The sequence below is a fragment of the Mycobacterium sp. C31M genome, from assembly GCF_053345865.1.
On sequence record NZ_JBKFAX010000019.1, the window covers coordinates 1 to 57671 of the forward strand.

Below are 57671 nucleotides of genomic sequence, written 5' to 3' on the forward strand. Positions count from 1 at the left end.
CGGTCTGCCCGGCATTGGAGCGGGCCGCGCTGCTGACCCAGGACCGCGGCTGGGTGGTGCTGCTGTCGCGTTATCAGCGACCGAAAGCCATTCGCCAGAACGGTGTTTCGCGTCTGACAAGGACGCTCGATGATGCCGGAGTGCGCAACGCGGCCACGATCGCCGCCGCTGCGGTGACCGCCGCCAAAACGCAGACCGTGCGCCTTCCCGGCGAGGACGTCGCGGCCGGACTCGTCGCCGATCTGGCCGGGGAGGTGGTTACCCTCGATGACCGCATCACATCCACCGACGCCGACATCGAGGACCGATTTCGCCGCCATCCGCTCGCCGAAGTGATCACCAGCCTGCCCGGCATGGGGTTCCGCCTCGGTGCGGAATTCCTGGCCGCCGTGGGCGATCCCGAGTTGATCGGATCGGCCGACCAACTCGCCGCATGGGCCGGACTGGCCCCGGTGCCCAAAGACTCCGGGAAACGCACCGGACGACTGCACACCCCTAAGCGCTACAGCCGACGACTGCGCCGAGTGATGTACATGTCCGCACTCACCGCCGTCCGTTGCGACCCGCACTCCAAGACCTACTACCAGCGCAAACGCGACGAAGGAAAACGATCGATACCGGCAACCCTGTGCCTGGCCCGGCGCCGCACCAACGTCCTCTACGCCCTCATCCGTGACAACCGCACCTGGCAACCGGATTCACCCCCGATCACTACGACCGCGGCTTGACTTCTTCATTGAGAGTCCTTTCTTGGTCGGCGTCAGCCCAGGAACGGGACCTGCGCCGAGATGAACTTTCCCTGGTAGGTGCGTGCGAGATAGTCGGCGACCTCGTTGCTTTCCAGCGCGTGTGCGAGCGCCGAGACGCGTTCGTCGCCGGCGAGTCGGGACGGGGCCACCAGCACCCGGGCGTACGGGTTGCCCGGTCCCGGTTCGATGGCCAGTCCGTCCCGGGCAGGTACCAGCCCGATCGACGTCGCGGTGGTCGGGTCGAACACCACGGCATCGAAATTCTGGTAGATATCGGCCGCGTACTCACTGAGGTCGAGCGCCCGGATGGTCAGGTGGCGTTGGGATTCCAGCACATTGGCCTCGGTCACCGACAGATCGGCGACGGTCAGACCGCCGAATGCCCGGTCGAGTCTGGCCAGCTCCACCGACTGCAGCAGGTACAGGCTCCGGGCGAAACCTGCCTTGCTCTGCGGTACGGCCACCACCGCGCCGTGCGGCAGGCTCTGCCCGGTGATCTTGTCCTCACCCAGCGGCGAGTTGACCCAGTCCTCGGTCGGCGCCAGATCCTTCCACCGCGACGAGTACAGCGCGTACGGTGCGACGTCGACCTTCGACACGATGCTCAGTGTGTCGTGGCCGTTGGCCTCCTTGTTGCCGAGGAACGCCGGCTGGGTCTGATAGAACGCCAGATCCGCCTGCTCGTCGCCGATCTGGGCGTTGGCATCCTCGGCCGCATCGGCCAGTTCGAACCGGACACCGGGCGCCAGGCCGGAATCTGCGACGAACTGCAGCACGTCGCGATAGCCCTCGCCGCCGACCTGGATCCGCAGCACATCCGCGGAGGCCTGCCCGTCCTGATAGGTCACCGGCGCATCCCCGGAACACCCCACCGCCGTGATCGCGCACACCGCTGCCGCGGCGATGGCCAGGATTGTCCGTCGAATGGTCATCAGAGCACCTCGTAGAAGAAGGACGCCAACTTGGGGCCCCCGCCGTCATCGAAACGGACGGTGACCTTCCACTGGCCTGCCGCGGGGACGATCAGTCCGTCGCTGCGCCACCGGCCGTCGCCCACCGGGGTCATCTCCACCGGCAGTCGCGCCACATTGGCAGCGACAGAGGACAATTCGATGTCCAGCTCGGCGGCGTCGGATCCGTGATACCCGACGGTCACCGCCTGGCTGCCCCGGCGCACAGTGTCGATGTGCACGTCGAGCACATCGCCCATGCCGAAGTCGACGGTCGTCGAGACATCGGTGGTGTAGCTGTCCTTGGCCGGGGTCAAGGAGGACAGTGCGGAAGTCAGGCCGATGACCAGGATGGCGAGCCCGGCCTCGACGAGCACCGCCGGGCGGTGACCGATTCCTTTGTGGGCCTTGCGGAACGCCAGATAACCGACGGTGATCGCGGCGGCCACCGCGATGACCTTCAGCGTCAGGGTGAGGCCGTAGGACGTGGTGAGCAGCGCCGCCCACGGCCGGACCTGCAGCAGCGCCAGACCGATACCGGCAACGACCAGTAGGCCGACATGGCCCAGCGCGACGCGGTGCCAGCGCGCCAACGCGACCGGCTCCGGTGCCAGCAGCGCCAGCACCGTCATCCCGCCGAGCCACACCGCGACGGCGTACACATGCCCGGCGGTGAGCAGCAGCGGCAGCGGCCACAGGTCGGTCGAGCCGCCGTGGCCGCCCAGTGCCACAGCGGCCACCGCGGCCCCGGCATAGACCAGTGCTAGAACGGTTGTGCCACGGTGTCTTCCGGGCGGCGCAAGGACGGTCGGCACGGCCAGCGCCGTGGCGATCGTCAGTGCGGTGCCGAACGGGGTGCCGACGATGGTGGTGACCGCCGACCAGGACGCGGCGGCCAGTCCACCCGCCTGCTCGACGACCAGGATCAGCAACCGGCCGAGCAGTCCCGCCGCGAGCAGACCCGTGCCGACCCGGTAGAGGATGCGGAACCGCCGCGAGCCCAGGATGCCGGGCCACACCCAGCGTCCGGCCAGCAGGACACCCGCCGACAAAACGGTTCCCAGGTAGACGGTGATCTTCACCGGCAGGACCACCGCGCGCCCGACCGCGGACTGCCCGGACTGCTGCGCCCACTGGCCCTGTTCGGTGACCGCACCCACGGTGAACCGGATCGACAGCGACACGACGTGGGTGTCGGCGGATACCACTCGGGTGGTCACCAGATAGGCGCCGGCGGGCAGCGGTTCGGCGGGTACCACCACGATGCGGGTACGGCCGTCGTCGAGATGCGGCGCGGACAGCGGGTAGCGGGTGCCGTCGGCGTCGATGAGCTGGGTGGAGCCGTCGACCAGTGACACCGGCTCACTCAGCTCGAAGGTCAGCGCCGCGGGCGACGCGTCGAGCGGCGTGCCGTCGGCCGGTGTGGTGGAGATCAGCGTGGCGTGCGCGAACGCCGGTGCCGCGGCCCACACCGCAGCCGGCAGCGGCGCCGCCATGATCGCCGCCGCCAGGATGCGGAGGGTGAACCGTCGCAACACCACTCACGATGACCCGGTGCCGGTGTTCCGCCGCAGCGACAACGCGAACAGGCCCGCGGTACCCACGGCGATCACCAGGGCGGCCAGCGAGGTGATCCGCCACCACCACGAGTCGGCGGGTACGCCCGCCGCTGCCTGGGTGACGGTGTCCGGTGCCCCCGGCGCCTCCGGTGCCCCGTGCCCGTCATGGCTGTGCCCGGCCTGTGCCGCGGCCAGCGTCACGACCGGTGCCGGATACTCCGGTTCGGTGTGCTGATCGACAGCGATCTCGTTCCAGGACACAGACGATCCGTCGCTGTACTTCTGATCGGCGGGCAGCGCCACGGTATCGCTGTCGGCGGGCCACGGCCCCGCTGAGAAGGTGAACTCGCCGAACTCGGTGGGCTTGATCCCGGCCGCCGGGTCGACGGCCCGCCAGGTGATCCGGCTGACCCGCGCACTGTCCCCGTCGGGTTCGGTCTCCACGCTCGCGGTCCAACCCGGGATCGGCAGGGTGCGAGCGCTGAGCAGATCGACCTCATCGGGCACCTCTATGCTCAACTCGACCGTCGACGCGTCCGCGGATTCGGTCGGCACGATCAGCGCCACGATGCCGTAGCCGCCCCTGGCCGGGGACTGGCCCTCGTCGACCCGGACATGGGCGGCGGCCGGCGCCGCGGCGAGCACGCCGGCCACCGCCAAGGTGGTTCCGATTGCCGCGAGGCGGGTTCTATTGATGGACATCATGATTCAGTTCCAGTTCTCCGCGATGAGCCGGTAGGAGTCGCGACGGTCATCGGGGGCGTACACGATGGTGCTCACCAGCAGTTCGTCGGCCGACACACTGTCGGTCAGTGCGCGCAGGCGGTCGACGACCCAGGGGGTGTCACCGGCGAAGCTCAGCGCCCTGGTATCGGCGAACTTCTGGTTGTCCGGCACGACGACGCCGGCGCCGGTCGGTGGCTCCGAGGGCAGATAGGTGCCGCGCGAGCGCAGACTGGTCAGCGTGCGCAGGAAGGTCTCCTCGAGTGCTTGGGCGCGTTCGGTGGTCTCGGCGGCGATCGCATGGGCGGACACCCCGACATAGGGTGTGCTGAGTCGCTTCGAGGGTTCGAACGAATCCCGGTAGCGCGCGACGGTGCCGACGATGTCGTTCTTGATGCTGTGTGCGTTGACGTAGAGCGGCAACCCGTATTTCGCGGCGATGGTGGCGCTGTAGCCGGATTCGCCGCCGAACACCGCCAGACCCAGATCCTCCTGATAGCCGGGGGACACCCGGTACTCCTCGCCGCCCGCGACGGCCACCGGTCGCTCCAGATGGTTGAGGATCTCGCGGATGCGGGACTCGTCATCGGGCACGATCAGCGGCGCATTCGACAGATAACCCAGCAGTTCGAACAGGAAATCCGACCCGTCGGCGTCGACGTGCACATCGCGGTCTTGGGAGCCCGGTTGCGCGGTGACCGTGGCCAGGATCTCGCTGATCTGGCGATACGGCGCCGATTTGCCGTAGCCCTGTTTGGACCGGCCCAAGCCCAGCACCACCCGTCCTGGTGCGACGGCGGCCAGCGAGCCGAACTCCTCGGCGATCTCCAGGCTGGTGTGGAACGGCAATACCGTGGCCGCAGATCCCAGGGTGATGGTCCGGGTGGCCTCGACCGCCAGTGCGATCAGGATCGCCGGTGCCGACGACGCGCGGCCCTGGTCGAGGTGGTGCTCGGCGAACCAGTAACCGCGGAAGCCGAGATCTTCGACATAGCGCGCCAATTCGATGCTGCTGCGGATCGCCGCACCTGCGCTGCTGCCCCGCGGGATGGGCACCTGATCGAGAACCGATAGCTCTGTCATGACTTACTCGTCAGACCGAGTTGCCATGCGGTGATCCGCTTTTCGATACCGGCCAGCACGAGGTTCAGCGTGACCCCGATGATGCCGAGCACGACGATCCCGGAGTACATGGCCGGGATCTGATAGCCCTCCTGACTGGAGCGGATGTAGATCCCGATGCCCTCGGTGGCGCCGAGGTACTCCGCGGCCACCAGCGCGGTGAACGAATAGGACGCCGCCAGGCGGATTCCGGGGAAGATGTTCGGGACCGACGCGGGCAGGATCACCTGGGTGAAGATGTAGAACCGGTCCCCGCCGAGGGTGCGTGCCGCATTGATGAGGATCTTCTCGACGCCCTTGACGGCGTTGACCGTGCTGATGAAGACCGGCCAGAACGCCGCCCACGTCACGATGGCCACCTTGGATTCCTCGCCGATGCCGAAGAACAGCAGGAACACCGGGAACAGCGCCAGGATCGACAGGCTCCGGAAGAACAGCAGGACGGGCTCGAAAGCCTTCTCCAATGGCCGGATCGAGCCGACCAGGATGCCGGACACCACGCCGAGGCTGGTGCCGACCGCGAATCCGGACAGCCCGCGCCGCAGGCTCGGCCACACCTGCTCGCGCAGCGCGCCATCCGAGGACAGACCCTCGACGAGGCTGGCCAGCACCGTCTGCGGCGGAGTCAGGAATTTCGGGTCGAGCACCCCGGTGGCGGTGGCGGCCCACCAGGCGAACAGGAAGCCCGCGACCCCGAGGGTGCCGTAGAGGTACCTGTCGTATTCGGCCAGCCGGGCCCGCCACAGCTTGGGCGGGGCGCTGGCGCCGGAGACCACCGTGGTGTCGGTGGCCGCCGCGGCAGACAGCTCAGTTGTTACCAACTTCGACCTCCTCTTTCAGGATCTGGGCGACCTGCCCACGGATCCGGCCGAACTCGGCGCTGGCACGGGAGTCGTCATCACGGGGCCGCGGCAGATTCACATCGATGAGAGCTTTGACGGCACCGGGGCGTTTGGTCATGACCGCGATGCGGTCGGACAGGAAGATCGCCTCGTCGATCGAGTGGGTGACGAACAGGATGGTCTTCTTGCGCGCACCCGATTCCCAGATCCGCAGCAGCTCGTTCTGCAGGAATTCCCGGGTCTGGGCGTCCAGTGCGGCGAACGGTTCATCGAGGACCAGTACCTCGGGGTCATAGGCCAGCGAACGGGCGATGGCCACCCGCTGCCGCATACCGCCGGAAAGCCGGTGCGGCAGAAGGTGAGCGAAACTCTCCAACCCGACGGTCTTGAGGATGCGGTCGGAGATCTTGCGGCGTTCGGCCGCCGAGACCGACCGCACCTTGAGGCCGACCTCGACGTTCTTCTGCACCGACAGCCAGGGGAACAGGGCGTAGCTCTGGAACACCACCCCGACGTTCTTGTTCACCCCGCGCACCGCCGCGCCGTCGAGGGTGAGCGTGCCGCCGTCATAACTCTCCAGGCCGGCCAGGATGTTGAGAAAGGTGGACTTGCCGCATCCGCTGGGACCGAGCAGCGAGAGGAACTCGCCCTCGCGGATGTCGAGATCGAAGTCGCGCAGCACCTCGATCACGGATGCCTTCTCGCCCCTGATCGCCTTGCCGACGTGGGGGAACTCCTTGTGCAGGCCTCTGGCCTGGATCTTGACGGCCTGGCCGGTGTCAGCGGCCGGCCGGTCGATCAGTGGCTGTGCCATATCGTCTCTCAGATCTCGGTGTCGGTCAGGACTTCGGTGTTCTCGGACTGCGACTCGATGAGTTCGGGCCCTTTCGCGTACGGGTTGAACTCGTTGGTGGCGACGTCCTCTGGCGTGAGCTCCGCCTCGGCGGGGGTCAGCGTGCCCACCCGGTCGGCCAGGCCCCACCAGAACCCGGTCTGCTCCTTGTCGAGGATCAGATTGTTGGTGTAGTAGTGCTTGGTCACCTGGTCGGTGGGGAAGCCGGTGAGTCGCGCCACCGTTTCGCGGTACTCCTGGGGGTGGGCGTTGGCCCAGTTGGCCACCTTGGCCAGCACGCCGACAAATTCCTTGGTCTGCTCGGGGTACTTGCGGATGAACTGGCCACTGGCGCTGATCGGGGCCAGGCCGCCGTCCTCACCGGAGTTGTCGAAATCGGAGAACGCCACCTTGAGCGCCGGATCGGTGCGCAGCACCCCGTTCAGCGGCGGGTGGATGACCGCGAGGTCCACCTCACCCTGCTCCAGGGATTGTGGCATCTGACTTTCGGCCTGGGTGAGGAACTTGACTTTCGTGATGTCGACATCGTTCTTGACCAGGTAGTCCTTGAGGATGAACTCGGCGCAGCCCTTCAGCGAGTTCAACGAAACGGTCTTACCCTCGATGGATTCGAGGTTGTCCGGACTGATATCGGAGTCGGCGCGCACGAAATACTCCATGTGTGGCTCGTCCTGGGTGGTGTAGGTCCGCGACGCGATGACCTTCAGATCGACCCCGGCGGCGATCGCCGACAGCGATCGGTTGAACATGAACGAGGCGAAGCTGACATCCCCGGTGCCCAGCAGCGCGGGCAGCTGGCCGGAATCCACGTCGCCCAGGTACTCCGGACGCAACCCGGTGCCCTCCCAAAGGCCGAACTCGTCGGCGAGCTTCACCAACGAGGGGCTGTTCTTGGCCTCCACCCATTTGAAGAAGACCGGGTTGTTCGGATCCGACGGGACGACTTCCTCGGCCCGGGTCGAGGATTCGCCCGGTGAGCAGGAGACCAGCGTGGCTCCCGCGATGACCGCGGCGATGACGGCGGTGGCGCCGCGATGAAAACGGCTGTGCGCTTGAAAGGTTGATGGCATGTCGTCCGCTCAGATCTCGGTGTCGGTGAGTACTTCGGTGTTATCGGCCTGGGACGCGATCAGCGCCGCCGACGGTGCGTACGGGTTGAACTCGTTGGTGGCGATGTCCTCGGGTTCGAGAGCCGCTTCCTGCGGGGTGAGCACACCGACGCGGTCGAGCAGACCCCACCAGAAGCCGGTCTGCTGTTCGTCGAGAATCAGGTTGTTGGTGAAGTAGTACTTGGTGACCTGTTCGATCGGTAGTCCGGTGAGCCGTGCGACAATCGCCCGGTACTCCTCGGGATGGGCGTTGGCCCAGTTCGCCACCTTGCCGAGCACCCGGACGAATTCCCTTGTCTGCTCTGGATATTTGCGGATGAACTCGCCGCTGGCGCTGATCGGTGCCAGGCCACCGTCGCTGGCCGATGTGTCGAAATCGGAGAACGCGACCTTGAGCGCGGAGTCGGTGCGCAGCACTCCGTTGAGCGGGGGATGGATGACGGCCAGATCGACGCCGCCCTGCTCCAGAGATTGGGGCAGCAGATTCTCGGCCTGGGTGAGGAACTTGACCTTGGAGATGTCGACGTCGTGTGCGACCAGATAGTCCTTGAGGATGAACTCCGCACAGCCCTTCAGCGATGACAGCCCGACGGTCTTGCCTTCGAGCTGTCTGAGATTGGACCCGTCGAGGTCGGAGTCCGACCGCACGAAGTACTCCATGTGCGGCTCGTCCTCGGTGGTGTAGGTCCACGACGAGATCACCTTCAGGTCGACACCGGCGGCGACGGCCGACAGCGCGCGGTTGAACATGAAACCGGCGAAGGTCACGTCCCCGTTGCCGAGCAGCGCGGGCATCTGACCGGAATCCACTTCTCCCAGGTACTCCGGGCGTACCCCGGTGCCCGCCCACAGGCCGAGTTCGTCGGCGATCTTGACCAGCGAGGGCTGGCTCTTCTTCTCCGCCCACTTGAAGGCCACCGGGTTGTTCGGATCCAGCGGCACCACCGCTTGTGCCTCAGCCGGACCGGTATCGGAGGAACAGCCGGTGAACGCGGTGGCGGCCAGCGCCGCGGCGAGCAGGGCGGCGGCGCCACGGCGGATCCGGGTGCGCGCCGCGGGGGCCGATGTTTGTACCATGACAACCTACTTCAAAGGCAGTGGAATCCAACGCCATTCATCGTTGCCGTATCTGCGCCCGCGGACAAGGAATAAACTCCGCCACGATCTTTAAGTACGTGGTCAGCGGGCCGGCGACAGTGCCGACAGCACCTCGTCGGCGTCGGCCGTCCGGGGCGGGCGGCCGAGCCGGGCGTGTTCGGCGGTGATCCGCTGGATCAGCTCGTTGGCCGGCGCCGTCAGCCCGTGCTGTCGGGCCAGCAGCACGATTTCCCCGTTGAACCAATCGGTTTCGACATCGGTGTGGCCGCGGCTGACGCTTTGCCAGGTGGACCCGAAGTAGTCACCGCGCAGGCGCCCTCGCAGGAAGTCGCCGCGGCGCTCGGCATCGCGCTGGGCACTCACGACGGCAATCCCGGCGGCGTTCAGAACGTGTTCGCCCTCCGACCGTGCCTGTGCGACAAGCTCATCGGCCGCGGTCCCGGGCCGGAACGCGGCCGTCACCCCGTTGCCGAGGTTGGCAATCAGCTTCCGGTACTTCCACGCCATGATGTCGGGCCGTACCCGGGACAGGAATCCGGCGTCTTGCAGCGCCAGCGAGAACTGTTCGGCGGTGTCATCGGCGCCGGTGGGGTATCGGCCCAGATCGAGGATCCCGGCGACGGGATGGCTCTGCTGCACAATGACCCCGGGCTCCAGATGTGCGGCCGACACGACAACGGCCACCGCATAGACATCGGCGAACCGGCGCAGCGCGGCCGGCTCATTTGCGACCCCGTTCTGTGCGACGAAGACGGGGCTCCCGGGCGGCGCATGGGCTGCCAGGTCGTCGAGTGCGGCAGCGCTCTGGTGACTCTTGACGGCCAGCACCACCAGCGGACCGGAATCCCAGTCGATATCGGCGGCCCCGGCGGCCGCGTGTACCGCAACGGTATCGGTGCCTGCGCCGTTGACCAGGCGCAGCCCGTCGTACCGGATGGCATCCAGATGTGCGCCGCGTGCCACTGCGGTCACCGCGTGGCCCGCGAGCTGCAACCTGGCCGCGATCAGGCCGCCGATCGCGCCCGCCCCGTAGACGACGACCGGGCGGTGCGCGGACACCGTCACCGCGCAGATCCGGCGTCGAGCAGATCGGCCAGCACCAGGTCGCGGGTGATGGCCGCGACGAGCCGGGGCACCCCGATACGCAGACTGGGCACATCACCGACCGGCCGGCCGAAACTGACATTCGCGCCGATGCTGAACACATGGATATCGGCGAGCCAGGGTGCACTGCCGGGATTCTTCTGGGTCAGCTCGTACCCGGCGCCGAGATACGGTGCCACCGACAGCAGATCGTTGCGCCGATGGGCCGGCGGCGTGTACATGTCCTGCCAGAGTGCGGTCAGCGGTGCGATGGTTTGCAGCTCGCCGCGGGTGCGCGGGTCCTGCTGGTAGCCGGTACCGGCGATCACGAAGTCGAACACCTCGATACCGTCGGCGGCGTCGACCCGAACCCGGCCACCCTCTTCGGTCGCCGCCGTCCACGGCGCCGACACATGCAGGCGGTAATTGTCGAACGCCGCGGCCCGGCGCACCGAATCCTCGGGCACGTTCGCGCCCGCATCGGAGACCTTCCAGCGCAACTCCCAGCGCCGGTCATCGGGTAACAGGTGAAAGGCGTCCTGCACCAATGGATTCGGGCGGTTCGCCAGATTGGCGACGACGACCTCGGGCCTGCGAGTGTAGACGTGCACTGCACCCGCCCCGGCCTCCAGCGCGGTGGCCGCGGCATCGAAGGCCGAGGCCGCAGCGCCCAGCACTGCGACCGAGCGGCCCTGCAGCGCAGCAAAATCGATGGTGTCGGCGGTGTGTGCCCACAGGGTGCGCGGCAGGCCGGTCAGCACCTCGGGGATGTGCGGGCCGCCGGTGCCCGCTACCCCGCCGGCCAGCACCACCTTGCGTGTCGTCTCGGTCCAGCGGCGCCCGTCCTGCTCCAGGGTCAGCACCACGGCGCGCTCTCCCGGTGCGATATCGGTGACCCGGATGCCCCGGCGGGTCGGCACACCGGTGACGCGGGCGAACCAGCTCAGGTAGTCGGCCCATTCGGTGGTGGGGATGCGGTCGATGTCATCGAAAGCCGCGGTGCCGTTGCGGCTTTCGAACCACGCCCGGAATGACAACGCGGGGTTTCCCAGCTCGGGCCCGGAGATCGTCTTGCCGGTGCGCAGCGTGCGCATCCGGGCCTTGCTGCGCCAGGCGGAATCGGATTCGGATTCGCCTGCGTCGATCACCGAGACGCGGGCGACGCCGGCCCGCAGCAGCGCGTGGGCGGTGGTGATGCCACTCTGCCCGCCACCGATGACCGCGACATCGTGGTCGACATCGGTGCGCTCGGCGATCCAGTTGTTACCGTCCAGGCCGAGAAGTCGCAGGGATTCACGGGCGGCCTCATCGGCGAGCGCCTGGTCGTCCAGGATGCTGTCGCGGGTGATCTCGGTGGTCATCCGGCCACCGCCCCGGCCAGCAGGTTGGCGTTGGCGGGCCGTTCGAGGCCGTAGTGACCGCGCAGGGTGGTGGCGGTGTACTCCCGGCGGAAAAGGCCGCGGTCCCGCAGGATCGGCACCACGTGATCGACGAACAGCTCCAGTCCCGACGGCAGCACGGGCGCCATCACGTTGAAACCGTCGGCGGCACCTCGGCGGAACCAGTCCTCGATCGTGTCGGCGACCTGTTCCGGTGTGCCGGTGAAGGTGCGGTGCCCACGGCCCCCGCCGAGCCTGCCGATCAACTGACGGACGGTGAGCTTCTCGCTGCGTGCCAGTTCGACGATCAGGGTGTAGCGGCTCTTGGCGCCCTCGATGGCGTCCTCGGGCAGCAGCTCGTCGGGCAGCTGTCGGTCGAGGTCGAGCTCCTCGACCGGAATCCGCAGCGTTGTGGCGAGCTGTCTGTGGGCATACTCCGGCACGATGGCCTCCTCCAGTTCACGGTCCCTGGCTACCGCCTCGGCCTCGGTGCTGCCGATGACCGGGACGATGCCGGGCAGGATTTTGATGGTGTCGGGATCTCGGCCGGCTGCAACGGCCCGGGCCTTCAGATCGGTGTAGAACTCCAGGCCATGTTCCAGGGTCTGCTGCGCGGTGAACACCGCCTCTGCGTGCCGGGCCGCGAAACCCCGGCCGTCCTCCGAGGATCCGGCCTGGACCAGCAGCGGATACCCCTGCGGGGAACGCGGGATGTTCAGCGCCCCTTCCACCGAGAAGTACCGCCCGCGGTGGGCGGCCGGATGGATCTTGCTGTCATCGCCCCAGACCCCGTTCGTCTTGTCGGCGACGATGGCATCGTCTTCCCAGCTGTCCCAGAGCTTCTGCGCGACCTCGACGAACTCCTGGGCGCGCGCGTAGCGATCGGCGTGCGCCGGCAGCTCATCGAGGCCGAAGTTGCGGGCTGCCTCGACCGTGGCGGTGGTGACGATGTTCCAGCCGGCCCGGCCAGCGCTGACATGATCCAGGGAGGCGAACCGACGGGCGAGGTTGTAGGGCGTGTTGTAGGAGGTGGACGCGGTGGCGATCAGACCGAGATGCCGGGTCGTCGAGGCGAGCACGGTCAGCAGGGTCAACGGCTCCAGCACGCCCAGCGGCCGGCGGCCGACATTCCCGTTGAGTTGCGGGCTGTCGGCCAGGAACACCGAATCGAACGTTCCGCGCTCGGCGGTCTCGGCCAACCGGACATAGTGCGCGACATCGGTGGCGGCAAAGGGATCACTCTCGGTGAGCCGCCACGAAGCCTCGTGGTGGCCGGTGCTCATCAAGAATGCGTTCAGGTGCAGCTGTCCACCCAATGTGGGTACCCCTTCGGGCTCGTAGCGTTTCACGTGGCGGCCCGACGTCGGCCGGCCTGTCAGGTTCACACGCTAACGACGCGGCAGGCAAAGATCAGCACACTCTGCCTACGGGAAACCTGTAGCACGACTGCGTCGATCGGTATCGAGTACTGCCATCCCATCCCATCGCAACGGACAGCGGTGAGCAGATCACCGGTATCCGCATCGCGCGCGGCTATGTCGCTTGGCGGAACTGCCTGCCGGGCATGGTCGGAACGGCGCCGATGAGCTTGCGCGCATACTCGCTGCTGGGATTTCGGACGATGTCTGCAGCGTGCCCGTACTCGACGATCACGCCTTCATTGAGCACGGCGAGCCGGTCGCTCGTCCCGGCGATGGAGCCGATGTCGTGAGATACGAACACGATGGAGAGGCCGTGCTCGGACCGCAGTTTCTTGAACAGTTCCAGCACGAGGATTCTGTTGCTCGCGTCCAATGCGCTGACCGGCTCGTCGCAGAACAGCAGCTTGGGGCGGGTGATCAGCGCCCGAGCCAGGACGATGCGCTGCCGCTGCCCGCCGGACACCTCGTCCGGACGGCGGTCCAGCAGCGCCGGGTCCAGCCCCACATCGGCAAAAACCTGCTCGGCGCGTTGCCGCGGCGTGTTGACCGAATCAATCGGGGCACCGAGGGTGAGCGGTTCGACCACCGAGCGCTCGATGGGCCAGTCCGGGTCCAGGCTGGACAGTGGATCCTGGAAGACGAATTGGATTGCACCGCCGTGCCGGAACCGGCGCAGCTCGCTGCCCGACAGATCGCCGATGTCCTTGCCGTCGAAGCGGATGGTCCCGGCATGAAGGTCAGTGAGTCCGAGCACCGTGCGACACAGCGTGGTCTTTCCCGAGCCGGTCTCACCGATCAACCCGAGGATCTCACCGCCCGCGACCTCGAGGTCGACGCCGGCGAGTACCTTCTGCTCGCCGTAGCCGACCTCGACGCCGGTGAGGCTAAGCAACGGTTGAGACATACCGGGCTTCCTCTGCGGTGGTGAACTTTTCGATGCCGTACCGCTCGTGCTCCTCGGCGAGCAGCCGGGTGTACTCGTGTTGCGGAGCGGTCAGCACGCTGCGCGCGTCACCGGACTCCACGATGTGCCCGTCGCGCATCACGATGATCTTGTCGCAGATCGATCCGACGACTGCCAGGTCGTGCGAGACGAACACGATGGACAGGCCGGTCTTGTCGCGGCGACTGCGCAACACGTCCAGTACCTGTGCTTGTACGGAGACGTCGAGAGCCGTGGTCACCTCGTCGGCGACGAGTAGCGAGGGTTCGCCGGCAAGGGCGATCGCGATGACCGTCCGCTGCAACATCCCGCCGGAGAGCTCGCGGGGCACCTTGCCGCCGACAGCGCCAGGCTCCAGGCCGAGTTCGGCGAGGAGGGCCTCGGCCCGCTGCCTGGCGTCCCGTCGTGTGATGCCGTGCTGCAACCGCAGCGTCTCCTGCAGCTGTCGACCCACCGGCATCGTCGGGTTGAGATAGGAGCCGGGGTCCTGGAAGACGGCCGAGATGACCCGTCCGCGCAGCGGCCGCCATTGGTGATAGCCGTACTCGAGCACGTCCTGACCGTTCAATTCGACCACGCCGCCGGTGACCCGGAGTTGCTGGGGGAGGATGCCGAGCACCGTCTTGCAGGTCACCGACTTGCCACTGCCGGATTCTCCGACGACGCCGAGGATTTCACCGGCGCCGAGTTCGAAACCGATGCCCTCGATCACCGGTCTGGGCTGCTTGACCGTGGCGACGGTGAGGCCGTCCACACGAACCAGGGGTGTGTTCATCGCCGGGCTCCTTCTCCGGTGCGCGAGCTGGGCTTGGCCTGCAGCAGGTAGAGCCCGCTGGCGATCTGCTTGTGGTCGGCGGGGCGCCGTGCCAGATCCGCGATGCCGTTGAGCGCGACCACCGTCGCCGTGATGAGGAACGCCGGGTAGAGCGGCGCCCATGGTTTCTGACCGAGGTAGCCGAGATCGGCGGAGATCAGCCCGCCCCAACTCGGCTCCGGCGGCGTGATGCCGATGCCGAGGAAGGTGAGGCTGGAGACGATGATGAGCCCCGTGGCGACCGAGGTTGCGGCCGCGATGAGAATCGCCGGGATCACCTTCGGCAGAATGTGCCTGGTGACCACATACCAGGTGGATCCGCCGTACAGTCTGGCGCTCTCGACATAATGTGCCTGCCCGACTTGCAGGGTGGCGGCACGGGTGACGCGGTAGAACAGCGGGGCTGTCATGACGCCGACGACGATCATCGCCTGGTGCAGTCCGTTGCCGATGAGCTGTGTCACTGCGACTGCGAAGGTCAGGAACGGCACCGCGATCAGGGTGTCGATGACCCGAAGGCTGAGCCATTCGAACCAGCGCTGGGCGTAGACCGACAGGACGGCGGCGGGGACACCGACAGTGAATGCGACGCCGGCGGCTTCCAGTGCGGCGAGCACGGAAATCCGCGAGCCGTGCAGCAGCCGGCTCAGCACGTCCCGTCCCAGGTAGTCCGTGCCGAGCCAATGCGACGACGAGGTCGCGGCCAGCGTGGCGTCGCTCCCTGCGAGTGGGTCGTGTGGCGCCAATGCCGGGCCGAACACCGCGAGAAGCACGACGAAGACCGCGAAACCGACGCTGACCCAGCCGTATACCCCGAGTCTGTGGAGTCCCGAGGCCAGCCGAGACTGACGGCGTGGCGGTGCGGAGGCGTGGGCCGTCATATCGAGGTCCTGCGATCGGGCGAGAACGTGTTGAGGGCGGTGTTGACCAGTGTGTTGAAGATGAGTACCAGGATCACAGCGACGATAAGCGCGCCCTGCACGACGGGCAGGTCCCCGCCGGTGGCGGCCTTGGCGGTGAAGACGCCGTAACCGGCCATGGAGAAGACCGACTCGGTGATGATCGCGCCGCCGAGGACGGTGGGAAACTTCAAGCCGAGGATGGACAGCGCGGGCCCTATTCCGTTGCGCAACGCGTGGACAAAGATGACGCGCTTCTTAGAGAATCCCCGCAGTATCGCGCCGGTGACGTAGTTACCTTCCAGACTGCCGACCAGCCCGGCACGAACCTGTCTGGCCAGATCGCCGATGGTCTCCAGGCTCAGCGCGATCGCGGGCAGGGTGATGGTCCAGAGCCATCGGGCGGGATCCTGCTCCAAGGGGACGTACCCGCCGGACGGGAACCAGCCGAACTTCACCGCGAAGATCGAGATCAGCAGGACGCCGACCACGAAGGCGGGGATCGCGGTCCACGCCGACGACAGCACGGTGATGATCCGGTCGGTGATCCGGCCCTGCCGCAGTGCGGCCAGAACACCGAAGCCGAATCCGAAGGTGACGCCGATGACCATCGCGAACAGTGCGACCGACAGTGAGACCGGCGCGGTGTCGAGCAATTGTTGCAACACCGGTTGTCCGTTGCGCCAGGAGTTTCCGAAGTCGCCGGTCAGCAGGCCGCCGAGCCAGTCGAAGTATTGCACCCACAGGGGCCGGTCCAGGCCCCACTCCCGTTCGATGGCGCGGACCATCTCCTCGGTGGCGTCGTCGCCGGCGACGATGGCTGCCGGGGTCACCTTGCTGATGATGCCCAGGCTGAACGTGAGCACCGTCGCCAGCAGAAACACGAAGACAGTGACCACGCTGAGGTGAAGTACGGTGTGCAGCCACCGGCGTCGTCCCCGCGCCGCCGCCGGCGCCGCGACGGGGTTGACCGGGTCGAGGGTGCGTTCGTCGAGTGTCGCCGTCATGTCGACGCCGGAGTCGTTGCGGGGCAAGACATTATGAGACCATCACGTTTTCCCAGCGGATCTGTCCCTGGCGCTCGTCCAGGCCGGATACGCCCTCGCTGGTGATGAAGGTCCACGGGATGTCGAACAGGTAGTTCGAGGGGTTCTCCTCGGTGGCGACCCACACCGTCTCCTTGAGGACGTCCAGGTAACCCGGGTCGTCGAGTGGGGTGAGGCGCAGATTGCTCAGCGCATCCTGGAACCGGTCGGAGGCATACGGCGCGGAGAGGTTCATCAGACCGGTCCGCCCGTAGTACGCGATGAGCGCCTGTACCGGGGATTCGCGCCCGGTGGAGGAGGTCTGCGCGATCGAGGCGGGTTTGTACTCGCCGGTGTTGAGCCGCTTGGACTCCTCCGGTGTGGTGACCTTGATGCTGACGTCCACACCGATCTCGTTGAGCTGCAACTGGACCAGTTCGGCGATCGCCGGGTTGCGCCCGTCGTTCCAGAACTCCAGCTTGAGCTCGCCGTCATCGTAGCCGGCCTCCTTGAGCAGTGCCTTGGCCCGCTCCGGATCGTGCGGCCAGACGTCGTCTTTGGCGTTGTTGTTCTGCGGGTACCGGAAGGGGAACGCCTGATTGCTGGCCTGACCATGGCCGAGGGTGATCTTTTCCACGAACTCGTCGCGGTCCCAGGCGTAGCGGAATGCCTCGACCACCTTGGGGTTGTCGAACGGCGCCTTTGTGTTGTTGATGTTGACACCGTAGATCTGGCCCGTTTCGGTGTAGATCACCTTCAGACCGTTGGTGGTCTCGGCCTGTTGTCCCTGCGCCGGTGGCGCCATCGCCACGTTGTACAGGCCGGTCTGGACGGCGCTGACCACCGAGGCCGCATCGGTGCGCGGGTAGACCGTGATCTTGTCGATCTTGATCTGGTCGGCCTTCCAGTAGTCCGGATTCTTCTCGAACGTGGCGTGATCGTCGCGGACGAATTCGGTGATCCGGAACGGTCCGGCGCCCACCGGCCATTCCTCGAGCTTCTTCTGATCATCCTGTGCGGCTTTGGGACTGGCGATGAGGCCCGGACGCCCGGCGACGAGCAGCGGGATCTGGTAGTCGGCCTGGGAGAGGGTGAACTTCACCTCCAGGTCGTTGACCGCCTCGACGGTCTGCACGGTCTGCAGCAACTCGATGTTGCGGGAGTCCTCCTGAGTCTTCTTCCGCTCGATATCGAATTTCACGGCCGCGGCATTGACCGGCTCGCCGTCGGTGAACTTCTGGTTGGGGCGAAGCTTGAAGGTGATCTCATCACCGGCTTCGTTGTAGCTCCAGCTCTCGGCCAGACCTGGTTGGGCGTTGCCGTCCTTGTCGAGTTGGGTGAGCCCCTCATAGGGGATGTTGAGGGCGAAGATGTCCCAACCGATCTGCGCGGTCACCGGATCCCAGGTGGTCGCCAGGTCGATTGCCCACTTGATTTCGCCACCGCCGGACGCGCTGGTGTTGCTGCCGCCGCCGCAGGCCGCGGCCAGCGATGCGATGAGGGCAAGTGCGATCGAGACCGCGAAGATTCTCGGACGGCGTTTCATAGTCTCCTCCAGATGCGTACGGGTAGGTCAGGCGAACGCCGAGCGGGACGTGACACCCTCGGTGTATTCGTTCTTGTAGATGCCCTTGGCCTGCAGAAGCGGGACAACGTGATCCACGAAGTCGACGAGGCTGTTCGGCGTCACGGCCGGGTTGAGGTTGAAGCCGTCGGCGGCGCCGGAGATGAACCACTGCTCGATCAGGTCGGCGACGTGCTCGGCGGACCCGACGAAGCGCAGATGCGCGTTGCCGGCATCGGTGACGCGCAGGATCTGGCGCAATGTCGCCCCCTGTCGGGCATGGCTTCCGACGATGACATGGAAACTACGGCCCCCCGAGATGGTCGCCGGATCCGGCAGGCGGTCGACGGGGAACGGATCGTCGAGTGCGACATCGTGTAGTTCGATGCCCAGTCGCGCACCGAGAATCGCGACCGAACGCTCCGGTGGATTGAGCGCACCGATCTGCTCCTCGAGGGCCCGGGCCTCGGCATCGGTGCTCGCGACGATGGGGATCAGGCCAGGCAAGATCTTTACCGGTGAACCGGGGCGGCCTAGATTGCGCTGGCGCCGATGAATGTCATCGCGAAATGTGCGCGCCTCGTCGATACTGCGCGCTGCGCTGTACACCGCGTCGGCCCAGGTAGCGGCCAGCTGGCGGCCATCCTCGGAGGTACCGGCCTGGAACACGAGGGGGCGACCCTGCGGGGAGCGCGCGATGTCCAGCGGTCCCCGCACCGTGAAGTACTTGCCGTCGTAGTCGATCGGGCGGATCCTGCTCTGGTCGGCCTGTCGCCCAGCGGCCTTGTCCAGGACGAGAGCATCGGAGTCCCAGCTGTCCCAGAGCAGGAACAACACCTCCAGGAACTCGTGCGCCCGGGCGTAGCGCTCCTCGTGGTCGGGCAGATCGTCGTAGCCGAAATTTGCTGCGGCCCCGGCAGTCCCGGAGACCGCGACATTGATCCCGGCCCGCCCCTTGCTCAGGTGGTCCAGCGAGGCGGCCTGCCGTGCGATCTGGTACGGGTGCTGGAACGAGGACGACAGGGTGGCGATGAGGCCGATGTGCTCGGTGGTCGCGACGAGCGAGGCCAGCAGGGTGAACGGTTCCAGCGGCGAGAACAGGGTGTGCCAGTCCTCTTCGTTGTGCACCGGAGAGTTCGCCAGAAAGAGGCCGTCGAACAGGCCGCGCTCGGAGATCGCGGCGATCTCCTGGTAGTAGTCCAGGTCGTGTGCACGCTCCGGCGTGGCGTCGGGATGACGCCACGCGCCCTGGGTAAAGCCGATCGCGCGGATGATCGAGTTCAGGACGAGCTTGGACATTGGGATTCGCTTCCCCGGGTCGTGGCATGCCGGGCGCACACAGGAGAGTCCAGCCTCGCCGGGCAGCCCACGATTCTCCAGCGGTTCTGGCTACGGGAATCGTGCGGAACAACTTAACTGTGGGCTAGGACACGGTCGGGTCGACGAAGGACACCAGCCCGTCGCGCTCCAGTTCGGCGACGATGGTGTCACCCCAGGCGACGTACCAATCGAGATTGGCGCGGCGCTGCTCGAGCGTCAACGGTTCGGGAATGCGCTCGGCCGGATCCAGCGCCCGCTGGGCCGATCCGGTGCCGACCGGCCGGCCGGCCGCCTGCCAGGCCGCGGTGCCGCCGTCCAACGCCCGCGCCCGCCGGGTGGCGGCGTGCTCGGCGGCCGCCAGCCGGGCCAGCCGGCCATCGGCAGAGGTGAAGACGATCTCGGCATCGGCGGGGAGCTGATCCAGGGTACGGTGCAGCGAGGACCGCAGCGCCACCACCGAACCGGGGATGTGATGGCGCACCTGGACATACTGGCGCGCCGGCTCAAGGTCGACGATGACGGTCGTGCTCTGGTCGGCGTGGACCAGGGCCGCCAGTTCCTCGACGTCCACGGTGCGCGCGCCGGTTTCGGCGGGTGTTGATCCGACGGGCTCGGGTCCGGTGATCAGTCGATCGGCGGGATCGAGCAGGTAGACGGTGACATCGGGCAGTCCGAGCTGGATCAGCCAGGAGGCGGTGGTGCGGGCGCGCACGCCGTCGGCGTCATCGACGAGGATGACGCGACCGTTGCGGCTGCCGATGTGGAAGTCGGTCTTCTGCACCAGCTGACCGCCCGGCACCGCACGTGCACCCGCCAGGTGACCGGCCTCGTACTCCTCGGGGGTCCGCACGTCGAAGATGTAGAGCGAGCGGTTGTCGGCCTGTGCCACCGCGTCGTCGAAGGCCGAGCGGGAGATCTCCCGGACACCGAAGCGTGCGGCGATCGCAGTGGCCGCGGCCACCGCGTGGGCGCGATTGGCGTCGCTGGGTGCCGCGGCGACCGCGTCGTCACCCCGGCCCGGTTCGTATCCGGCCAGCAGCCACGCCGTGGTGCCGTTCTCCAACGAGACGACAGGATTGGGGAACCCGGCGTTGATGAGGGTCTGGGCGCCGATGATGGCGCGGGTCCGGCCCGCGCAGTTCACCACGACCTGGGTGGTGGGATCGGTGACCTGATCGAAGGCGCGGTAGAGCAGTTCGGGGCCCGGCGCGTCGATACCGCCGGGGATGCTGATGGCCTGGTACTCGTCGAACGGGCGGGTATCGAGGATGACGATGTTCTCGCCGGCATCGATCTTGGCCTTGAGCGTCTCGGCGGTCAGTCGCGGTGTGTGGTAACGCCGTTCGACGTACTCGCCGAGCGCCTTGCTCAAGGCGCTGAAGTTGGTGATGAGGTGGTACCCGGCGGCCACCCAGGCCTCGTTACCGCCGTCCAGCCAGCGCACGTCGGTGTAACCGAGCGCCAGGGCCAGACCCGCCGCCTGCGCGGCCAGCCCGTCGTCGGCACCTGAGGCGAACACGATCGGGACGTCCACGCGGGGCGCCAGCGTCGGCAGCCGCAGTTCCACTTCGCTGGCCGGCACCGGAACCGCCACCGAGATGTGGCCGCCGGTATAGGCGTCGCCCTCGCCGGCATCGGCGAGTACCAGGTCCGTGCGCGCCTCCAGCAGTGCGCGCAGTTCCGCCACCGAGATGGTGCTCGCAGGGGCCCGGTCTGGTGCGGTCTGTCCGTCGAGCGTCTGAGTCACGTCGCCAGCATTGCCTCCGGGATGGCCGCGACCAAGGACACTCGGCTACGAGGACCCTGTAGTTGTTCTTAACTTGGTGTCGATGAAAGCCCGGTTATGACAGTTGTTTTCGGGTGACCGATCCAGTTGCGGACGGACCGCCGCATGGCATGCTTGAACAATGTGGAACTCATTCGACACCGGAGGAGACGCCGGCGTATCGGCGCAGATCATCAGTTATCGCAGCGGCGACGAGGATATCCACGCCTACCACGCCCGGCCGGCGGCATCGGACCGGTCACGGCCCGGCATCGTGCTGATCCACCACCTGCCGGGCTGGGATGAGTTCTACCAGGAGTTCGCCGAGCGGCTGGCCCGCCACGGTTACGACGTGATCGCTCCCGATCTCTACTGCCGGGCCGGGCACTCCACCCCCGACGATGTCGCGGCCAAGGTGCGCAGTGAGGGCGGCGTCGCCGACGATCAGGTGGTCGCAGATCTGGCTGCAGCCCGCAGCTGGCTGTTCGACCGACCGAACAGTAACGGCAGGGTCGGCATCATGGGGAGCTGCTCGGGCGGCAGGCATGCCGTGCTGACCGCCTCACGCGTCCCGGGATTCGATGCCGTCGTCGACCTGTGGGGCGGAGCGATCGTGGCGGCGCCGGATCAGCTGAACGACAAGCGCCCGGTCGCGCCGATCGACTACACCGCAGATCTGCAGGCACCGCTGCTGGGCATTTTCGGTAACGACGACCAGAGTCCCTCGCCTGAGCAGGTCGATATTCATGAGCGGGAATTGCAGAGGCTTGGAAAGGATTTCGAATTCCACCGATATGACGGCGCCGGGCATGGGTTCTTCTACTATCACACCCCGCGGTATCGGCCCGAGCAGACGATGGACGCCTGGGGCAAATTGTTCACCTTTCTCGACCACCGACTCGCGGCAGACTGAAGGAGATCGCCATGTGCACCCACATCACCACGACGGCTGCCGTCACCGGTTCGGGTAAGGGCGCCTCGGGCTGGTTTCCGGTCACACAGGTCAGCGTCGGGTACGACCACGCCACCCAGGGCACCGACGAGCATGCTCTGCTGCTGGATTTCGTGAACTACGACGTCGGTCTGGGTGCCCGGGTGGCGGTGGAACTCGATCTGAAATCTGCGCGGGCCCTGCTGGAATCGCTGCAGGTGGTCATCGCCGACGCCGCGGCGTCCGGGGTGTAGCCGGCTCAGACGAGCGATCACGCAGGCAGCTCGAGTCCGAGATGGCCTCGCAGCGTGGACGTCTTGTACTCGCTCCGGTAGATCCCACGGCGTTGGAGCTCGGGTACGAGGTGATCGACGATCCGCTCCAGACCATCCGGGAACACGTCGAAATTTACGTTGAATCCGTCGGCGCCGCGCTCACGGAACCACTCCTCGATATCGTCGGCAACTTGTACCGGGCTGCCGACGATGGTGCGGTGGCCGCTGGCGATATTGCGGTCGATGAGCTGGCGGACGGTGAGCCCCTCAGCCCGCGCGACATTGAGGACACCGTTGGCGAACCCGATGCTGCGGGGTTTCCACTGCGGATCGTCGAACAGCGCCCAGGGCAGTGGTTTGTCCAGATCGAGGCTGTCGACAGGGATCCCGAGTGAGTGCGAGAGGCCGGTGAGGCCGGAAAACCGGTCGTCCTCACCGCTGAGCTCCAGCAGCTGAGCTCGTCGGGCCTTCGCTTCTGCCTCGGTACTGCCGAGGATGATGAACAGGCCTGGCAATACCAGGATCTCTTCCTCGGCGCGACCGTACGCTCGGGCCCGACGCTTGAGCGTGCGATAGAAGTCCTGGCCGGTGCTCAGGGTGTGGGCGGCGCTGAACACCGCGTCGGCGTGCTTGGCGGCCAGTTCGATGCCCTGCGGGGATCCGCCGGCCTGCAGCACCACGGGTCTCCCCTGCGGGGAGCGTGGAAACTGAAAGGTCGCCTGCAGCCGAAGGTGCTCGCCGACGAAATCGACTCGGCGGACCTTGCTCGGGTCGACGAAGGTGCCGGACTGCTTGTTCGCGGTGAGAGCGTCGTCGTCCCAGGAATCCCAGAGCGCCTTGATGATCTGGAACGTTTCCTCCGCACGTCCGTAGCGCTCGTCGCGCTCGGGAAGTCGTTCGAGTCCATACTGTCGGGCTGCCGATTCGGCCATCGTCGAGACGATGTTGACCGCCGCCCGGCCGTCGGAGGCGAAGTCCAGGGAGGCGCCCAGCCGGGCGATGTCGTAGGGATGTCGAAACGTCGAGGAGACCGTGGCGACCACGCCGACGCGGGTGGTCGCCCGGGCCACCGCCAGCAGCGGGAAGAACGGGTCGTAGGCGTTCCAGGGACCAGATGTGCGGACCTCACCGAGGGTGTCGGCCAGGAACACCGCGTCGAGCAGGCCACGCTCGGCGATCCTGCCGAGCCGCTCCCACGCGTCGAGGCGCAGGAACCCTGTGGGGTCCTCACTGAGCTGCCATCCGCCGCTGCGGCCGCCGAGTCCGTTGGAGTTGACGTTGAGATGAAGTTGGCGGGTAGCCACACGTGCCTCCGGAGGGGTTGTCACGGAACGGGATTGAGGGCACCGCGAGAAGCTAGCGGCCGGCGCCGACCAGCCACTCCCGCGCGCGTACGCCCGGTTCCGCGGCCACCAGGGCCTGGGTCTCCGCCGCCTGGGGTGCGACGAGGACCTGTCCAGTGCCGCCCGTCTCCACGAGTCGGCCCTTGTGCAGCACGGCCACCGAATCGGCGAAATCACGGACGATCGCCAAGTCGTGGGAGATGAAGAGGTAGGTCAGACCGCGGTCACGCTGCAGCTCCTTCAGTAGGTCGATGACCTGAGCCTGGGTCACGGCGTCCAGTGCCGACAGGGGCTCGTCGAGGGCGATGATCTTGGGGTTGAGCGCCAGTGCGCGAGCGATGGCCACACGTTGGCGCTGCCCTCCCGAGAGCTCGGCCGGACGGCGAACACCGAGCCGTTGCGGCAACGCAACGGCGTCGAGCAGCTCTGCGACGCGGTTCGCCCGCTCCGCCCGCGTACCGATACGGTGCGCGCGCAGGGGTCCTCCGACGATGGCGGCCACCGACGAGCGCGGGTTGAGCGATGCGTAGGGATTCTGATGGACCAGTTGAATGTGCCGCCACAGCTTCTGCCGTCGGCCGGCGCGCGAGGCGTTCACCGCCTCGCCGTCCACGATCACGGTGCCCGATGATGCGCCCTCGAGACCGAGCACGATCCTGGCAACAGTCGTCTTACCGGACCCGGACGCGCCGACCAGAGCGAATGCCGACCCGGCAGGCACCTCGAAGCTGAGGTCGTCGACGGCGGTGACGGTCCCACTGCGGCGACCCCGGACCGGGAAGGTCTTCGACACGCCGTCGACCGAGATGGCGGCAGGCGCCGACGTGTCGACCTTCGGTATGTCGACATCGCGGGTCCGTACCCCGTGCAGCAGGAACCGGGTGTACGCACTGCGCGGCGCCACCACCACGGTCCTGGTGGCATCGTCTTCGACCACCCGACCGTCCTTGAGAACCAGTAGCCGCGAAGCGAAGTCGGTCGCGAGGGCCAGGTCGTGGGTGATGAACAGGACCGTCGAACCGTTCTCGGCGGCGAGCCGGGCGAACACCTCGAGGATCTGGCGCTGCACCGTGGCGTCGAGCGCCGACGTCGGTTCATCCGCGATCAGGAGATCGGGTGACAACGCGAAGGCGATCGCGATGAGGACACGCTGCTTCTGGCCGCCGGAGAGCTGATGTGGGTACTGCCGCAACCGGCGCTCGGGGTCATCGATACCGACCTGCTGGAGCAGGGCGATCGACCGTTCCCGCACCTCGGCCGCGGAGAGCTCCCGTCGGTGCAGCAGGAACACCTCGGCAAGTTGATATCCGATGGTGCGGACCGGGTTCAGGGAGGTCCCCGGATCCTGGGGAACGAAACCGATTCGGTCGCCGCGGATCCCGGCGAGTTGCCTGCGATCGGCGCCCAGCAGTTCGCGACCGTGGAACCGCACGTGCCCGCTCGCGGTGAAGGAGTCGGGCAGCAACTGCAGCACGGTGTTGACCAATGTCGACTTGCCTGAGCCGGACTCTCCGACGATCGCCAGGAACTCACCGCTGCGGACGTCGAGGGTGATGTCGTCCAGGACGGCGTGGTCGTTCACCGACACGGTGAGGCCCTCGATGGCCAGCAGTGGGTCCCCGGCGATCTCGTTGCGGGCGTTCACACCAGCCGCCACTGCTGGATCCGCCTGCTGATCCGGGCGAACGAAACGACTGTCACGATGAGCACGATTCCCGGCAGGGTGGTGATCCACCAGGCCTCGGCCAGATAATTGCGGCCCTCGGAGATGATGAGACCCCATTCCGGGGTCGGGGGCGGTTCGCCGTAGCCGAGGAAGCTGAGCGCGGCGATCGCCACGATGGACTGCGAGATCTCGATGGCCACGAGCGCGAGAACCGGTCCGGCTGAGTTCGGCAGGATCTCCCTGAACAGGATGTGCGGCAATGTGAATCCGCTCAGCGCAGCGGCCTCGACGAACTCGAACTTACGCACCCGCAGGACCTCGGCGCGGATGACGCGGGCGAAGGTCGCGATCGATGCGACGCCGATGGCAACGGCGACCGTCACGATGCCCGAGCCCAGCGCGGTGACGATCAACAGGGCGACCAGGAATCCGGGCAGCGCCACGAGGACGTCGACGACGCGCATGGACACAGCCTCGACGGCGCCGCCGAGGGTGCCCGCGACCAGACCGAGCAGCGTTCCGAATCCGAAGGCGATGGCGACTGCGATCGCCGCGCCCTTGATCGTCAACAACGTGCCGTGCACCGTGCGGGCCCAGATGTCCCGGCCCAGTTGATCTGTGCCGAAGAGGTGAGCGGCACCGGGCGGGAGGAGCTGATTCTCGAACTCCCCGATCAGTGGATCCTGGCCGGCGAACACACCGGGAACCAGAATCCAGGCCAGCACGGTCAGGAGTGCCAGTGCCGCAAGGGCATCGGCCACCCGCACCTTGCGCAGTCGGGCGGCCACCGACCGACGAGGCGGGGGCGCCGGACTGGTGGCATCGATATCACTCTCGGAGAGAACGGGTTTGGCGGCCCCGTCGCGCTCCAGTGTCGTATCTGTCATGTCGAATGGCTCCCAACCGGTTCCGGGTTTGTCTCGTCTAGACCACGGACTCGCGCAGGGCGATCCGTGGATCGAAGAGCGGATACAGCAGGTCGACAATCAGATTGACGACCACGTAGACGCCCGCGAAGATCAGGACGAAGCCCTGTACCAGGGCGATGTCTTGGTGCGATACGGCGAACGCCAGGTTCTGGCCGACGCCCTGCCGCGAGAAGACGGTCTCGACGATCACCGTGCCCGAGATGAGTCCGCCGATGAGCAGGCCGACGATGGTGACGCCGCTACCGGCTGTGTACTTCAGCAGGTGATGGAAGTAGATCCGCGACTCGGAGGCCCCCTTCGCGCGTAGCACCGTGACGAACGGCTCGTTCTGTGCGTTGCCCACCGCCTTGACCAGAACCTGTGAGATGGGCGCCGCCAGATACAAACCGAGGATGGCGGCGGGTACCGCCAGCGAGAGGAAGGTGTTGTCGGGGAACAGGGACATCAGCCCGAGCCTGATCGACAGCACCTGCAGGGCCATCAAGCCCAGCCAGAAACTCGGGATCCCCGCGATGAACGGTGGGACGCTGGCCAGGACCTCGCGGATCCAGGTGTGCCTGGACAGCGATGCGCCGGTGACGATCACGAAGACGTAGATGCCTGCGAACACGAAGGCCGTTCCGGCCAACTGCAGGGTGGGGACGATCGATCGGGTGAACTCGTCGATGACCGACCGACCGGTGATGAAGGAGTAGCCGAAGGTGCCATCGAAGACCGACCCGACCTGTTTGAGGAGCTGCTCCCACAGTGGGCTGTCATATCCGTAGTAGGCCTTGATGACGTCGACACTCTCCGGCGGCAGGGGAGTGTCTCCCGAGTTGAGGTAGTTCGTCAGCGGATCGCCCGGCAGCAGCTGGATGCCGACGAACACCACGGCACAGGCGCCCACCAGGACGCCGATGGCCTGCAACACTCGCGAGATGAGGTACCTGGTCATATCTGGAATCCCCTCGGGCTGTCGATGATTCGGCCGGCCGCGCCGCTACCGGCGCACCCACGCCGAGTGCAGGTTCGGTGAGGTGTAGCCGTAATAGTCGATATGCACCTTCGGCGACACGGCGGAGATCTGAACCGCGAGGAATGCGGGGATCGACAGGACCTCCTCGACAGCGATGAACCTGGCGATCTTCTCGAAGTTCGCCTGGATCTCGGCCGAATCGGTGAGCGTCCAGTCTTTCTCGATCAGCGCGTTCAGCTCCGGGTAATCCTGTTGCGTGGCAGCCGGCTTGGAGCCCCAGCCGCCGTAGAACCGCGAGAACCCGGTGTACGTGGGGTCGCCCCGGCCACTCTGCAGGGCCGGAACGGTCGGATCATCGGCATGGGCCAGTCGGTAGGTTTCATTGCCCGCGTGGTGGACGATCTTGACGCCCAGGTTCTTGCGCCACTCCTGGGTCAGGTAGTTTCCCGCCAAGATTGTTGCCGTGCCCTGGATGTCGGTCAGCAGATCGAGCTCCAACGGCCGGCCGTTCTTGTAGCGGATACCGTCCTCGCCGGGTACCCAGCCCGCCTCGTCCAGCAGACGTTTGGCCTCCTCGGGATCGAAGGCGAGCTCCTCCTTGAGCTCGACATAGGGGCGTTCATTGCGGATCGGATTGCCCAGCCCCCACCCGGCCGGGAAGCTCGGCGACAGCGCATACTTGTTCAATGCATCCCGGTCGAATCCGATGGTGAGTGCTCTGCGAACCCGGACATCCTCCACCGCAGGGTTGTTCACGCGGAATGCGTAGGCGTCGTTCGCGACGTTGAGTGGCCGGTTGGGTCTGATGATGAAACCCGCGCGCTGCAGCCGTGCCTCATCGCTCGGCTGGATACGGGCTGCGATATCCACCTGGCCGGATTCGAGCGCCTGAGCGCGGAGACCGAGCTCGGGGACGATCTTGAACCGGATGGAGTCCAGGTACGCCGCGCCCTTGTTCGGGTCGTTGGACGCAGGCCAGGCGTAGTCCTCCCGGCGGGTGAGCACCACTTCCTGTCCGGGCGTGAGGCTTTCGAAGAGGAATGCGCCGCTTGCCACGATCTTTGCGGGATCGCTCTGGTCCTTGAGGCTGAGCCCGAGGTACGACTCGGCCAGGATGGTGCTCGTCGGCACGACCAGAGCATCGAGGAAGTAGCGGTTACCCGACTCCAGTTTCACCGTCACCCAGTCGCCGTCGACCGTTGCCGACTGGTACTTCTGGATGAAGTTGGGATCGGGCACGATTCCCAGCGCGTCGTCCCCGAAGCCCCGGTAGTCGAAGTTCTTCTGGACCACCTCGGGGGTCAACGCAGTGCCGTCGCTGAAAGTCACACCCTTGCGGATCTTGAACTTGAACTCGGTGTTGTCCTCGTTGGCGGAGAACTCTTCGGCAAGGTAGGGGACGTATTCGTCCTTCTCCACGTCGAATTCGATGAGTCGATCACCGAGAGCGGCCCAGAATGCCGACGCGGTGTACTGGGTCGCACGAGCGAGATTCCATGGTGGCTCGGTGATCTCGCCGCAGATCAACTCCCCGCCCTGCACCGGGTCACCGGTGGGGCCTTCGGCGTTGGGAGTGCCTGCACCCCCTCCACCGCTACAGGCAGACAACAACAGCATCAACGGAAGTAGGGCCGCAACAGCCTTCAGTCGCCGATTCTTCACTGTGATCGTCTTTTCTCTTCCGGCGTGTGCAGGAGATGCGCCACGCGACTGAAGTGACAGTCGCAGCCCGGATTCGGCAAACCAATGGTACGGGGCTACCAGAGAAAATCAATCAAACTTAACTATCGTCTCGGTGATCAGGACAAACTTTACGGTTTGCGTAGCCACCACTTATTGTTCGCCTACGGGTGACCGAGAAAGCTACGGCTCGTGCGCACTACATCCGGCCCGCCGTTGGTACGTCATCGAAGAGCGGCAACCCCCCATGCCCGGCGACGCGGTCGTCTCACCGCGGGCGCCGTGCTCAGCGTTCTCGTGCTCGTGACCGCGGCCTGCGGATCGAACGGCGACACCACCACCGCCGACGCCGGCGAACCGCGGTCGGGAGGGTCGGTGAGTGTCGCGGTCAACGGAAGCATCGCATGCTTCGACACCCAGCAGAGTTCGGCGAACATCAGCATCCACGGCGCGCGCCAGGTCGTCGACAGTCTCACCGACCAGGACCCCGAAGACCTCTCGATCCACCCCTGGCTGGCCAGCTCGTGGGAGATCAACCCGGCCGCCACCGAATACACCTTCCACCTGCGGCCCGATGTCACGTTCTCGGACGGCAGCTCGCTGACAGCGGAGGTGGTGAAGGCCAACTTCGACACCATTGTCCACGACTTCGGCTTGGCCAAGGCATATTCGGCGTTCAGCTATCTGTCCGGATACGAGGAGACCCGGGTGGTCGACGAGCGCACCGCGACGGTGGTGTTCTCGAAGCCGAATGTGTCCTTCCTGCAGGCGACGTCGACCATCTCGCTGGGAATCGTGGCTCAGGCCACCGTCGACACGTCGGCCGAGGACCGGTGCCAGGGGGAGATCATCGGCTCCGGGCCGTTCGCCATCGCCGAGTTCAACAGCAACGAGGGTGTGACGCTGGAGAAGAACCCCGACTACAACTGGGCCTCGGATCTGTCGAGCCATCAGGGCCCCGCATACCTGGATTCCATCGACTACCGGGTCGTCCCGGAGGGCGGGGTGCGATTGGGTGAACAGCAGTCCGGACGTCTCGACATCGACACTGTCCCACTCGACGACAACATTCCGGTGCTGACCGGCCGGGGCTTCCAGATCGTCCAGCGGATCTTCCCCGGCCTGGTGATCTCCAACACCGCCAATGCCTCACGCCCACTGCTGCAGGATGAGCGGGTCCGGCGAGCGGTCGGCCTGGGCATCGACCGCACGGCGATCCTGTCCGGCGCACTCACCGAGCACGACAAGGTGCCCACGAACATCATCGCGACGACCACCATCGGCTACGAAGATCTCGGGGTCACGCTCTATGACCCGGAGCAGGCCAAGGCGCTGCTCGACGGGGCCGGCTGGGTGCCGGGACCGGACGGGATCCGCGTCAAGGACGGCCAACGGCTGGTCCTGGTGCAGCTCTTGAGCACCACCACCCGTCAGAGCCAGCCGGTGATCCAGATCGTGCAGCAGCAGCTCAAGCAGATCGGCATCGATCTGGATATCTCCCGTGCCAATCCGACGCAGGCGCCGGCGCTGGAGTCCAGTGGGGAGTACGACCTGCGGTTCGGTCCGTACCATCGCGCCGACGGCGACATCATCCGCGCCGGACTGTCGGTCGAATACCAGAATCGGGCAGAACGCCCGGCTCGCAGTGAGATCGACGATCTGCTCGATCTCCAGAATGAACAGACCGACCCCGCGCAGCGCCAGCAGACGCTGTCGAAGGCGAACGGGCTGCTGCTGAGCGAGGGTTATGTGAATCCGGTCTTCGAGATCGCCGACATCCTGGTGGTGTCCCCCGACGTGCACGGTGTGCGACTCGCAGCCGACTCGCGCCTGGTGCTCTACGACGCCTGGACATCGCGGTGATCCTGCGGTGAGATACGCCGCGGTGCGCGTCGGGCAGGCCCTGCTGGTACTGCTGGGGGTCTACACCGGATGCTTCCTGTTGCTCTACGTCCTGCCCAGCGATGCACTGCAGATCCTGGTGTCCTCCCGAAGCGGTGAAGGGGCGAAACTGTCGGCCGAACAGCTCGCCGAGCTGAGGGCGCAGACCGGACAGGGAAATTCGCTGCTGGGTGAGTACTTCACGATTCTGCACCAGATCGCCGGCGGCGATTTCGGTCGCTCGGTTGCCACCGGTGAGCTCGTCAACGAGATGCTCGCCGAGGCGATTCCGCAGACCCTGCAACTGGCGGGGCTGGCGCTGCTGATCGCACTCGGTCTCGGTGTGGCGTTCGGGTACATAGTGGCTGCGGTGCCGTCGGAACGGATCCGGTCAGCACTGTTGGCGCTCCCGGCATTCGGCGTTGCGGTGCCCACCTTCGGTATCGGGCTGGTGTTGATCAACTGGCTGTCGTTCAACCTCGACCTGCTGCCCAGTGGTGGCAACGAGGATGTCCGCGCGCTGATCCTGCCTGCCGTGACATTGGCCATCCCGACGGGCGCGGTGATCGGCCAGGTGTTCGGGAAGAGCCTGCTGGCCCAGTCCCGGGCCGCCTATGTCGACACCGCGTATGCCAAAGGCGCCGGCAGAGCGCAGGTCCTGTTCGGCCACGCCACCCGCAATGCCATCGGGCCGAGCATCGCGATCAGTGGTGTGATCGCAGGAAATCTGTTGGCGGGCAGTGTCGTCGTCGAAACCGTCTTCTACCGCAACGGACTGGGCCGGATCACCGTCGACGCGGTCAACACCCAGGACACACCGGTGGTCGTCGCCGTGGCCGTGCTGTCGGCGGTGGTGTTCGTGGTGGTGAGTCTGGCCGTCGACTTCAGTCTGCCGTTGATCGACCAACGCACCAGGAGGGTGCAGTGACCGCACTGGGACTGTTGGACCAGGGGGACCTCGACGTCCCGCCATCGGCTCCGCGCGGGAACCGAGCGGCTTTGGGACGGGCGTCCGGCCGCCGGCCACGCCCGGCGCTCGGTGACTGGTTGACCGTGCTGGCGGTCGCGGCGCTGGTGTTGGCCGTGGTCGCCGCGCTGTTCCCCGGTGTGTTCACATCCGGGGATCCGCTGGCGGGCAACGTCGCCGACAAGTTCCAGCCCCCCTCACGCGCGCACTGGTTCGGGACCGACGAGATCGGGCGCGATGTCTACACGCGGGTCGTGCACGGGGCTCATCTGACGTTGCAGTCGGTGCTGTTGGCCGTGTTGATCGCGTTCGTTGCCGGCTCTGCCATCGGTGTCACCGCCGGTTTCGTGCGCGGGTGGGTCGACGAGGCACTGATGCGGGTGGTCGACGTGCTGCTGGCTGTTCCCGGACTGCTGTTGTCGCTGGCCGTCGTGACCGCCATCGGGTCGGGGGTGTGGCAGATCGCCGTGGCGGTGGGGGTGGCCAGCGTCGCGAGCTTCGCCCGCATCACCCGTGCCGAAGTGGTAAGCGTGCGGGCATCCGACTACGTCGAGGCTGCCGCGGGCAGCGGATCCGGGCGCCTGGCCGTGCTCGCCAGACATGTTCTGCCCAATGCCATCGGCCCGGCGGTGGCGCTGTCCACGCTGGAACTGGGAATGGCCGTGTTGTCGGTGGCGTCGCTGAGTTTCCTGGGCTTCGGTGCCCCTGCGCCGCAACCGGAATGGGGGCGCCTGGTCGCGACCGGTCGTGACTATCTGGCGTCGGGGTGGTGGCTGGCGATCATCCCGTCGCTGATCATCGCGGTGATCATCATCAGCACCAATATCGTGTCGCGGTTCCTGGACCGCTGGGTGGGAAGGCGGGCGCTGTGACCGATCCCGGAGCCGACGCATCACCGTTGCTGCGGATCGACGGTCTCCAGATCGGCTATCGCACCCGCGGCGCGCTCATCCCGGCGGTTCGCGGTGTGTCGTTGGCGGTGCACCGGGCCGCGTCGGTCGCGATCGTCGGCGAATCGGGATCGGGCAAGTCCACGACGGCGCATGCGGTGATCGGCCTGCTGCCCGACAACGCTGTCGCACATGCCGGCACGGTCAGCTTCGACGGCAGGGATATCACCGGGTTGTCCGGGAGCACGCTGCGCCGACTGCGCGGCGGCCGTATCGGATACGTGCCGCAGGATCCGGGGGTGTCCCTCAATCCGGTACACCGGGTCGGTGACCAGATCGCCGAGGTGTTCCGGCTACACGACGGGCTGTCCAGGAAGCAGGCTGCGGAGCGGGCGGTGGGTGTACTCGCCGATGTCGGGATCGACGATCCTGCACGTCGTTCCCGTCAGTACCCGCACGAGTTGTCCGGTGGGATGCGTCAGCGGGTCCTGATCGGCATCGCCATGGCGGGTGACCCGGAACTGATCATCGCCGACGAACCGACCTCGGCGCTCGATGTCACGGTGCAGCGCCAGGTGCTCGACCTGCTGGCAGGTCTGACCAGGGATCGCGGCACGGCGCTGCTGCTGATCACTCACAATCTTGCTGTCGCTGCCGAACGGGCCGACCGCATCGTGGTCATGAGGGACGGGGCGGTGGTCGAAGCGGGCACCACGGCTCAGGTTGTCGAGGCGCCCCGGGATGGATACACCCGCCACTTGATCGACGCCGCGGTGGGAGTGACTGCGGGACGGTTGCATCCGGGTGTGCCGGTGTCCCCGCCGGTGGCCGGCCGGGAACAGTCGGCGGCGATCGTGGTCGACAACCTGGTCAAGTCCTTCGGTGCGCGAGGTCGATCGCACGTGGTCGTCGGCGGGGTGTCGTTCGCTCTGCGGGCCGGATCGACGCTGGCGATCGTGGGGGAGTCCGGGTCGGGTAAGACCACGGTCGCCCGGTCGATCACCCGGTTCACCCAGCCGGACTCCGGACATGTCGCGGTGCTCGGGAAGGACATCGGGACGCTGCGAACGCAGCGTTCGCTCAGGGCTTTTCGTCAGCAGATCCAACTCATCTACCAGAACCCGTACAGCTCCCTGGACCCGCGGCAGACCGTCGGCGCCATCATCGCCGAGCCGCTGCGAGCGTTCGGGATCCTGCCCCGGTCCGAGTGGACCGACGCCGTGCGCGGCCTGCTCGCCGATGTTGCGCTACCGCCCGAACTGGCCGAGCGGCATCCGCGGGAATTGTCCGGCGGGCAGCGTCAGCGGGTGGCGATCGCGCGCGCTTTGGCGCCGCAGCCCGAGATCCTCGTGCTCGACGAGCCGGTCTCGGCGCTCGACGTGTCCGTCCAGGCCCATGTGCTGCAACTGCTGGTCGACCTGCAGGCCAAACGCGGTTTGAGTTATCTGTTCATCACTCATGACCTGGGCGTCGTGCGCCAGGTTGCCGACGACGTCGTCGTGATGAAGGGCGGCCGGGTGGTGGAAGCCGGCACGGTCGATTCGGTGTTCAGCAGTGCCGTTGATCCGTACACGGTGGCACTACTGGCGGCGATCCCCGCGGCTGTCGGTGTCCGGTCGGCGGCGGCTCACGGCGATCGAACGGGTTGACTGCGCGCGCCGGATATCGAGCCGTTCCCGGTTTCAGTCTCGTTGTCGGCGTGGGCCGGAGACTGAAGCCGGGTAGTGGCAGAGCGGGGAAACCTCAGACGTTGGCCAGGGCGTCGACCGGACGCCGCGGATGCACCCGCCGTCGCGCGGCCGAATCATCCTTGAGCCAGGCCGGCAGCCAGCCCTCGTCCGCGCGGTTGAGCGTCACGCCCGGCGGGACGAGTTCGTCGATGGCGTCGAGCACCGCGTCCTCGAGCACGATCTCGGGCACGGCGAGCAGGGATTCCAGATGCTGATAGGTGCGGGGCCCGATGATCACACTGTCGACATCGGGGTGGTTGAGGACGAACGCCACGGCCAGTTCCGGCAGGGTGTGGCCGGCCTCGCGGGCCAGTTCCGCGAGCTGGATCGCGGTCTCGCGCTTGGTCTGATTGATGGGCAGGGCGGGATCGTGCCGGTCGGGCTGGCGTGCGGCGCGTGCCGACGGCGCTGCCGCCGTACCGGCCACCTCGCGACCGGACAGCCAACCCCCCGCCAGCGGACTCCACGTCAGGACGCCCAGGCCGTACTTGCCTGCGATCGGCAGGGTGGCACGTTCTACGCCGCGCGCCAGAATCGAATACGGTGCCTGTTCGGTGGACGGGCGGGTCCGATGGTCACGTTCGGCGACCCACTGGGCCTCCACCAGTAGGTGCGGTTCGTTGGTGGTTGTGCCGTAATAGCGGATCTTGCCCTGGCGCACCAGATCATCGAGCGCGCCGACGGTTTCGGAGAGATCCACCTCGGGGTCCGGCTTGTGCTGCTGGTACAGATCGATGACGTCGGTGTCGAGTCGCCGCAACGAGTTCTCCACCTCCTGGAAGATCCACCGGCGCGAACTTCCCCTGGAGTTGATCCCATTTCCCCACTGGCTGTGGAACTTGGTGGCGACGATGACATCGTCGCGACGGCCCTTGAGCGCCTTGCCGACGATGGTTTCGCTTTCACCCTGCGAGTAGGAGTCGGCGGTGTCGATGATGTTGATGCCTGCGTCCAGCGCCCGGTGGATGATCCGGATCGCCTCGTCGTGGTCGCCGGTCGCACGGGAACCGAAGTTCATCGCGCCCAAGGTCAACGGGCTGACCTTCACCCCGGTCTTGCCCAACGTGCGGTAGCTCATGTGATCTCGGATCTTTCGTGTGTGGTTGGTCGGTGTCAGGCAGTGGCGACGGGACGTGCGGGGTCGGCGAGCCAGGCGGAGAAGCCGCCGGGGAACAGGTCGGCTTCGATGCCGACCTTGGCTGCCGTCAGGACGCTGAGGGACGCCACGATGGCGACCGGGCAGTATGCCCCCACCCGCTGGCCCTTGTCGTCGAGATCGACTCCGGCCGCGACGAACTGCGCACGAATCGTGTCGTCGTCGAGGAACTTCCCGTCCGCATCGAATGCCTCGGCGGCCGGCAGGCGGACCGCGCCCGGGATGTGGCCGTCCGAGAAGCCCTCTCCGCCACGGGAATCGATCAGCACCCCGGTGGCGGCCACTTCTGCGGCGCCGTCCGGGTCGAGCGGTGTGAGCGCACCAGGGGATGCCTCGAATGTCCCGTGCCCGATCGGTGGGAGCTCGGTGGTCAGTGCGCCACCGGCGGCAGTCCAGGCGTTGGCGCCGCCGTCGAGGTATCGGACGTCCGCCACGCCGAGCCAGCGGAGCACCCACCACGCGCGGGCGGCGAATGCCGGGTTCTCGGGGCTGTAGACGACGACGAGGGAGTCGTGGTTGATGCCCCAGCTGCGTGCTGCCCGTTCCAGATCCGCGGCTTCGGGCAGCGGTGCGTTGCCGGTGCGGTCACCGGCGCGCCCGGCGAAGTGCTGGTTGACGCCCACCGGGTGCGCGCCGGGGATGCGGGGCTCACCTGCCGCGGTGTCCCGGCGCACCTCCAGAACGACGACGTCACGGCCCTTGTCGATCTTGCGCAGCAGCTTCTTGCCGCTGATGGTCACGGCGTTGGTCTTGGTCGGTGTGGTGCTCAAATCGTCACGCTCCGTACGAGAATTGGTCTGAGGGGCGAGCTGTGCCGCCCGGAAGGTGGGTGCCTCGGTGAGCGGGATCAGGTCGTCATGGTGGAACGTCGCGTGTGACAGCGTCACCGTCCAGCGCCGCCCGCCGTCCGCGCTCTCGGCTGTGGACGGGGCCCAGGTGACACGCTCGCGATAGGTCGGGACGATGATTACCGCGGAGGTGTCCGGCTCCCAGAGCAGGATCGCGTCATAGAGTGCCGGATGCTCGTCGACCTCGAACTCGGCCTCCGCGCGCTGCAACGGTGCGGCCTCCGACGGGACCTGACCCCCGTACCACGACCAGGAGCTCACGGAGGTGGCCCAGGTCAGCAGTCCCCCGCGGTAGACGTCTCCGAGCAGTGCGTTGCGTGCCCGCGACGGTGCCAGATCATCCAGCAGCGGAACGAGTTCGGCGTGCCGGCGCAGTGTGCTCGCCAACTCGGGGGAGATGTCGGAGAACGCGCCGAGCAGGGCCGCGGTGTACTCGGGGGAGCGTACCGCGGGCGCGGCGAGGTTATGGGTGCTCACGAAGTCGTGTGCCTCGCGGAGCGCATTGATCCGCTCGCCGGACGGCCCGGCGAGCACTGTCCGGACGGGCAGCGAAGGGTCGGCGAAGATCTCCCGGAGCGCGGTCGCGGCATCCGCATCGATCAGGGTGGCGGGGATCGTGGTCATCGTGCTGGCCTCCGGTGCGGATAGGCGCGAAGTTCGCGGGCGGGGATTCCGAACGTGGCGCGGCGGGTGACATCGAAGAAGGCGTTGATGCCGTTGCGCCGGCGGGCTCCGACGGATTTGTGATAGTCGGCGCCGTCGGCGCCGTTCATGATCGCGCGGGTGTTGTTGAAGTCGCGCAGTTCCTTCTGCAGGGCCACGAAGTGGGTGCCGGGCCGGCCGTCGTCGATGGTCGCGAAGTCACGGCGGTTGATGACCGGGACGTTGTTGACCCGCGCCCGCGCGGCGGCCTGGGTATGTCCGACGATGCCGTACTCACGCACCGTCTGTTCGTATTTCGGGTAGTCGCTGGGTGCGTCGTCGGTGAGTGCCTCGGCCGCCGCGGCGGTGACGGTCGGGCCGAACAGCAGCGCCGCCTGCTCGTCCCTGGACTGCGCGTGCCAGCGTTCGACGGCGAGTTCGATGCGACTCACGTGGGCGGTGGTGCCGTCCGCGAGCGGCCCGCGGGGAATCGTGATGGATCCCTCGGTGGCCTGGCTGCCCTTGTGCACGGAATGGAAGCCGAACAGCAGCGGCGAGGATGCCGGAATGCCCAGATCGGGAAGCGCCTCGGCGGGCAGCCCGCCACCGACGAACCCGTTCCGGACGTCCCACACCTTGAGGTACTCGCCCTGGGCCAGATCACCGTCGCCGAAGAGGGTCTCGCGGATATCGTCGAGGACCTCGCTGCGGTCACTGGCGAAGTGGAACACCACTGACGGCGTATCGATGACGGGGTCCTCCCAGCGCGACATCCGGGCCGGCTCGGCGATCAGGCCGGCGTGCTCGGTGTACCGGTCCCACCAGGTTGTGCCCCAGGCGACCGTGGAGAGAAAGCCGTCGCGGCTGTAGGGGTACTTCGACTCGAGCGCGGTCAGACCTGCTTCGAGATGCGCGGCGGCGGCGTCACCGGAAGGGCCGACGATATCGGCGAGAACCAGGATCTGCTTGGACGGTGGCACCGGGCGGCCGTTGTCGTCGTGGCCGAAGGTGTCCTCCCAGTAATGCTGCTGAGGCGGCCGGCCGTGCGTCACAGCGCGGCCGCCAACTCGGGCGAGCGAACCGACGGGGAGGACTCCAGCGCCCGGTCGGCCTCGTAATCCCGCTTGAGCGAGGCGAACTGGGCGACGAGGTCGGTGCTGCCGGTGTCCGGGATGCTGAGGTTGAAGACGGCCGACGTGGTGCCGGTGGCTGCCCGGGGGTTCTCGATGCTGGTGAGCACCGCGTCGGCGATGCTCTCGGTGCTGGACAGGCCGTCGGTGAAGGGGTCCTGGGACAGCCGGGTCTGATAGGACTCGTCGTGGATCTGGGAGAGCCACGTCGCGCGCAGCACCGTCCAGGGGTTGCGGCCACCACGCAGGTGGGACTCCAGAGCCCGCAGCGCCCAGGTGTTCGGCTTGGCGTTCTTGTGCGTCACGCCGTGGCCGACCAGGAAGTGCGAGACCAGCACCACGTGCACGTCGGGATGCCGCTCGCTGAGCCGATCCAGGAAGCGGTGGCCGAGCAGCCTGCCGGACTCCTCGGGGTCCAGTGGCTGCCACATGCCGATCGGTGAGTTCGCCGACGGGGCGAAGATCACCGCATCGGCGTCGGCGATCAGTTGGTCGACCGCGGCCTCGGAAACCCCGAAGGTCTCCGGGTCGGCGGGTGCGATGAAATAACGGTGGCCACGTTCGGTGGCGACGCGTGCGGTCCGCTCGTGGGCGTTCCAGTTTCCGCGGACATGGTGGAAGTCGGTGGCGGAGGCGTGCGCATAGGACGGTGCGAACTCGACGATGTTTGCCATGTGAATATGCTTGCCGCCGAGCGGCGGAGCATCAATAACGTTGCTCTACATCAATGCGGTAGCGAAACTTCAGCAGCGGGCGGCGAATCAGGTATGCGGCGCGCGGCTGGCGTCGGCAAGGGCCTCGAGCGCGGCCAGCGCGTCGAGCAGCGATTGCACGTCCTCTTCGGAGAGCACGGTCAGCAGTTCGGCAACGAGATCGTCGCGTCGCTTGCGCTGCTTCTCCCAGGCCTTACGACCCTCGGGGGTGATGACGGCGACCGCTGCGCGGCGGTCGTTGCCGGCCGTCTCGCGGGTGACCAGGCCCCGGTCTTGCAGCTTGCCGAGGATGCGGGACAACATGGTCGGGTTGAGGTTCTCGTACTCGGCCAGCTCGCCCAAGGGCACTCGCTTGAACCGTGCGATGGCGCCGAGCACCGTGAGTTCGGTACGGGTGATCTCGGGTGAGTTGGTGCGCCGGTCGAGCGACCTCACCGTCTTGCCGAGTGCGATCCGCAGCCGGGTGACATCGGCCGGGGTGAACTTCGTTGTCACACAAGTCACCTCGCTCCGCTGGGCGTCTGGGCCGCGGCGGCCCAGAGTTCTTCGTAGCGGCCACCGAGTTCCATGAGTTCTTCGTGGCTGCCATCTTCCACGATAGAGCCGTTGTCCACGACGAGGATGCGGTGCGAGCCGCGGGCGGTTTGCAGCCGGTGCGCGATGAGGATGGTGGTCCGTCCGCTGGCGACGAGCCCCATCGCGCGTTGCACATGCGCCTCGGTGGCGAGGTCGAGGTTGGCGGTGGCCTCGTCCAGCAGCAGGATCGCCGGGTCCACGAGCAGGGCCCGCGCCAGTGAGAGCAGTTGGCGCTGACCGGCCGACAGCGACTTGCCCTGCTCGCTGACCGGGGTGTGGTAGCCCAGGGGAAGTCCGGCGATGAAGTGGTGCGCCCCGACCGCACGGGCCGCGCGCTCGACCTCGAGGTCGCTGGCCCCGGGCCTGCCGTAGGCGATATTGGACCGGATGGTGCCGGAGAACAGGAACGGCTCCTGGGGGACGAAGCCCAGCTGGTGCCGGTAGGAGGCCAGGTCCAGGTCGGTGATCGGGGTGCCGTCGATCGTCACCGTCCCGCTGGTGGCGTCGTAGAAGCGGGCGACCAGCTTCATCAACGTGGATTTGCCCGCGCCGGTCGTCCCGACCAGCGCGACGACCTGCCCGGGCGGGATCGTCAGCGAGACGTCGTCCATCGCCACCAGGCCGGTGGACTCGTAGGCGAAGGTGACGCGGTCCAGCTCGATCCGTCCGCGGATCCGTCCCGGGATGACCGGGTTCGCCGCCTGCGGGGTCGCCGACGGGGTGCGCAACAGTTCGCCCAACTGCCCTGCGGCGACCTTGGCCTGCAGCCACTGGTCGAACACTGTGGAGGCCTGCCGGATCGGTGCGAAGAACAGGTCCAGGTAGAGCAGGAACGCCACCAGCACGCCGGCGGCGGCACCGCCGCCGGCGACCAGGTGTGCGCCGGCGGCCAGCGTGATGGACTTTGCCACCACGCTGAGCAGATCGATGAACGGGAAGAACCGGGCCTGCAGTTCCACCGACCGTTGCCGCGCCGAGCAGTACGCCTGGGCCAGTTCGGCGAACCGGGCTTCGGCGGCGGGCTGCTGGTTGTGGGCCTGGCTGACGGTGACACCGTTGAGGCTCTCCTGCATCTCGGCGTAGAGCGTGGAGATGCGTTCGCGCGCAACGAGATAGGACTTGGTCGAGGCATACCGGAACCACAGGGTCGAGATGACCAGCGGGATCAGCACCACACTCACCGCCAGCGCCAGCGCGGGCTGGAAGATCGCCAGCACGACCGCGATGCCCACGCAGGTGAATCCGCTGACCAGCGCCATGACCAGACCCTGCTGCAGCAACTGCGCGAACGCCTCGACGTCCGATGTCATGCGGGTCATGATCTTTCCGGCCTGATGCCGTTCGTAATAGTTCAACGAGAGGCGCTGCAGGTGGGCGAAGGTCCGCACCCGCAACCCGAAGAGCATCCGCTCGGCGGTGCGCTGCGTGAAGTAGGTCATGTACCGCTGGTTGGTCATCTGCAGGATCAACAGCAGCAGCAGGGTCCCGACGATGCCGTAGAGCACCGCGTGCGACCCGGCGGAGATGCCGTGGTCGACGCCGAACCGGATCAGCGCCGGACCGGCGACCCCGGCCAGGGCGTCGATGATGACCAGCAGCAGCGCGAAGAGCAGTGGGCGCAGGAACGGGGCGAAGACGTTGCGCATGGTGAAGTCGTCGTAGGGCTTCTGCTGTTCTTCGATGTCGACCTCGGGATCGCCCGCCAGCTCAGGAAGCGCCTCCAGCTGCTTCCTGAGCTCGGGTGACATCCGGGCGAGGCCGCCCAGTTTGCCGAATTCCGCTCCGCCCCCGCCGCCGCCGGCCATGGACTGCATCAACGCATCGCTGGCATGGGAACTGACCTTGAGCGCACCGATCCGGTCGGCCTCGGCGGGCCAGGCCGCCGGGTCCGTGCGATCCACCCGCACGGCGGGCTCGGGCACCTCTTCCGGGTCCGGGCCGGTGAGCAGTTCACGGAACAGCTCGGAGCGCGCGTAGAGCTCGTCCACCGTCCCCTCGTCCACGACGCGCCCGCGGTCCAGCACGATCACCCGGTCGGCCAGCGCCAAGGTGGAGCGCCGCTTGGCGACGAGCACGGTCGTGCGTCCGGCGAGCACCTCGTCGAACGACTCGTGGATGGCATGTTCGGTGCGCGCGTCGATCGCGCTGGTCGCGTCGTCCAGGACGAGGACGCGGGGGTTGGCCAGCGCGGCGCGGGCCAGCGCGATGCGCTGGCGCTGCCCGCCGGAGAGGGTGAAGCCGCGCTCACCGACGACGGTGTCATAGCCGTCGGGCAGGCCGCTGATGAAGCCGTGGGCGTGCGCGGCGGTCGTGGCCCGCTCGATCTCGTCGGCACCCGCGCCGGGTCGGCCGAACGCCACGTTCTCCCCGATGGTGCTGGAGAACAGGAAGCCCTCCTCGAAGACCAGCCCGACGGTGTCGCGCACCGACTCGATCGTGTAGTCGCGGACATCGCGACAGTCCAACCTGATCGCACCCCTACAGGGGTCGTAGAACCGCGCCAGCAGCATCGCCAGCGTCGATTTGCCCGATCCCGAGGCGCCGACGACGGCGATCTTTTCCCCCGGCCGGATGGTCAGCGTGACGTCGGAGAGCACCGGCTCGTCGGCACCGGGGTAAGTGAAGGTGACATCGTCGAGTTCGATACGGCCGACCGGGTCGGTGAGCGTGAGCGCGTCGGGCTTGTCCCGGACCACCGAGTCGGCGGCCAGCAGGTCCTGCAGCCGCGTCACACCGGCCTTGGCCTGCTGGCTGGTGGTGAAGATGCTGGAGAGGAAGCGGACCGGCGTGACCAGTTGCAGCACATAGCTGAAGAAGGCGAGGTAGACCCCGAGGCTGATATCGCCACGCATCACCAGCACGCCGCCGAGGGCCAGAACCAGCAACTGGGTCAGGCCGGGGAAGGCGTCGAGGGAGGCGCTGAACCGCGCGGCGATCCGGGCGGCACGCAGCCGCGACTGATACAGGGTGCGCGCCTCGTCCTGCAGCGCCTGCTGCTCCTGCTGTTCCTGCCCGAACGCCTTGACCACCCGAACACCGGTGACGGCCTCCTCGACGACACCGGCCACCGAACTCCGGTACACCTGATCGGTGTAGCTGGCCGGGAACGTCCTGGCCCGGAACGTGGTGGCCACCCAGACGAAGGCGGGCACGGTGACGAGCAGGACCAGCGACAGCGGCGGCGACAGCCACACCATCGCGACGATCGCCACCACCAGCAGGGTGACGTTGCCCCACGCAATGCCCAACTGCTGCAGGAACATCTGGATCACCGTGAGATCGCTTGTCGCGCGCGACATCAGGTCACCGGTGCGGAAGCGGTCGCGTCCGGTCGGGTCGAGGTACTGCAGGTGATGGTGCACGAGCTTCTGCAGATCGCGCTGGCTCGTGGCTGCGGCGTAGAAGCCGACGTGGCGGCGCAGGTACTGGAAGACGAAGCTGGCGAAGCCCACGGCCGCGAAGATCGTGATCCACAACGTGAGTGAGCGTTCGTTGCGCACGATCGCGTCATCGACCACGACCGCCTGGATCAGCGGCATCAGACCCAGGAACGCCTGCGCGACAACAGCCAATCCGATCGAGATGTATGTGCCGCGGATGTTCTTGCGTCCGACGAGCGGGGCAAGGGTCTTGAGGGTCCCGTCGTGATTCAGCACGGCGCCGAGTCTTACATATATTTGCTTATCGTGCGGCATCTATATGGCCGCGGCGACGGCCGGGGAGCATCACGCGGTTCTGCTTCACGGTGTACGTAGACGACATGCATTGTTCGGCAGCCCGGCCGCGCCGACACTCGATGGATGACTGCATCCGCGCGGCCGAAGCTGTCCCTCGTCGCGCTGTCCCGCAATGTGCTGGCAGAGTTGCTCGCCCCCGATGCGCGCGACCGGCTCGCCCGGATCGCGGGTCGCGTCGACGAGACCGTCGATGCGCTGGTCCTCGGGGCGGATGTGGTGCCGCGACAGGGATCCGGCGACGCCGCGGCCGAACCGGGGATCGACGTCACCATCGCGGCCATCACGCTGGCCCACCTCACCGAGCGGGTCGGGTTGATCATCGCGGTGGCGCCACAGCGCGACCACCCCTACAACCTGGCCCGCCGGCTGGCCAGTATCGACCACGCCTCCGGTGGGCGCGCCGGGGTGTTCATCGCGGCCCGGGACCCCGCCGCGCCGGCCGGGTCGCCGTGGACGGCGGCGCCCGCCGCCGATGCCGCGGCGGATGCCGTGGTGGTGCTGCGCAAGCTGTGGGCAAGCTATCCGGTCGAGGCCGTCGTCGGTGACATCGGCACCGGTGTATTCACCGAGTCGCACCGCATCGTCACGGTGGATCATCGCGGACCCTTCAATGTGACCGGGCCGCTTCAGGTTCCGTCCAGTCCGCAGCTGCACCCACCGGTGCTGGCCTGGGCCGACGATGACGAATCCGGACCGTCCGCGGCGGTGGCCGACGTGGTGATCGGCGTCGGTGACCCGAGATTCGACATCGTGTGGCCGCACGATGTCGGCGAGCTCGAGCGGGTGCTCGGCGCCGGCCGTCGTCCGGTACAGACCGGTGGCACCCTGCGCTCACGCCTGGGTCTGTCGCCAGCCAGCCCGCCGAATGGTGGCCGGCCGGCGTTCCGCGACCCCCATGACACGGCGAGGGCAGCCGGAAGAGCTGCCGAGAAGGTAGGTTCCCATGGCCGCTGACGCCCCGCGCCACGTCATTCTGAACGTCAACGTGCTCGATGTCGGCATCACCCACGATGCCTGGCGTCACAACGATCTCGATCCGCTGGCGTTCGTCGACATCGGTTACTTCCAGCGTATCGGCCAGATCGCCGAACGCGGGACGCTGGATGCGTTCTTCCTCGCCGACGGTCCAGGACTTCGTGAAGATCCGCGATACAAACCGTCGCGCAGCCTCGAGCCGACGCTCATCCTCGGCGCAGTCGCGGCGGTCACGGAGAATCTGGGACTCATCGGCACGGCATCGTCGACCTTCAACGACCCGTGGGAACTGGCCTACCGCTTCCTGTCTTTGGACTACGCGTCCGGTGGACGGGTCGGCTGGAATGTCGTGACCACCTACAGCGAGGCCGTGGCCGGCAATTTCGGACTCACCGAGCTGCCGGATCGTGATTCCCGGTACCGCCGGGCGGGCGAGTTCGTCGATCTGGTGACGGCGCTGTGGCGCTCGGTCGGCAACGGGTCGACGGTCGATCACCGCGGCGAGTACTTCGAGGTGCACGGTGGGCTGCCGGTTCCGTTGTCCGCGCAGGGATTTCCGCTGCTGGTGCAGGCCGGGGGATCACCTGCCGGACGGGAGATCGCCGGCCGCAACGCCAACGCGGTGTTCTCCGCGGAGCTGAGCCTGCGTGCCGGTATCGAGCACCATGACCACGTCAAAGCCATTGCAGCACAGGCGGGCCGCAATCCCGACCACGTGAAGATCCTGCCCGGTCTGATCACTTTCATCGGCAGCACCGAGGCGGAGGCCCGGCGGCGCTACGAGGACTCGGCGGCCTCGGCCCCGACGGATTTCCCCCTCGCGCGGCTGGCCACGACGCTCGGCGTCGATCCGGCGACACTGGATCTGGACGCGCCGCTGTCTGCCGAGGTGCTGGCGGCCCCACCCGATCCTGCACACTTCCGCGCGTCGTTGGGCTTCCGCGAATCGGTGGTGCGGCTGGCCGCCGACGAGGCACTCACGGTGCGTGAGTTGATCGCCCAGTTGGCCGGCGGTGGTGGCCATCGCAAGATCGTCGGCACGCCCGAGCAGGTCGCCGACACGATCGAGCACTGGTTCCGCTCCGGCGCGGCCGACGGATTCAACCTCATGCCCGACCGGTTTCCCGACGGGCTGGAGGCATTCACCGATCATGTCGTGCCGGTGCTCCGCCGGCGTGGCCTGTTCCGGCACGAGTACGAGGACCCGACATTGCGCGGTCGACTGGGCATCCCGGCGCTGCAGGGGCAGGCTATCGCGGCGGCGTCCTGACCCGAACCGGCGATTGCTTCAGCAGTTCCGGGATACGCCACAGCACGATGGCGATGGTGACGAGACCGAGCACTGACGAGAGCAACAGTGCGTTGGATGTGCCGATCCACTCCGCGGCAGCGCCGATCCACAGCATGCCGATGGGCTGAGCGCCGATCGCGGTGCCGACGAGCCCCAGTGCGGCGCCCCGCTCGGACTCGTCGGTGGACTCCATGGCCAGGATGCTCTGCATCGACCCGAACCCGGCCAGCCCGACGCCGAGGATGAACAACCCCAGCCAGGCGATCGGGTACGCCGGAGCGAGACCCAGCACGAGCAGGCCGAGAAGTCCGATCACCGAGCCGGCCGCGAACACCGAGCCCGTCCGCCGACCGATCGGGCTCATCGTCAGCGTCAGTCCGCAGATGACATGGCCGAATCCCGCTGCCGCGCCCAATAATCCGGCCACCAGAGCCGCCGACGAGAACTCCTTGGCCACCACCGGCACCAGCGGGAGATAGCCGAACAGGAAGAGGTTCAGCACGACGGTCACCAGCAGTGTCCCGACCAGGCGGCGGCTGCGCCGGATCAACGACGCGCTGGCGGCCAGCTGAGCCAGAAACGATGCTCTGTCGGTCCGGTCGCGTGGTGCGGCGTGCGCGGGCGGGGGGACCCGCCACAGGAGCAGCACCGAGATGCACAGCAGAACTCCGAGGACGAAGTAGCCGCCGGCGACGCCGACCCGATCGATGAGCAGTCCGCCGACCAGTCCGCCGAACATCGAGGAGGTGGCCAGCGCCGTGGACTCGATCGGCATGGCGCGCACGGCCAGCTCGGGACCGACCGTCTCATAGAGCAGCACCCGCTGCGCGGTGACGTTGGTCAATGCCCCGAGGCCGAGGGCCAGCATGAACGGGAATGTCATCCACACCGCCACCCGGTCGGCCAGAACGAGCGCGAACATGCCGAATTGCACCGGGATCAGGAACAACTGGACAGCCAGCACCAGCCGCCGCCGATCGAGCCGGTCGCTCATGGTGCCGGCGACCAGACCGCCGAGCAACAACGGGGTGATCAACAGCGCACCGAGGATCTGGTTGAGGATCGGCGCGTCGAGGGTCTGGGCGATCAGGTAACTGGTGGTGAACAGGCTGCCCCACCGGGTGATATGCCAGATGAAGGAACTCGCGAAGAGTGACGGATAGCCGGGGACTCTCAGCAGTTCACGCACCGGCAGGTTCTCGCGGCCCGTCCGTCACGATGCTGCCCGCCGATCCAGCTGTCCGGGAATGGCGTCGATCAGTTGTCGGGTGACCGGGCTTGCCGGGTTCCCGAACAGCTGCGCCGTCGTCCCCGATTCCACGACCCGCCCGTTGTCGAGCACAGTCACCGCATCGGCGATCTGGCGCACCAGACTGAGATCGTGGGAGATGAACAGGTAGGTGAGGCCACGCTGGGCACGGATGTTCACCAGCAGGTCGACGATCTGGGCCTGCACCGAAACATCCAGTGCCGACGTGGGTTCGTCGAGCACCAGGATCTGCGGGGACAGCACCAGCGCGCGGGCCAGGGCGACGCGCTGGCGCTGTCCGCCGGACAGTTCCCTGGCGCGTCTGCCGAGGAGGTCGCGGGTCAACGCGACATCGTCGATGATGCGGTCCACCACCGCGGCCCGCTCGGCGCGATCGCGGTCACCGTGGATCAGCAGGGGCTCCTCCAGGATCTGGCGCACGGTGTATTTCGGATTCACCGCGGCCAGCGGATTCTGATAGATCAGTTGGAGCTGCTCGGCATGGCGGTTCACCGGGGGCAGTGTGCGGGGCAGCTCACGTCCGGACACCGTCACCGACCCGGCGCCGAATGCCGTGATACCGGCCACGATTCGGGCCGCCGTGGTCTTCCCGGAGCCGGATTCACCGACGAGTGCGTGGATGCTGCCGGATCGCACCGCGAACGACACGTCATCGAGTGCGGCGATGGTCTGTCCGGGAGACACGGTGGACCGGAATCGCTTCGTGACGCCCGAGACGACGATCGCGTCATCGTCGTCACCGTCGGCAACGGCGCGGCCCGCGTACTTGTCGGGCGACAGCGCGGGAGCATCGGCGACCAGACGGCGGGTGTACTCGGCGCCGGGCCGGGTCAGCACCGCGCGGGTCCGACCCTGCTCCTCGACCCGACCGCCGCGCAGCACCACCACCGAATCACTGCGGTCCGAGGCCAGCGCGAGGTCGTGGGTGACGAACAGCACCGCCAACCCCAGTTCACGCTGCAGATCCTCGACCAGGTCCAGGATCGTCCGCTGGACGGTGACATCGAGGGCCGAGGTGGGCTCGTCGGCGATCAGCAGCGCCGGCTCGCGGGCGATGGCCGTCGCGATCAGCACACGCTGGAGCTGACCACCGGAGAGTTGGTGGGGGAACGCCTGGGCACGCTCGGCGGGATTGCGGATGCCGACCCGCCCTAACAGCTCGACGATGCGGGCGCGGGTGGCGGCTCGACCGAGATCAGGTTCACCCCAACGGATCACCCTGGCGAGATGGCGCCCGATTCGTTGCAGCGGGTCGAGCGATCCCAGCGGATCCTGCGGGATGTATCCGATCACCGAGCCGCGCAGCGGACGCCACTGTTTGGTCCGGTACCCGGTGACGTCCGAGCCGCGCAGCGTGATGGTGCCGCCGGTGATGGCACCCTCTGCCGGCAGCAGGCCGCTGACGGCACGGGCGAGGGTCGTCTTGCCGGACCCCGACTGCCCGACCAGTGCGACGGTGCTGCCCCGGCCCAGCTCCAGGGACACCGAATGCAGGACCTCTGCAGCTGCGGGCCCGCTTCCGTACGCCACACTCACGTCTCGCACGTCGAGCACGGTGTCGGGGATGATCTGTGGCAGCACCGGTTCGGCCGAGGTCGCGGTCATCGTGGCTCCTTTGTCATGTCAGCGGGTGAGGCGGTCACGGACGAGATGGGCGAGTTGGCTGATCGAGAGCACGGCGAGCACGATCACGACGGCGGGTGCGAACACCAGCCACGGCGACGAGACGATGAACTCGCGGCCTTCGGAGACCAGCAGTCCCCATTCCGGTTCCGGTGGTGGCGCGCCGAATCCCAGGAAGCTCAGCGAGGCGATCCACAGGATCGACGCCCCGAACTGTAGGGCCGTCAGGGACAGCACCGCGCTGTAGGAGTTGGGCAGCACATGGTGCAGCAGTATCCGCGACCGTGACGCGCCCAGGTGCCTGGCCGACTCCACGAAGGGCAGGTTGCGGACGCCGAGGACCTCGGCACGCATGAGTCGGGTGAACACCGCCACGGACGCGATACCCACGGCGACCGCGGCGTTGAGCCGTCCGAAACCCAGTGCCGCCACGATCACCATGGACAGCAGCAGACCCGGGATCGAGAGCAGAACGTCGACGGCGCGGCTGACGGCGGAGTCGAGGATCCCACCCGCGTAGGCCGAGGCGAGGCCCAGTGCCGAACCTGCGATCAGCCCGATGATCACCGCGATCAACGATCCCGACAGGGTCCTGCCGGTGCCGTGCACGATGCGCGACCACAGGTCGCGGCCGAGGTAGTCGGTGCCGAGCCAATGCGCCCCACCCGGCGGTGACAGGGCCGCCGACGGATTGCCGACGATCGGATCGTGGGCGGTGAACAACTCCGGGGCGATGACGAATCCGGCGAGCAGCAGCAGGAACAGCACGGCGAGTAGGTTGCCGATGCCGAACCGGCGGCCGGCCGCGATCACCCGGATCCGCCCGGTCGCTTCCGCAGCGGGGACGACAGGATCGGCGATATCAGGCATTCTTGACCCCTTCGGCGAGAACGAGTTCGGGTTCGGCCGCGTCGTTGCCGAGGGTGATCCTCGGGTCGATCAGCGGATAGACGAGGTCGGTGACCAGACTGACCGTCACGAACACGATCGAGACGAACAGCACGACCGCGAGCAGCACCGGGGTGTCCTGATCCTTGAGCGCCTCGTTGGTCATCAGGCCGATCCCGGCGCGGGAGAAGATCGTCTCGGTCACCACCGAGCCGGCGAGCAGTTCACCGACGGTCAGGCCGAGCAGCGTCAGTGCCGGAATCGCGGCATTCTTGAGGACATTTCGGATCGTGATGGACTTCTCCGATGCGCCGGCGGAGCGCAGCACGATCACGAACGATTCACGGCTGACCCGTTCGAGCCCCTGACCGAGGACGACGGCGATGGGAGCGGACACCGCGATGCCCAGGGTCAGGGCGGGCAGGATGTAGGACTTGTAGCCCTCGTCGCGCACCGCGGACACCAGTCCGAGCTGGAATGAGAAGAACTGCAGCAGGATCAGCGCGATCAGAAAGCTCGGGGTGGACAGGAACAGCGGCGGGATCAACCGCGCGGCCTTGCGAACCGACTGCCAGGGTGCATAGACGCTGAGCAGCGCGATCAGGAAGGCGAAGAGCACCGCGACCAGCAGGCCCAGCGATGCCAGCTTCAAGGTCTCCGGGATCGCCTGGGCCAGAACGTCGGTCACCTCCCGACCGGTCGTGATCGAATACCCGATGTCACCGGTCAGCGCCCTGGTCAACGACAACCAGTACTGCGTGTACCAGGGTTCGTCGAGGTGGTAGTACCCCAGCAGCACCGCGGCGATATCGTCGGGCAGCGGGTTCTCCGGGTGATTGATCGCGTTGCGGATCGGGTCACCGGGGAGCAGGAACAGTGCGAAGAACACGAAGGTGAAGCTCAACCAGACGACCAGCAGCGCCTGGCCGATCCGTTGGACGACGTACCGCCCGCTGATCCGTCTCATGATCGGTCACCCGCAATCACTTCTGGGAAACCCAGACACCGTGGAAGTTGGGCCGGGTGGTGCCGTTGAAGGTGACGCCGTGGACGTAGGACTGGGCGACGACCAACTGCGAGTTGTCGATCGTCGGGATCACATACGCCTGCTCGACGAGGTACTTCGAGATCTCCTTGACCGCGTCGGCGGCCGCGGCCGCATCTGCCGTCCCGAGTTGGGCGGCGAGCAGTTCGTCCAGCTTCGGGTCGGCGCCCTCGAGCTTGAGGGTGTCGCTCTTGGAGCTGTGGTAGAGGTTGAACAGGTTCACCGGATCCAGCGGTGCGGGTCCGTTGCCCGCCACGACCTCCAGCGAGGTGTCCTCGGCGACGGCCGTGGGGAACTTCGAGTAGTCCACCTGTTTGAGGTTCAGGTGGACACCGCGGGCGCCCCACTGCTGCTGGATGAGCTGGTACAGCGTCGGGGAGATGTTGGAGTACACATCGACGTAGACATCGAGGGTCAGGTCCGATCCGTCCTTGGTGCGGATACTGTCGGCGTTGCGCTGTGACCAGCCGGCCTCGTCGAGCAGGCGGTCGGCCTCGTCGGGATCGAACGGGAACTGCCCGGACTGATCGACGAAGAACGGGGAGGTGTCCGGCGCGAGACCGCGTGCCGCACTCCATCGTTCGGTGAGGATCGAGTCGATCCACTCCTGCCGGTTCAGCCCGATCAGCAGTGCCCGGCGGACCCGGACATCATTGAGCGCCGGCGTCGAATTCGGCCGCAGTGCCAGGCCGCTGGCGGTGTTGACGCCTTCGAAGATCTGGAATCCGGCGTTCAGCAACGGATCCTCCTCGCTGGGCTGCACGTACCGCAGGGCGTCACCCTGCTGGGAACGCAGTGCCCCCAGCCGCACGCTGTCCTCGAGGATCGGGATGAACGTGACGGAGTCCAGGTAGGCCTCGCCGGTGTTCTCGGCGCCGGCCGGCGGCCACGCGTAGCCGGCCCGCCGCTCCAGGACGATCTCCTTGCCCGGTGTCTCCTTGACCGCGACGAACGGACCGGTGCCGATCAGGTTCAGCACACTGCCCTGGGCCTCCTTGGACAGGTCGAGCGTCTTGTTCGCGGCGAAGCCGAAGTTCTGCTCCGAGAGCTGACGCAGGAAGAACGGCCGGGGTTCGGCGAGTGTGATGGTGACGGTGTGGGCGGCCTCGTCGGTGACGATCTCGGTGACCTCGGGGAACAGCACCTGCTTCGGGATGCCCTTCGGCTCATCGCCGAACGCGTTGCGGTCGAGGTTGCGCTTGACGTTCGCCAGATCCAGCGGGGTCCCGTCGCTGAAGGTCACCCCCTTGCGGATGGTGAAGGTGTAGTTCAGTCCGTCATCGCTGATATCCCAGCTCTCGGCCAGCCAGGGCCGGATGTCACCACCGGTCGAGTCGACGTACACCAGCCGGTCCAGGATCTGGTTCACGATGGCAGTCGTCTGCCAGAACGTCCCGCCGGTCTGGAGTTGGAACGACACCGGGATCTCGGCGTCGAGGTAGATGAAGTCGCCGCCCTTCTTCTCGGTGGATTCCGATGTCGTGCTGCTGCTTCCGCATGCGGCCGTCGTCATCAGGACGAGGCCGGCGGTGAGCGCCACGGCGGCCTTCATGAGGCGGTGGTGAAAGGACATGTCGGTGGGATGCTCCGTTCGGTGATGCGCGAGCGGGACGGCTCAGAAGAAGCCGACCTCGGGCAGGCGTGTGCCGTTGACGACGTAGTCGCCGACGGCCCGTGCCTTGTAGACGGTGGGGTTGTGGGAGAACAGGGTCCGCAGGTTGCGCCAGTGCCGGTCGAGATGGGTCGAGACCCGGGTTGCCGAGGCACCGCCGACGCCGTACAGCTCGCCGGCCGCCCGCAGCGCGAGGCCCTCGACCGCCACCTTGGTACGGGCGGCAGCCAGTGAGGATTCGTGTTCGAGGTCGTCGTCGGATCGACCGTGCTCGTAGTAGTGGGCGGCGGACCGGTCCTGGGCATCGGCGGCGGCGAGCACGATCGCCTCGACCGCATAGGCCGCCGAGGACAGTTCGCCCACGATCTGTTGCAGTTGCGGGTCCTCGCGCGGCACCGTGGCCGTGGCCCATGAGTAGGTGCGCGGCCGGGACCGCACCAACTCCGCGGCGTCGCCGGTGACCGCCCGCAGGATGCCCGCGGCGATCGCATGCAGGATGAGTTGTGGCTGGGAGCCGCCGGGGCTGCCGTCACCGCGCGCCCAGCGGCGCGGCAGGATCTCGCTCTCCTCGACCCGGACATTCTCCAGAAGTGTGGTGCCGCTCCCGGTTTCGGCCTGCCCGATGCCGTCCCAGTCGTCGACGTGGACGACGCCCTCGCGGTCCGCGGGAACGATCGCGGTGACCGACTCACCGTCCTCGTTGACGGCAGAGACCCGGACGTAATCGGAGTACAGGCTGCCGGTGCTGTAGAACTTCGTGCCGTTGAGCCGGTATCCGCTGTCCTCCGGGGTCAGCGTGGTGTCGAAGTTGTAGGTGCCGACATCCTTGCTGCCGAGTTCGGTGCCTGCGGCCCCGAAGAGCTTGCCTGCGACAATCTGGGCGACCCAGCCGTGTTCCCGGTCATCGCGTCCGTGCCGAGCCCAGCGGTCCTCTGCAAAACCCCAGTGCACCCGCAGGATGTGCGGGACATCCGGATCGGCCTCGGCCAACCGGATGATCAGGGAGTAGAAGTCACGCTTGGTGTATCCGCCACCGCCCGCTGACCGCGGGATCCGGACGGCACCGAGCCGATACTGCCGCACCAGCTCTAGAGCCCGCTGCGGCCGCCCGCCACCCTCATCGCGGCGCGCCCGTGCGTCCGCCGCAATCTCGGTGATCGCATCCCGCAGCTCGGGAGAATTCAGCGCGGGTGGCCGGATGTCGGTATCGCTCGATGTCATGAACATCAGCGTCTGCGCCGGCCCGGGCCGGAACAATCAATTTCGGCTACCTGCACAAAAAAGCGAATCTGAAGTGTGGTGCCGCCACGCGAGGACTGACCCTCTCCCTGCGAAAGACCCTACCGTTAGGACATCACACACGACAGCACAACAGTGCCGGCCCATGGCAGGGCTCTCCCGGAGATAATCAAGACGTATCTGACCGTGCACGCAGCCGGCGATGTGGTCCCGGGGCCGACGAGCCTCGTCGTCACGACGCGACGCTCAGCGCCTCCTCGGCGGGGTCGGTCATCGCGTCGGCGGAGATTGACCGAAGCAGGCGCAGGACCAGGGCGATATTGGGATCGCGCTGGCGGCCGGTGCGGACCACCGCGCTGATCGTGCGACCGCCCAATTCCAGTCCGGGAACGATCAAAGATTCCAGGTGCCGTGGAATCGACAGCCGTGGCACGATCGCCGAAGCGAGCTCGGTCGCCGCAAGATCACAGATGTTCTGCGCACCGATCAGTCGGTGCTTGACCTGAGGTGTGAAACCTGCACTCTCGCTGGCGCGAAGCACCGCGGTACCAAGGCCGGAGTTCTGCGGGCCGGTCACCCACTGTCCGTCAGCCAGGGCTACCAGCCCTGCCTTGCCGATACGAAGATGAAATTCCGTGGGAGCCAACAGGACGAGTGGTTCGAAGAGCAGCTCTTCGCTGGAGAGTCCGCCGACGTTCTCCTGGCCGAGAAAGTCGTAACGGCAGGTGATGGCCACGTCGATCTCGCCCTGGCGCAGCAGGCGCAGTGAGTCCGCGCTGGCGACCTGTTGGACCTCGATACGGAGGTCCGGTTCGGAGGTGCCCAGCCGCTGCATCAGTGGCGCCGCCAGCATCGGGATGCCCATGTTGAATGCGCCGATGGCCACCTGACCGGCGGTGCCATCGCGGGTGGCGGCCACCGCGCTCATCGCCTCGTCGACGGCATTGAGAACGCGCCGTACGTGATCGACCAGCACTTGTCCGCTGCGGGTGAGGCCGAGCTTGCGGCCGTCGCGGCGAAAGAGGATTGCATCTGCCTCTTCTTCTAGAACACGCAACTGCTGGGAGACGGCTGAACTGGTGATCCCACGCCGGTCGGCGACAGCGGTGACCGAGCCCAGGTCGGCAAGATCGCACAGCAGCATCATGCGGCGAAGGTCGAGCATCAGATACCTTCTCCGACGGACTTGGCGGCGGATGATTGGGACGAACGGACCGGTGGCGGGAAGTGCGACATATCGGGGCCTCACGGAGTGGTTGCGATGTAGTGAGCGGCACGGTTGGCTGCCGGGTGGTCCCGGCACGGGCGCGTCAGAGCGGCTGAGGGGAACGCGTCAGCGGCGACAAGCGGCACCACAAAAGCGCATCAGATCGACATGGCGTCGAGCAAAGAGATCCACCGAAATCACAGACCGATCGTGGCACGGCGTGCGCCTGTTGCGATAGGCGGCACACCGTGCCACGTTTGTATGCAGTACCTTTCAGCTGCGTTTATGCGTCAAGGGTCGCAGGAATCAGCGCGGATGTAATTCCGGCGACAGCAAGGCGCCGGCGAGTCTCGGCCAGCACATCGGCGCCCAGCGCTCCGCGTTGCGCCGCGCGCACATTGTCGCGGACATGGTCGGGGTTCGCAGAACCAACGATGACGGTTGTGACTCCCGGGGTCGAGATCGCATATCGCAGAAGGAAGCCCTGCACGCTGTCGCCATGACGCAGGTCATCGAGCCCGATGTCGGCCCAGATGATGGGACGACCGTCGGCGGTGACCTTCTCCCGCTTGCCTGCTTGGGCGACCCCGCCACGCACGATGATCCCGACACCGCGGTCGCCGGCCAGCGAGATACGGCTCTCCAGTGTGCGTTCCAACGCCGAGAACGGAACCTGCAGTGCCGAGAAATCATCGATGGTGAGATGCTCGTCGATCGCGGGCAGCGTCGATGACACCCCAAAGGCAAGGATCTTCCCCTCTTCACGAAGCGCATTGAGCGTCTCCACCACGTGGTCGCTTCGCAGAACCTCCAGCGACGGACTGATGTGCAGTTGCAGTAGATCGATGTGATCGGTCTGCAGTCGGCGCAGACTCTGCTCGACCCCGGCACGGATATTGGCTGCGGAGTAATCGTGTTCCAGCGGCTTACCAGGGGTGGCATCGGGCTGAAAATCCAACGGGCAACCGGCCTTCGTCGCGAGGATGTACTCGTCGCGACGGGAGCCGATGTGCGTCCCGATCCGCTCCTCACTGAGTGCGTAGTCGACCGATGTGTCGATGAACGTGATGCCCTCGTCGAGCACCGTGTTCAGCACGTCGGCGGCCACGGACTCGTCGAGCGGACGAGGGTTGCGATGGGGCATCCCGCGCAGTTCCATCGCACCGAAGCCCAGCACCGACACGGGCGGTCCGTGCTCGCCGAGCGGACGTCGTTCCCATTGGCTCATATTGTTACTCCTCGACGTCGATGATCCTTCCGACATCTTTCGGGGTGCAGCTCCACGGATCAACAATCACGAGCTAACGGTTCACTCAAACAGAATTGCGTGAATGCGTATACCGGTTAGTTCCTGCTGAATGTTTCCGGTAGCCGATCATTGTTGTTTCACCGGGGTGTTGTTCCGAGACTTGAGTGGCGCCGATACCCACGCGAACAGGAAGCCAGCCCATGACCGAACTCAAAGACAGCGCAGCCTTGAAGGACACCGGACTGGATGTCGTCCCGGTGGCCGGCTATACCGGAGCCGAGGTGAGGGGGGTGGACCTGCGCGGTCCGCTGGAACCCACCGTGGTCAGCGAGATCCGTGACGCGTTGTTCCGGTACAAAGTAATCTTCTTCCGGGACCAGCAGATCGGGCACGCCGAGCAGATCAGTTTCGCCCGACTGTTCGGCAAGGTGACGCCCGCGCACCCGCACGAGGAGAGTCCACCGGAGGGTTTCCCGGAGATCCTGCCGATCGACAGCCGCCGCTATGAGGCCACGTTGGGCCGCAAGCGCACGTCCTATGACAGCAGCTGGCACACCGACGTCACCGCGCTGGTGAACCCGCCGGCGGCATCGATCCTGCGGGCCGACATCCTGCCGCCTTACGGTGGCGACACCGCGTGGACCAATCTTGTTGCCGCGTATGAGAACCTGCCCGTCGAGCTGCGCGAGCTGGCCGACAAGATCCGCATCCGGCATCAGTTCAACACCAAGGCAGCCAGCGGCAGCCAACGGGACCGCAAGGTGGCCGAAGCCAATCTGGCGGCCTGGCATCCGGCGGTCCGGGTGCATCCCGAGACCGGGGAGCGGGCGCTGTTCGTCAGCCCCGGGTTCACCCGCGGCCCCCGCGAGATCCGGGGCTTCGCACCGAATCAGAGCGAGCGCATCCTGAAGCTGTTGTGGGAGGAGGCCACCCGCACCGAGTACACCGTGCGATTCCGGTGGGCGCCGGGGAGTGTGGCGTTCTGGGACAACCGCGCCACCGCGCACCTGGCCATCCCGGACGCCGGTCACCTCGGCTACGACCGGGTGCTCTACCGCGTCACCATCGAGGGTGATGTACCCAAGGGTGTGGACGGTCGGCAATCCGAGCTCATTTCCGGCAAGCCCTTCTACGGAGCCGACGTATGACCGCCGCCGCCATCGATGCGGACCGCCTCGTCATCGTCGCCGAGAAGCTGCGCCGCAAACGCGAAGCCGGCCGCGATGTGGTGGTGTTGGAGATCTGGCGCGACGGCCGCCGCGAGGGACTGGGCCGCATCCCGGGTGCCCGCGCGGTGGCACTGACCACCGACCTGGTCGGGGCGGCATCGGCTTCGGCGGGCAACCTGCCGCTGCCCACCGCCGACCAGATCCAGGATGTGGTGCGGCGCTGGGGGATACATGCCGAGTCCATCGTGGTGGTCTACAGCCCGGAGAATCCGGCGCTTGCCGCCCGGGCATGGTGGACCCTGACCTGGGCCGGGGTGCCCGATGTCCGGGTGCTAGACGGCGGGGTCGACGAATGGGTGGCAGCCGGGGGAGAGCTCGCCGACGACGAACCCGCGGTCGATGCCGGAACCTTCACGGTGTCCACCGGTGCACTGCCGACCCTGGACACCGAACAGGCTGCGGCCCTTGCCCGTTCAGGGGTGCTGGTGGATGCCCGAGGATCCGATGCCTACCGCGGCAGCACCGGTGGTGGCCACATTCCCGGGGCCCGCAGCCTGCCCGCCGGTGATCTCGTGGCCGACCGGTCGCGTCTGCTCGGGGATGACGGGTTGCGGTCTGCGCTGTCGGCCGTCGGTGCCGACGGCACCCGGTCGATCGGCGCATACTGCGGCGGCGGGACATCGGCGACGCTCACGGTGCTCGCACTGGCCAAGCTGGGGATCACCGCAGCGCTGTATCCCGGATCATTCTCGGCCTACGGCAGCGACCCGGCGCGACCGGTGGCCGCCGGTGACGAGCCGGGCTAATACGTCGTTTCATCCGTATCTGCACAC

General features: G+C 67.0%; 48 protein-coding genes. 11 read left to right on the forward strand and 37 right to left on the reverse strand.

Going from position 1 to position 57671, the window contains the following annotated elements; genetic code table 11:
- Nucleotides 1-728 (forward strand): transposase (locus tag ACLBYA_RS25120; protein WP_447712178.1); only part of this gene is annotated, 728 nt, incomplete at its 5' end.
- A gap of 32 nt (nucleotides 729-760) precedes the next feature.
- On the opposite strand, the gene ACLBYA_RS25125 is transcribed toward ACLBYA_RS25120, so the two are convergent.
- From ACLBYA_RS25125 to ACLBYA_RS25210, 18 genes are all read right to left on the reverse strand, one after another.
- Nucleotides 761-1681 carry a MetQ/NlpA family ABC transporter substrate-binding protein gene (locus ACLBYA_RS25125; RefSeq protein WP_447712179.1) on the reverse strand — a complete coding sequence of 307 codons (921 nt, stop codon included), beginning with the start codon at nucleotides 1679-1681 and terminating at the stop codon, nucleotides 761-763.
- On the reverse strand, nucleotides 1681-3234 hold the full coding sequence (locus ACLBYA_RS25130; protein WP_447712180.1) for a copper resistance CopC/CopD family protein: 1554 nt from the start codon (nucleotides 3232-3234) through the stop codon (nucleotides 1681-1683). Before ACLBYA_RS25130 ends, ACLBYA_RS25125 begins: the two co-directional genes overlap by 1 nt.
- Nucleotides 3235-3240: 6 nt before the next feature.
- On the reverse strand, nucleotides 3241-3960 hold the full coding sequence (locus ACLBYA_RS25135) for a YcnI family copper-binding membrane protein (RefSeq protein WP_447712181.1): 720 nt from the start codon (nucleotides 3958-3960) through the stop codon (nucleotides 3241-3243).
- Between the two features lie 6 nt (nucleotides 3961-3966).
- Nucleotides 3967-5064 (reverse strand): LLM class flavin-dependent oxidoreductase, encoded by a 1098-nt coding sequence (locus ACLBYA_RS25140; RefSeq protein ID WP_447712182.1) that lies wholly within the window; start codon nucleotides 5062-5064, stop codon nucleotides 3967-3969.
- A complete protein-coding gene (locus tag ACLBYA_RS25145) occupies nucleotides 5061-5924 on the reverse strand; it encodes an ABC transporter permease (RefSeq protein WP_447712183.1) in 864 nt (287 codons plus the stop codon). The genes ACLBYA_RS25140 and ACLBYA_RS25145 overlap by 4 nt, the downstream gene beginning before the upstream one ends.
- Nucleotides 5911-6759 carry an ABC transporter ATP-binding protein gene (locus tag ACLBYA_RS25150; RefSeq protein ID WP_447712184.1) on the reverse strand — a complete coding sequence of 283 codons (849 nt, stop codon included), beginning with the start codon at nucleotides 6757-6759 and terminating at the stop codon, nucleotides 5911-5913. Before ACLBYA_RS25150 ends, ACLBYA_RS25145 begins: the two co-directional genes overlap by 14 nt.
- A gap of 8 nt (nucleotides 6760-6767) precedes the next feature.
- Nucleotides 6768-7868 carry an ABC transporter substrate-binding protein gene (locus ACLBYA_RS25155; protein ID WP_447712185.1) on the reverse strand — a complete coding sequence of 367 codons (1101 nt, stop codon included), beginning with the start codon at nucleotides 7866-7868 and terminating at the stop codon, nucleotides 6768-6770.
- 9 nt (nucleotides 7869-7877) lie between these two features.
- Nucleotides 7878-8984 (reverse strand): ABC transporter substrate-binding protein, encoded by a 1107-nt coding sequence (locus ACLBYA_RS25160; protein WP_447712186.1) that lies wholly within the window; start codon nucleotides 8982-8984, stop codon nucleotides 7878-7880.
- Between the two features lie 102 nt (nucleotides 8985-9086).
- Nucleotides 9087-10070 carry a ketopantoate reductase family protein gene (locus tag ACLBYA_RS25165; RefSeq protein ID WP_447712187.1) on the reverse strand — a complete coding sequence of 328 codons (984 nt, stop codon included), beginning with the start codon at nucleotides 10068-10070 and terminating at the stop codon, nucleotides 9087-9089.
- The gene (locus ACLBYA_RS25170) at nucleotides 10067-11449 is read right to left on the reverse strand and encodes an NAD(P)-binding domain-containing protein (protein WP_447712188.1); all 1383 of its coding nucleotides are present in this window, start codon (nucleotides 11447-11449) and stop codon (nucleotides 10067-10069) included. The genes ACLBYA_RS25165 and ACLBYA_RS25170 overlap by 4 nt, the downstream gene beginning before the upstream one ends.
- A complete protein-coding gene (locus tag ACLBYA_RS25175) occupies nucleotides 11446-12783 on the reverse strand; it encodes an LLM class flavin-dependent oxidoreductase (protein WP_447712292.1) in 1338 nt (445 codons plus the stop codon). Before ACLBYA_RS25175 ends, ACLBYA_RS25170 begins: the two co-directional genes overlap by 4 nt.
- A gap of 217 nt (nucleotides 12784-13000) precedes the next feature.
- Nucleotides 13001-13792, reverse strand: coding sequence for an ABC transporter ATP-binding protein (locus tag ACLBYA_RS25180; protein ID WP_447712189.1), 792 nt, complete (start codon nucleotides 13790-13792; stop codon nucleotides 13001-13003).
- Nucleotides 13773-14606: an ABC transporter ATP-binding protein gene (locus ACLBYA_RS25185; protein WP_447712190.1), complete on the reverse strand. Its 834-nt coding sequence runs from the start codon at nucleotides 14604-14606 to the stop codon at nucleotides 13773-13775. Before ACLBYA_RS25185 ends, ACLBYA_RS25180 begins: the two co-directional genes overlap by 20 nt.
- The gene (locus ACLBYA_RS25190; protein ID WP_447712191.1) at nucleotides 14603-15526 is read right to left on the reverse strand and encodes an ABC transporter permease; all 924 of its coding nucleotides are present in this window, start codon (nucleotides 15524-15526) and stop codon (nucleotides 14603-14605) included. Before ACLBYA_RS25190 ends, ACLBYA_RS25185 begins: the two co-directional genes overlap by 4 nt.
- Nucleotides 15523-16578, reverse strand: a complete 1056-nt coding sequence (locus tag ACLBYA_RS25195; RefSeq protein WP_447712192.1) for an ABC transporter permease — start codon at nucleotides 16576-16578, stop codon at nucleotides 15523-15525. Before ACLBYA_RS25195 ends, ACLBYA_RS25190 begins: the two co-directional genes overlap by 4 nt.
- A 4-nt stretch (nucleotides 16579-16582) precedes the next feature.
- Nucleotides 16583-18115 (reverse strand): ABC transporter substrate-binding protein, encoded by a 1533-nt coding sequence (locus tag ACLBYA_RS25200; RefSeq protein WP_447712193.1) that lies wholly within the window; start codon nucleotides 18113-18115, stop codon nucleotides 16583-16585.
- A 27-nt stretch (nucleotides 18116-18142) separates the two neighbouring features.
- Complete coding sequence (locus ACLBYA_RS25205) at nucleotides 18143-19432, reverse strand: NtaA/DmoA family FMN-dependent monooxygenase (protein WP_447712194.1); 1290 nt, start codon at nucleotides 19430-19432, stop codon at nucleotides 18143-18145.
- A gap of 124 nt (nucleotides 19433-19556) precedes the next feature.
- Nucleotides 19557-21200 (reverse strand): rhodanese-like domain-containing protein, encoded by a 1644-nt coding sequence (locus ACLBYA_RS25210; protein ID WP_447712195.1) that lies wholly within the window; start codon nucleotides 21198-21200, stop codon nucleotides 19557-19559.
- A 160-nt stretch (nucleotides 21201-21360) separates the two neighbouring features.
- Between ACLBYA_RS25210 and ACLBYA_RS25215 the strand changes: the two genes are divergently transcribed.
- Together ACLBYA_RS25215 and ACLBYA_RS25220 are read left to right on the forward strand one after the other, a co-directional pair.
- Complete coding sequence (locus ACLBYA_RS25215; protein ID WP_447712196.1) at nucleotides 21361-22131, forward strand: dienelactone hydrolase family protein; 771 nt, start codon at nucleotides 21361-21363, stop codon at nucleotides 22129-22131.
- 11 nt (nucleotides 22132-22142) lie between these two features.
- Nucleotides 22143-22403, forward strand: coding sequence for a DUF6295 family protein (locus tag ACLBYA_RS25220; RefSeq protein ID WP_447712197.1), 261 nt, complete (start codon nucleotides 22143-22145; stop codon nucleotides 22401-22403).
- Between the two features lie 17 nt (nucleotides 22404-22420).
- Here ACLBYA_RS25220 and ACLBYA_RS25225 read toward each other — a convergent pair whose 3' ends face one another.
- Genes ACLBYA_RS25225 through ACLBYA_RS25245 form a run of 5 tightly spaced genes read right to left on the reverse strand, consistent with a single transcriptional unit; the run spans nucleotide 22421 to nucleotide 28937 of the window.
- Entirely contained in the window at nucleotides 22421-23728 is a 1308-nt protein-coding gene (locus ACLBYA_RS25225) for an NtaA/DmoA family FMN-dependent monooxygenase (RefSeq protein ID WP_447712198.1), read from the reverse strand.
- A 52-nt stretch (nucleotides 23729-23780) separates the two neighbouring features.
- Nucleotides 23781-25424: a dipeptide ABC transporter ATP-binding protein gene (locus ACLBYA_RS25230; RefSeq protein WP_447712199.1), complete on the reverse strand. Its 1644-nt coding sequence runs from the start codon at nucleotides 25422-25424 to the stop codon at nucleotides 23781-23783.
- On the reverse strand, nucleotides 25409-26320 hold the full coding sequence (locus ACLBYA_RS25235) for an ABC transporter permease (protein WP_447712200.1): 912 nt from the start codon (nucleotides 26318-26320) through the stop codon (nucleotides 25409-25411). Before ACLBYA_RS25235 ends, ACLBYA_RS25230 begins: the two co-directional genes overlap by 16 nt.
- Before the next feature lie 37 nt (nucleotides 26321-26357).
- Entirely contained in the window at nucleotides 26358-27299 is a 942-nt protein-coding gene (locus tag ACLBYA_RS25240) for an ABC transporter permease (RefSeq protein ID WP_447712201.1), read from the reverse strand.
- 45 nt (nucleotides 27300-27344) lie between these two features.
- Entirely contained in the window at nucleotides 27345-28937 is a 1593-nt protein-coding gene (locus tag ACLBYA_RS25245) for an ABC transporter substrate-binding protein (protein WP_447712202.1), read from the reverse strand.
- A 345-nt stretch (nucleotides 28938-29282) separates the two neighbouring features.
- On the opposite strand from ACLBYA_RS25245, the gene ACLBYA_RS25250 reads away from it, so the two are divergent.
- The 4 genes from ACLBYA_RS25250 to ACLBYA_RS25265 are packed head-to-tail and all read left to right on the forward strand — an operon-like array spanning nucleotide 29283 to nucleotide 34387.
- Nucleotides 29283-30863: an ABC transporter substrate-binding protein gene (locus tag ACLBYA_RS25250; protein WP_447712203.1), complete on the forward strand. Its 1581-nt coding sequence runs from the start codon at nucleotides 29283-29285 to the stop codon at nucleotides 30861-30863.
- Between the two features lie 7 nt (nucleotides 30864-30870).
- Nucleotides 30871-31809 carry an ABC transporter permease gene (locus ACLBYA_RS25255; RefSeq protein WP_447712204.1) on the forward strand — a complete coding sequence of 313 codons (939 nt, stop codon included), beginning with the start codon at nucleotides 30871-30873 and terminating at the stop codon, nucleotides 31807-31809.
- Nucleotides 31806-32720: an ABC transporter permease gene (locus ACLBYA_RS25260; protein WP_447712205.1), complete on the forward strand. Its 915-nt coding sequence runs from the start codon at nucleotides 31806-31808 to the stop codon at nucleotides 32718-32720. The genes ACLBYA_RS25255 and ACLBYA_RS25260 overlap by 4 nt, the downstream gene beginning before the upstream one ends.
- Nucleotides 32717-34387, forward strand: coding sequence for a dipeptide ABC transporter ATP-binding protein (locus tag ACLBYA_RS25265; protein ID WP_447712206.1), 1671 nt, complete (start codon nucleotides 32717-32719; stop codon nucleotides 34385-34387). The genes ACLBYA_RS25260 and ACLBYA_RS25265 overlap by 4 nt, the downstream gene beginning before the upstream one ends.
- A 94-nt stretch (nucleotides 34388-34481) precedes the next feature.
- Here ACLBYA_RS25265 and ACLBYA_RS25270 read toward each other — a convergent pair whose 3' ends face one another.
- The 6 genes from ACLBYA_RS25270 to ACLBYA_RS25295 all read right to left on the reverse strand — a co-directional run bounded on the left by ACLBYA_RS25270 (nucleotide 34482) and on the right by ACLBYA_RS25295 (nucleotide 43189).
- Entirely contained in the window at nucleotides 34482-35546 is a 1065-nt protein-coding gene (locus ACLBYA_RS25270) for an aldo/keto reductase (protein ID WP_447712207.1), read from the reverse strand.
- 35 nt (nucleotides 35547-35581) lie between these two features.
- The gene (locus tag ACLBYA_RS25275) at nucleotides 35582-37096 is read right to left on the reverse strand and encodes a sulfurtransferase (protein ID WP_447712208.1); all 1515 of its coding nucleotides are present in this window, start codon (nucleotides 37094-37096) and stop codon (nucleotides 35582-35584) included.
- Entirely contained in the window at nucleotides 37093-38166 is a 1074-nt protein-coding gene (locus ACLBYA_RS25280) for a DUF7405 family protein (protein ID WP_447712209.1), read from the reverse strand. The genes ACLBYA_RS25275 and ACLBYA_RS25280 overlap by 4 nt, the downstream gene beginning before the upstream one ends.
- Nucleotides 38163-38918, reverse strand: a complete 756-nt coding sequence (locus ACLBYA_RS25285; RefSeq protein ID WP_447712210.1) for an NAD(P)H-binding protein — start codon at nucleotides 38916-38918, stop codon at nucleotides 38163-38165. The genes ACLBYA_RS25280 and ACLBYA_RS25285 overlap by 4 nt, the downstream gene beginning before the upstream one ends.
- A gap of 87 nt (nucleotides 38919-39005) precedes the next feature.
- Complete coding sequence (locus ACLBYA_RS25290; protein WP_447712211.1) at nucleotides 39006-39452, reverse strand: MarR family winged helix-turn-helix transcriptional regulator; 447 nt, start codon at nucleotides 39450-39452, stop codon at nucleotides 39006-39008.
- A 5-nt stretch (nucleotides 39453-39457) separates the two neighbouring features.
- Nucleotides 39458-43189, reverse strand: a complete 3732-nt coding sequence (locus ACLBYA_RS25295) for an ABC transporter ATP-binding protein (protein WP_447712212.1) — start codon at nucleotides 43187-43189, stop codon at nucleotides 39458-39460.
- Between the two features lie 144 nt (nucleotides 43190-43333).
- Between ACLBYA_RS25295 and ACLBYA_RS25300 the strand changes: the two genes are divergently transcribed.
- Both ACLBYA_RS25300 and ACLBYA_RS25305 read left to right on the forward strand, forming a co-directional pair.
- Nucleotides 43334-44224, forward strand: a complete 891-nt coding sequence (locus tag ACLBYA_RS25300) for an LLM class flavin-dependent oxidoreductase (RefSeq protein ID WP_447712213.1) — start codon at nucleotides 43334-43336, stop codon at nucleotides 44222-44224.
- Nucleotides 44214-45515 (forward strand): NtaA/DmoA family FMN-dependent monooxygenase, encoded by a 1302-nt coding sequence (locus ACLBYA_RS25305; RefSeq protein ID WP_447712214.1) that lies wholly within the window; start codon nucleotides 44214-44216, stop codon nucleotides 45513-45515. Before ACLBYA_RS25300 ends, ACLBYA_RS25305 begins: the two co-directional genes overlap by 11 nt.
- Here ACLBYA_RS25305 and ACLBYA_RS25310 read toward each other — a convergent pair.
- The 8 genes from ACLBYA_RS25310 to ACLBYA_RS25345 all read right to left on the reverse strand — a co-directional run bounded on the left by ACLBYA_RS25310 (nucleotide 45496) and on the right by ACLBYA_RS25345 (nucleotide 55648).
- Nucleotides 45496-46725, reverse strand: coding sequence for an MFS transporter (locus ACLBYA_RS25310; RefSeq protein ID WP_447712215.1), 1230 nt, complete (start codon nucleotides 46723-46725; stop codon nucleotides 45496-45498). The two genes, ACLBYA_RS25305 and ACLBYA_RS25310, sit on opposite strands and share 20 nt — an antisense overlap.
- Nucleotides 46726-46749: 24 nt before the next feature.
- Entirely contained in the window at nucleotides 46750-48411 is a 1662-nt protein-coding gene (locus ACLBYA_RS25315; protein ID WP_447712216.1) for a dipeptide ABC transporter ATP-binding protein, read from the reverse strand.
- An 18-nt stretch (nucleotides 48412-48429) separates the two neighbouring features.
- Nucleotides 48430-49299, reverse strand: coding sequence for an ABC transporter permease (locus ACLBYA_RS25320; protein WP_447712217.1), 870 nt, complete (start codon nucleotides 49297-49299; stop codon nucleotides 48430-48432).
- Entirely contained in the window at nucleotides 49292-50284 is a 993-nt protein-coding gene (locus tag ACLBYA_RS25325) for an ABC transporter permease (protein ID WP_447712218.1), read from the reverse strand. The genes ACLBYA_RS25320 and ACLBYA_RS25325 overlap by 8 nt, the downstream gene beginning before the upstream one ends.
- A gap of 16 nt (nucleotides 50285-50300) precedes the next feature.
- The gene (locus ACLBYA_RS25330; RefSeq protein ID WP_447712219.1) at nucleotides 50301-51914 is read right to left on the reverse strand and encodes an ABC transporter substrate-binding protein; all 1614 of its coding nucleotides are present in this window, start codon (nucleotides 51912-51914) and stop codon (nucleotides 50301-50303) included.
- Nucleotides 51915-51977: 63 nt separating this feature from the next.
- Nucleotides 51978-53195, reverse strand: coding sequence for an acyl-CoA dehydrogenase family protein (locus tag ACLBYA_RS25335; RefSeq protein WP_447712220.1), 1218 nt, complete (start codon nucleotides 53193-53195; stop codon nucleotides 51978-51980).
- Nucleotides 53196-53445: 250 nt separating this feature from the next.
- Nucleotides 53446-54378 (reverse strand): LysR family transcriptional regulator, encoded by a 933-nt coding sequence (locus ACLBYA_RS25340; protein ID WP_447712221.1) that lies wholly within the window; start codon nucleotides 54376-54378, stop codon nucleotides 53446-53448.
- A gap of 325 nt (nucleotides 54379-54703) precedes the next feature.
- Complete coding sequence (locus tag ACLBYA_RS25345) at nucleotides 54704-55648, reverse strand: aldo/keto reductase (protein ID WP_447712222.1); 945 nt, start codon at nucleotides 55646-55648, stop codon at nucleotides 54704-54706.
- 221 nt (nucleotides 55649-55869) lie between these two features.
- On the opposite strand from ACLBYA_RS25345, the gene ACLBYA_RS25350 reads away from it, so the two are divergent.
- Nucleotides 55870-56817, forward strand: a complete 948-nt coding sequence (locus ACLBYA_RS25350) for a TauD/TfdA dioxygenase family protein (RefSeq protein WP_447712223.1) — start codon at nucleotides 55870-55872, stop codon at nucleotides 56815-56817.
- Nucleotides 56814-57644: a sulfurtransferase gene (locus tag ACLBYA_RS25355; protein WP_447712224.1), complete on the forward strand. Its 831-nt coding sequence runs from the start codon at nucleotides 56814-56816 to the stop codon at nucleotides 57642-57644. Before ACLBYA_RS25350 ends, ACLBYA_RS25355 begins: the two co-directional genes overlap by 4 nt.
- Nucleotides 57645-57671: the final 27 nt, after the last annotated feature.

Bases quoted from the DNA above. Each gene is read 5' to 3' on its own strand.
- ACLBYA_RS25125 (WP_447712179.1), bottom strand. From the start codon at position 1,681: ATGACCATTCGACGGACAATCCTGGCCATCGCCGCGGCAGCGGTGTGC.
- ACLBYA_RS25160 (WP_447712186.1), bottom strand. From the start codon at position 8,984: ATGGTACAAACATCGGCCCCCGCGGCGCGCACCCGGATCCGCCGTGGC.
- ACLBYA_RS25335 (WP_447712220.1), bottom strand. From the start codon at position 53,195: ATGACATCGAGCGATACCGACATCCGGCCACCCGCGCTGAATTCTCCC.
- ACLBYA_RS25345 (WP_447712222.1), bottom strand. From the start codon at position 55,648: ATGAGCCAATGGGAACGACGTCCGCTCGGCGAGCACGGACCGCCCGTG.
- ACLBYA_RS25350 (WP_447712223.1), top strand. From the start codon at position 55,870: ATGACCGAACTCAAAGACAGCGCAGCCTTGAAGGACACCGGACTGGAT.
- ACLBYA_RS25305 (WP_447712214.1), top strand. From the start codon at position 44,214: ATGGCCGCTGACGCCCCGCGCCACGTCATTCTGAACGTCAACGTGCTC.
- ACLBYA_RS25245 (WP_447712202.1), bottom strand. From the start codon at position 28,937: ATGCTGTTGTTGTCTGCCTGTAGCGGTGGAGGGGGTGCAGGCACTCCC.
- ACLBYA_RS25330 (WP_447712219.1), bottom strand. From the start codon at position 51,914: ATGAAGGCCGCCGTGGCGCTCACCGCCGGCCTCGTCCTGATGACGACG.
- ACLBYA_RS25205 (WP_447712194.1), bottom strand. From the start codon at position 19,432: ATGTCCAAGCTCGTCCTGAACTCGATCATCCGCGCGATCGGCTTTACC.
- ACLBYA_RS25275 (WP_447712208.1), bottom strand. From the start codon at position 37,096: ATGACCACGATCCCCGCCACCCTGATCGATGCGGATGCCGCGACCGCG.
- ACLBYA_RS25315 (WP_447712216.1), bottom strand. From the start codon at position 48,411: ATGACCGCGACCTCGGCCGAACCGGTGCTGCCACAGATCATCCCCGAC.
- ACLBYA_RS25215 (WP_447712196.1), top strand. From the start codon at position 21,361: ATGTGGAACTCATTCGACACCGGAGGAGACGCCGGCGTATCGGCGCAG.
- ACLBYA_RS25170 (WP_447712188.1), bottom strand. From the start codon at position 11,449: ATGACCACCGAGATCACCCGCGACAGCATCCTGGACGACCAGGCGCTC.
- ACLBYA_RS25140 (WP_447712182.1), bottom strand. From the start codon at position 5,064: ATGACAGAGCTATCGGTTCTCGATCAGGTGCCCATCCCGCGGGGCAGC.
- ACLBYA_RS25135 (WP_447712181.1), bottom strand. From the start codon at position 3,960: ATGTCCATCAATAGAACCCGCCTCGCGGCAATCGGAACCACCTTGGCG.
- ACLBYA_RS25185 (WP_447712190.1), bottom strand. From the start codon at position 14,606: ATGAACACACCCCTGGTTCGTGTGGACGGCCTCACCGTCGCCACGGTC.
- ACLBYA_RS25150 (WP_447712184.1), bottom strand. From the start codon at position 6,759: ATGGCACAGCCACTGATCGACCGGCCGGCCGCTGACACCGGCCAGGCC.
- ACLBYA_RS25240 (WP_447712201.1), bottom strand. From the start codon at position 27,299: ATGACCAGGTACCTCATCTCGCGAGTGTTGCAGGCCATCGGCGTCCTG.
- ACLBYA_RS25325 (WP_447712218.1), bottom strand. From the start codon at position 50,284: ATGAGACGGATCAGCGGGCGGTACGTCGTCCAACGGATCGGCCAGGCG.
- ACLBYA_RS25300 (WP_447712213.1), top strand. From the start codon at position 43,334: ATGACTGCATCCGCGCGGCCGAAGCTGTCCCTCGTCGCGCTGTCCCGC.
- ACLBYA_RS25180 (WP_447712189.1), bottom strand. From the start codon at position 13,792: ATGTCTCAACCGTTGCTTAGCCTCACCGGCGTCGAGGTCGGCTACGGC.
- ACLBYA_RS25285 (WP_447712210.1), bottom strand. From the start codon at position 38,918: ATGGCAAACATCGTCGAGTTCGCACCGTCCTATGCGCACGCCTCCGCC.
- ACLBYA_RS25220 (WP_447712197.1), top strand. From the start codon at position 22,143: ATGTGCACCCACATCACCACGACGGCTGCCGTCACCGGTTCGGGTAAG.
- ACLBYA_RS25340 (WP_447712221.1), bottom strand. From the start codon at position 54,378: ATGCTCGACCTTCGCCGCATGATGCTGCTGTGCGATCTTGCCGACCTG.
- ACLBYA_RS25235 (WP_447712200.1), bottom strand. From the start codon at position 26,320: ATGACAGATACGACACTGGAGCGCGACGGGGCCGCCAAACCCGTTCTC.
- ACLBYA_RS25200 (WP_447712193.1), bottom strand. From the start codon at position 18,115: ATGAAACGCCGTCCGAGAATCTTCGCGGTCTCGATCGCACTTGCCCTC.
- ACLBYA_RS25190 (WP_447712191.1), bottom strand. From the start codon at position 15,526: ATGACGGCCCACGCCTCCGCACCGCCACGCCGTCAGTCTCGGCTGGCC.
- ACLBYA_RS25320 (WP_447712217.1), bottom strand. From the start codon at position 49,299: ATGCCTGATATCGCCGATCCTGTCGTCCCCGCTGCGGAAGCGACCGGG.
- ACLBYA_RS25155 (WP_447712185.1), bottom strand. From the start codon at position 7,868: ATGCCATCAACCTTTCAAGCGCACAGCCGTTTTCATCGCGGCGCCACC.
- ACLBYA_RS25270 (WP_447712207.1), bottom strand. From the start codon at position 35,546: ATGAGCTACCGCACGTTGGGCAAGACCGGGGTGAAGGTCAGCCCGTTG.
- ACLBYA_RS25355 (WP_447712224.1), top strand. From the start codon at position 56,814: ATGACCGCCGCCGCCATCGATGCGGACCGCCTCGTCATCGTCGCCGAG.